This is a genomic window from Halococcus salsus, assembly GCF_009900715.1.
Lineage (GTDB): Archaea > Halobacteriota > Halobacteria > Halobacteriales > Halococcaceae > Halococcus > Halococcus salsus.
Window position 1 is genome coordinate 113,942 of the sequence record NZ_JAAAJC010000001.1, and the last position, 52,966, is coordinate 166,907.

The window sequence follows — 52,966 nt, forward strand, 5'->3', positions numbered from 1 at the left end:
AGTCCACCGTCGTTCGACGCCTCGAAACCGGCCGCACGCCCCGCGAGGACCGCGTTCAACACCACACCGAGCAACACCACCATTCCCGCGAAGTAGAGTACCGTCACGAGCAACAACACCGCCCCCAGCACGCCGTAGGCCTCGTAGCTCCCCGCGTTGGCCGCGTAGATCCGGAAGACGACCTGAAGCACCGTGAGGCCGACGGCGGCGAACGCCGCCCCCGGTATCGCCTCGCGGACGGTCACGTCGTCGCCCGGGAGGAAGTAGTAGAGCGGCAACAGTACGATCGCGAGCGCGAGCAGCGTCGCGAACGTGCCGACGACCGCGACCGCGGAGACCCCGGCGACCGTGATCTCGACCGGCCAGAACGAGACCGCCGCACCGATACCGACCGCCACCACCGCACCGAGGATCACCGCGACCAGCGTGACGACCCCGTTTTTCACCTGGCCGACGATCCCGGCGGATTCACGACCGTAGGCCCGCGAGAACGCGGTGTCGAGCCCACGGAACAGCTTGAGGGCGCTCCAGAGCAACACGAGCACGCTGGCGATCGTCGCCCCGCCGGCCCCGCTCTGTCCGCCGACCGCGCTCTGGACGAGGCTCTGGGCGCTCGACGGGAGCGAGGTGGTCGCCGAGGTCACGATCCGGTTCGCGGTCGCCGGGTTCACGGCGACCGAGATCGTGACCAGCAAGAGCAACAAGAGGGGTATCAGCGAGACGAACGCGTAGTACGCGGTGCTCGCGGCGATGAACGTGATCTCCTTGTCCTGTACCTCCCCGACGAACGTCCGACCGAAGGAGGTCACGCGTGCGCTGGTACTCACGAACCCGGTTTCGGCCGACGGCCATATAAATCAGCGGGAACCCGCTCGTCCCGGTCGCGGCCCGGCCTTACGGCTCGATGGGGAGCCACCCGTCGTCGGGGTCGACCCGGTCGGCGAGCACGGCGTTGAGCGCCGCGCCCACCAGCAGGACGAACCCGCCGACGTAGAGCCAGACCATGATCAACAGGAAGGCGCTCGCCGCGCCGTAGAGTCGCGTCAATCCCGATACCTGGGTGTAGTAGCCGAACAGCCACTGGAGCACGGTCCACGCCGCGGCCGCGAACGTGGTGCCGGGGAGAGTCTCCGTGAACCCCACGTCGACGTCCGGGAGGACGTAGTAGAGCGGCCCGAACACCATGGCGAGCACGACGAACACCACCAGCGGGCCGACGGTCTGCCAGAGCCGCGTCTCGACGAACGCCGACAGCCCGACGCCGCCGAGCACCAGCGCCACCGCGGTGGCGACGATGATGACGAACACGAGCACGATGTCGAGCAGCGTCGAGAGCATCGAGGGCTCGCCGTGGGTGCCGTAGATCCCCGCGAAGGCGGTGTTGAGCGACCTGAAGGTCAACAGCGAGCCCCAGAGGAGGACCGCGACGCCGATGACGGTCGCCCGGTCGCGGTCCGCCGCGCTGAAGACGATCTCGCGAAGCAGGTCGGCGCTCTCGGGGGTCAGCGTGGTGGTCGCCCGACCCACCGCCCGCATCGCGAGTTCGTTGCCCCCGAGCGCCGTCACCGCCACCACGAGCAACAGGAGCAAGGGGACCATCGAGATGAACGCGAAGTACGCGAGGCTCGCCGCCGTGAGCACCATCCGCTCGCGCCGCCCGAGCGCGACGATGGCGGCGACGACCTCGACGACCCTGTCAGCGTTCGGCACGGCTGGTCTGGGGCGCGAAAACGTAAGTACACCGTCGTTCGTGGCCGACGTTTCCGATGGTCCGCCGACCCCGCCGACGTCGAAACCGGTCGTCAGAGGGACGTATCCGGGATCCACTCGGCGTCGGGGTCGACCCGCCCGGCGAGCACGGCGTTGAGCGCCGCACCGACCAGCAGCGCGAGCCCGCCGACGTAGAGCCAGGTCAGCACGAGCAACACGCCGCCGGCGACGCCGTAGAGGTGGACGCTGCTCGACGTCGTCGCGTAGAGGCGCACCACGACCGCCGAGGCCGTCCAGACCGTCGCCGCGAGCAGGGTTCCGGGGAGGACCTCGGCGAGCGAGACCCCCTCGACCTCCGGGAGGACGTAGTAGAGCGGCGCGAAGACGACCACGAGCGCGACCAGCAAGAAGAGGGGCGTCACGAGCCTGAACAGCAGCCGGTTCGCGACCGTGTTCGCGAGCACGACCCCGACGACCGCGAACGCGACGACCGCGAGCGCCACCGCCACGAACACCACCGCCGCGTCGACGACCTTCCCGGCGAACGAGACCGACTCGCGCTCGTCGTAGACCGCGGCGAACGCACCGTCGACCGCCCCGAACGTCCGGAGCGCGCTCCAGACCAGGATGACCGCCCCGAGCGCCCCCGCCCGGAGCCGACCGTTGGAGTTTGCGAGGAACTGGTTCGGGATCGAGACCCCGCTCGGGAGCACGGTCCCCGAGGCGGCCCCCATCACCGACGCGAGGCTCCCGTTGCCGAGCGTCGAGAGCGCGATCACCGAGAACAGGAGCAACGGGAGGAGCGCCGAGAAGAGGTAGTACGCGAGGCTCGCCGCCATCAGCGTGACCTGACGCTGGTGGGCCACCGCGATGACGGTCCTCGCGACCGACGCCAGGCGTTCGGTTCTCGGTCCACTGGCCTCGACCTGCACACCCCGGCTTCAGAGCCCGACGGTATGAACGGTCCGCTCTCGCGGTCCGTCCGCCCGCCGCTCACGCACCGTCGGTCGCGGCCTCGATCTCCTCGACCGTGGCGTCGGTCTTGAACGTCGTGCCGCCGTACTGCGCGCGCGAGGCCCGGTAGCCCGCCTCGCGGAGCGACCCGAGGAACTCGTCCATCGCGTTCGCCGACCGGCCCCACCGCCGACAGAGCCGGTGCTGGTCGTAGTGGGTGGGGAGGTGGAGTTCGTCGTCGAGCGTCGCGAGCAGGTCGAACGCCCGCGAGGCGGTGCCGAGCTCGCCGGTGACCTGTTTGCGAACCCGATCGACGAACCCGGCCTCGTGGGTCGGTCCGAGCCAGACCGGGCCGGCGGTGGCGACCGACTCCCCGCACGTCGGACAGGCGTCGGGTGGATGGGCGATCAGTCCCCTCTCCGACTCACGGTCGAGACACGCGAAGCAGTGGTGGATGTAACCGAGTTTTTCGACGGCGGCGTTCGCGTCGGTCGCGCGCCGGGAGACCGAGAGGTAGGTCCGGACGTAGTGGTTCGTGGCGTGGCTCAGTACGGGCGTCGCGGCGACGTCGTAGCGCGCGGCGGTACGGACCAACGCGCCGAGAAGCACGCGAAGCCCCATCTCGGCGTGGTACTCGGTGTTCTGCGGCAGTGCGCTGTACGACCGGACCCCGCTCTCGCGGTGGGCCCCACACAGCGGCGCGGTGTCGGTCGCCGTCACGCAGACGAGGTCCGCGGCGCTCCGGAAGGCCGCGTCGGCGAACGGGATCGGCGTTCCGAACGGGTCGAGGTCCACGACGTCGAAGCGCTCCTCGTGCATGAGCGCGTTCGCGTTCCGCTCCTCGACCCGGCCGTCGAGGTCGTTGCGCACGAGGTTCTCCCGACAGAGCGCCGCGGCGTCGGTGTCGTGGTCGCAGAGCGTGGCGTCGTAGCCCGCGTTCGCCGCCCGGACCCCGCGAGCCCCGGTGGCTGCGTTGGCGTCGAGGTACGACAGCCGGTCGCGGTCGGCCTCGCTTTCGTGGGCTCGGAGCACGGCGACCGTGAGGTCGCGGTTGAACTCCTGGACGGGGTTGAAGAACACCGCGTCGCCGACGCCCGTCTCGGGCTGTTCGGGGACCACGAGCTCGACCTCGCCCTCCGTGACGTGCATGGCGGGGATCGACGGCCGAGTGCGAAAAGCAGCGCGTCCTGAAGCGAGGACCCGCCGGACCGGGGGTCCCGGTTCGATACCCGAACGAACACAACGCACTTAATGACACCCATCGGACGTGCCACGTATGAGTGAGTTCGTATGCGGATAGTGATCGTCGGGGCTGGCGACGTCGGGACCCACATCGCCGAGGACCTCGCGGACGTCCACGACATCGCGATGGTCGACCAGGACGAGGAGGACATCGAGCGTCTGGTGACCGACTTCGGCGTCACCGGGGTGACGGGCGACGGCCGGTCGCTCGATACGCTCGAAGAGGCGGGTATCCGCGACGCCGAGGTCGTGATCGCGAGCACCGACGACGACGCGGTCAACGTCATGGTCTGTGGCGCGGCGCGAAACGTCACCGACGCGCGCACGATCGCCCGGGTGAAATCGCCCGACCTCTACGAGACCTGGCAGCACTTCGAGGGCGCGCTCGGGGTCGACATGATGCTCTCCGTCGACCGACTCCCCGCCGAGTCGCTCGTCCGGACGGTCTCGCTGCCGGGGGCGCTCGCGACGAACATGTTCGTCGAGGGCCAGGTCGAGATGGCGGAGTTCGAGGTGGACGAGAACGCGCCGATCGCCGGCAAGACCGTCGAGGAGGGCGACGAGTACCCCTCGCTGACGTTCGCGGGCGTGCTCCGCGGCGACGAGGTCGTGATCCCGAGCGGCGATACGACGATCGAGGCGGGCGACCGCGTGGTGGCGATCGGGAGTCCATCGAGCATGCGGCGGTTCGCGCACGCGCTCACCGATAGCGACTCGCTCGATATCGACGACGATATCGTGATCGTCGGCGGTGGCGAGGTCGGCATCCAGGTCGCCGAAGCGTTCGAGCGCAGCGAGTACGGACCGCGACTGATCGACCACGACTCGGAGCGTGTCGCAGCGCTCGAGGAGCGTCTCGACCGAACCACCGTGGTCGAGGGCGACGTGCGGTCGTTCTCGTTCCTCGCCGACTCCGACGTCGGCGACGCCGACCTCCTGGTCGGCACGCTCGACGACGAGACCAACTACGTGCTGGCGCTGCTCGCGCGCGACATGGGTGTCGAGTACACCGCGGCGGTGGTCGACGAGGCCGACTACGGCGACCTGTTCGAGGCCGCCGGCGTCGACGTGGTGGTCCAGCCCCACACCGTCGTGGCGCGCCAGACCACCCGCGTGACGCGGGGCTACACCAACGAGGCCGCGGTGCTCGAACAGGACAGCGCCGAGGTCCTCGAGATAACCGTCGAGTCCGGGAGCGCGCTCGCCGGCGACTCGCTCAGCGACGTCGCGCTCGACCTCCCCGACGGGTTCGTGATCGGCGCGGTGGTGCGCAACGGCACGCTCCGGACGCCCCGCGGCGGCACCGTGATCCAGACCGGCGACCACGTCGTGGCCTTCGTCGACACCGACGACCTCGACGAGGTCGCGGCGGCGCTCTGAGCGCTGGATGCGACCGGCCCATCCCACCGAGCGCGCGGTCGGCATCGCCCACTACGTCAGCGACGCCGACGGCGTCGGTGGAACGATCCGTGCCGAACCGGCGGACTTCCGGGTGCGCGAACTCGAAACCACGGGCTTCGAACCGCTCGACGCCGACCCCGGTCCCTATCCGCACGTCGTGGTCCGTGCCACGCTCGAAAACTGGGACACCAACGACTTCGCGCGGGCGCTCTCGAATAGACTGGAGATCAGCCGCGAGCGGGTCGATTGGGCGGGAACGAAGGACAAACGAGCGGTGACCACTCAGCTGTTCTCGGTACGCAACGGCGATCCTCGGGCGCTCGACGCGGTCGACTTCGACGGGGTGGAACTCGAGATGGTCGGCCGGGCGGGCCGCGGGCTCCAGTTCGGCGACCTCGCGGGCAACGCCTTCGAGGTCGTCGTTCGCGACGCCGACACCGACCCCGTCGCGGCGATCGCCGACGACCTCCAGGCGTTCGGCGGGGGGGACGACGGGACGGTCGGCCTTCCCAACTACTTCGGCCAGCAGCGGTTCGGGAGTCTCCGGCCGGTGACCCACGAGGTGGGGCTCGCGGTCGTCCGCGGCGACTGGAAGGGGGCGGTGGTGGCGTATCTCGGGGACCCCGACGACGCCGAACCGCCCGGCACCCGCGAGGCGCGCGGGTTCGTGGACGACGAAGTGGCGGCGGCGGGCGACGAAGACTGGGCCGGCGCGCTCGACCGGTTCCCGCGGCGGCTGGGCTTCGAGCGGGCGATGCTCCACCGGCTGGCCGAGGACGGAGCCGGCGGCCCCGAGGATTACCGGGCGGCGCTCGAAACCGCTCCTACCAACCTCCAGCGGCTGTTCGTCAACGCCGCGCAGTCATTCGTCTTCAACCGGATCCTCTCGGCGCGGCTCGACGCCGGATTGCCGTTCGACGCGGCGGTGGCGGGCGACGTGGTGTGTTTCACGGACGAGGGCGGGCGGGACGACCTCGCGGTGCCCGACCCCGACCGAGAGCAGCGCGTCACGTCGGACCGGGTCGGTACCGTGAACCGCCACACGGCGCGTGGACGGGCGTTCGTCACCGCGCCGCTGGTGGGGACCGAAACCGACCTCGCCGAGGGCGAACCCGGCGAGATCGAGCGCCGGGTACTCGACGACGTCGGGGTCGAACCCGGGGACTTCGACCGCCCGGGGGAGTTCCACTCGACGGGCACCCGGCGGGCGATACTGGTCCGCACCGACCTCGCGATCGAGCGCGACCCGCTCACGTTCGGCTTTCGGCTGCCGAAGGGGTCCTACGCGACCGTGGTGCTCCGCGAGTTCTGCAAGACGGACCCACGGAACCTGGGCTGAAGCGACCGGGTTATCCGTTTTCGTGATCCAGTTCGAGCATGGAGTGTCGTCGGTGTGGGGGCTCGCTCGACCGCGCCGGCGACTTCTGTCTGGCGTGTGATACCGCCAACGCCGACTGCGTGGTCTGTGAGGTCGGTCGCGAGCGCGCGACCGTCACCAGCCTGCTCGACGGCGAGCGCGTCGGGACGTGGACGGTGACCACGGTCGAGGAATCGGGCGAGAACGAGAAGCGCGAGCGCCGGAACTTCGCGGGTCGGCTCGCCGACGAGATCCATCGAAAACGACCCGAGGAAGTGTACGCGACCGGCGACCGCGACGTCTTGCGGGCCCTGCGCGCACAGCTCCACTACGACCTCCGGCGGGTGGCCGACCCCGATGGGGACCCGGTGCGGGCGGTGGTCGAGCGGAGCGGCGAGGTCCCGCTCGAAGTGGTCGAGACCCCGCCGCGCGAGAAGGTGGGCGGGAGCCACTCGACGCTGGTCGGCGGTCGAGCGGGCAAGCGGATCGTGCGCCTCGCCGCGGACCACCCCCACGTCAAGAAAGTCATCCCAGGACCGATCGACGCCGGCGGTCGTGGGTCGCGCACGGGCGTCCGAGCGAAGGCGACCCGGGCGGACGGGACGGGAAACGTCCGATTACTGGTTCGGGACGGTTCGAGCGTCCAGGAGGTGCGGGTGGTGACGACCGCCGCCGACCGTGCCCAGGGCGAGCGGGTTCGCGGCGACCTGAACGCGGGGCTCGACGAGGCGGGCTTTCGGGCGGCGTGAGACCGGTCACCACGACGAACACGAAGGGTTTTAGCCGCGCGCCGGTCTACCGGGATCCACTATGGTCAACAAGAAAGCCGGAAGTGCGGGTCGGTTCGGCGCGCGGTACGGCCGTGTCTCGCGGCGACGCGTCGCCGAGATCGAGGCCGACATGGAGGACGCGACGGTCGACGGCGACGACGTGACCCGCGTCGGGACGGGCATCTGGAAGAACGAGGAGACCGGCGAGACGTTCGCCGGCGGGGCCTACCGCCCCGAGACGCCCGGTGGCCGCACCGTCAAGCGCTCGATCCGGGCGGCGCTCGCCGAGGAGAACGACGAGTGAGCTACAAGTGTTCGCGGTGCAAGCGCGACGTCGAACTCGACGACTACGGCGGCGTTCGATGTCCCTACTGCGGACACCGCGTCCTGTTGAAGGAGCGCGCCCGCGACGTCAAGGAAGTCGACGTCGAGTAGCGTGCGCCACGAGACGGTTCTGACGCTCGACTACGACGACCAGAGCGACGCGGCTCTCGTCGAACGGAGCCTCGCGCCCGAGATCGGCGACATCGAAGGCGACCGGACGACGGCGACGCTCGCGCGCGACGGCGACGAACTCCGGATCACCATCGACGCGGCGGACCTCGTCGCGCTCCGGGCAGGCCAGAACACCTGGCTCTCGTTGGTCGGTGTCGCCGAGCGGTGTGCAGCGGCCGGAGCGGATGCGTCGGGGTCTCGCTAACGCCGCCGTTTCTCCTGGACACCACTGTTCCTCCCGAGTACCGTCGTCCCTCTGCATACGGGTCGATGGTCACTCCCGTTTTCGGATCCGACTCTCGTCCCTGGTCTGATACCAGGCGACGCCGGCGACGACGCAGCCGGCGACGAGGCTCACCCCCGCGATCCCGTTGGTCAGGAGCGACGAGCGAACCAGGTCGTTGGCGACGGAGAACTGGATCCCAGCTGCGAGGAAGATCAGCCCGAAGCCGGCGACTCGCTTGCCGCTGGCCGTCCGAACACGCTTCCCGGTGAAACCGAGGGCGATACTCGTGATACTGAGCACGAACAGAATGACGACTGCTACGACGAGGGATAGGTCCGGACTCACGACGCTCTCGGTGTTCAACGGATGCCCGATGGTATATACGTCCGTGGTTCGGTCCGGACACGATCCCGCTCTCGCGACGCGGCGTAGTCCCGAAAGCAGGGGTTTTTCCCTCCGGACGGCCACGGAGGCAGTATGCAGGGTAACCTTCCGCCGGAAGCACAGGAGAAAATCGAGCAGCTCCAGGACCTTCAGGACAGCGCCCAGCAGGTCGCAGCCCAGAAACAGCAGGCCGAGAGCACGCTCACCTCCTCACAGACCGCGCTCGACGAGCTCGACGACCTCGACGGCGACGCCACGATGTACCGCGAGGTCGGCGAACTCCTCATCGAGACGGAGTACGACGAAGCCAAAGACGACCTCGAGGACAAGGTGTCGAGCCTCGAAGTCCGCGTCGAGACGCTCCAGAAGCAGGAGGACCGCGTTCGCGAGCAGTTCGAGGACCTCCAGAGCGAGCTGCAGGAGATGCTGAGCGGCGGTGGCGGTCCGGGTGCGGGCGGCCCTGGCGGGATGGGTCCCGGCCCGAGCGCCGGCGGATAGATGCCGACCGACGAGGAAGTGGTCGAAACGGCCAGCGACGCCGCCGAGGGACTGGTTCTCTCGCGCTACAAACAATCGGCGATCCGCGACCTCGACGTCACGGTGCGCTTCGAGGACGGCGTTCTCGACGTCGACGTCTACCTCGACGCGCCCGCGGACCCGGATCCGGAACTGGTCGCGGAGGAGGCGGTGCTCGCAGCGGAGTCGGCGGTCGACGAGTTGTTCGACGAGTAACGAAACGGCTCGCTTTCCGCGGTCTAATTACTTGAGCCGCTCTTGGAGGAAGGAGGGGTGGGCAGCGGTGACGCCCTCGACCGAGAGGATCTTATCCGAGATAACGCGCCCCACGGCGTCGCCGTCGGGGGCGCGGATCTCCGCCATCAGCATGTGGTCGCCGCTGGAGGAGTAGAGCGTTTCGACCTCGTCGAGCGCCTCGATAGCGCGGACCGCGTCGACGTACCGCCCGCTCTCGACCTCGATGCCGACCAGGGCGATCGAGCGTCCCGAGAGCTTCTTCGGGTCGATGTCGGCGGAGTAACCCGTGATCACCCCGTCGGTTTCGAGTTTGTCGATGTACTTTCGAACCGTGGGTTTCGAGACCCCCGCTCGGTCCGCGATAGCCGCATAGGAGGCCTGGGCATCCTCCTCGAGAACGGAGAGGATGCGGTCCTCGGTCGAGTCGACGCTCATGAGTAGTAATTGGCGTCGGTGAAAAAATATCTTCCGAATCGGAAACCCCTCTTTTGGCCGGAACACACCCCTCAGCTACCGTCGCTCGTGGTTGCGCCGCCGAACGATCGTTCGCTACCGACTTCCCGGGACGCCCGACGGTCGCGGTTCGTCGGGTCGTGGTCGGAGCGGTTCACTCGGCCGCCGTGGCCTCGAAGCGGTCCAGGTCCATCTCGTAGAGCCGGGAGCCACACTCCGTACACGAGAAGGTGAGCACCTGAAAGGAGCGACAGCAGGAGGAGACGTGGCCCTCGCTGGTGTCGATCGGTCCCTCACAGGCCGGACATCGGTCGAGGAAGAGGCGGAGCGCGGCCAGGACGTCCGCCCGTCGGGCGGGTTCGAGCCGCTCCCATCCCGGCAGCCGTTCGTCGAGTGCGTCCGCGGCGGTCACGTCGGCGAGCGCCGCGGTGTGGGACGGCCACTGTGCGATCAGGGTGGTCGCGGTGGTGGCGACGAAGGCGTCGTCGTCCGGCACGACACGGGTCTCGGAGTGCTCGGGGATGCCGAGCGCGTTCGCGAGGTGGGTCCCCTCGATGGCCGTCGATCGCCGTGACCCGATGCGCTCGTGCCACGCGTCTCGGAACCCTTCGGTGAGGCGGAGGTCGGAGCCGTCCGCGGTGGGTTCAAGCGCGTCGGCGGCGACGAGAAGCCGCTCGACGTCGACCCCGTCGCTGTCGTCCCTGGGGGCGGATGCCGGGGTCGGTGCCTTGTCGAACCACCGAAGCACGCCGTCGGGGAGATACCGTTTCGTGAGCTCCGGCGTGCCCGGAACCAGGTAGCCACGGAAGTGGATCGCGGCGATCGAGGCCACGAGGACGCCCACCGGAACGACCACCCCGCCGGCGACGAGCAGCAATCCGGTCGAGAGCAGGAGGGCGATCCCGACGTTGACGGTGGTGCAGGGAAAGCACCGGTTCTCGCCGACGTACGCCGGCTGGTACAGGCGGTCGAGCGCGCTCATGGATACCGATCCGCGGCGTTCGGGATAACCCCTCGGGAACGCGCCCTCACCGCTCCGCAGGAGTCGCGCACCCTCTCACCGACGCGACCGCCGCGCTCTCGACACGGTGCCTCCGCTCGCATCGTGATGCGCTGACGGGACGAGTCGGTGCAGCTGGGTCGGAGCGAAAAATTCGGGGAGCCGGCGCGCGGTGTTACTTGTGGGCGTCGAGCAGGTCGTAGCTGCGCTCCCACTCGTAGTCGTCGTCGAAGTAGCGTTCGGCGAGCGGCTCCTCGGGCATCTCGCCCGTCGAGCGCTTCTCCTGGCCGTAGGAGTGGCGGTTCTCGTCGACGTAGAACCGGCCGGTGAGGACTTCGCCCTCGTGGAGTTTGTCCTCGGTCTCGTGCATCATCTCGGCCGCCTCGCGGCGGTCGGTGACGTCGAAGTCGTAGTCGTCGGACTGCTGGACGTCGGTGTAGGGCACGTACTGCTTCGCGTCCTTGTTCCAGGTCGGACACTGGGTCAGGAAGTCGATGTGGGCGAAGCCGTCGTGCTCGATGGCCTCGGTGATGATCTCGGTGGCCTGGCGGGGGTTGACCGCCGCGGTCCGGGCGACGTACGACGCCCCGGACGTCAACGACAACGAGAGCGGTCGGACTGGGTCCTTCGCCGAGCCGTGGGGCTGGGTCTTGGACTTGTGACCCTTCGGGCTCGTCGGCGAGGTCTGGCCCTTCGTGAGCCCGAAGATCTCGTTGTTGAACACGATGTAGGTCATGTCGTGGTTCTCGCGGGCGGTGTGCATGAAGTGGTTCCCGCCGATTCCGTAGCCGTCGCCGTCACCGCCTGCCGCGATGACTTCGAGGTCGGGGTTCGCGAGTTTGGCCGCGCGCGCGATCGGGAGCGAACGGCCGTGGATCGTGTGCATCCCGTAGGAGTCGAAGTAGCTCGAGAGCTTCCCCGAGCAGCCGATCCCGGTGGCGAGCAGCGTCTCGTCCGGCGACCGGCCGACCTCGGGCATCGCGCCCTTGAGGGCCTTGAGGACACCGAAGTCACCACAGCCCGGACACCACGTCGGCTGCGGCTCGATACCCGGCGTGAACGCGTCGCGGTCGATCTCCTCGTCCTGTTCCCCGCTGCCGATGGCGCTGAATGCACTCATGTTAGTCACCTGCTGCGGGCTCGATGCGCACCTGTGCGTTGGGTGGCTCGTCCCCGCCGTTGATCTGGATCTCGAACCCTTCGACGACCTCGGCGGGTTCGAACGGATTGCCGTTGTACTTCAGGAGGCTCGACATCTTCTCGCCGAACCGCCCGAGTTCCTTCTGCGTGAGGCCGCGGAACTGCGCCGTGATGTTCATCTCGACGACGAGACACTCGTCGACGGATTCGAGGAACTCCGTGACCTCCTTTTTGGGGTACGGCATCATGTCGCTGACGCCGAGCGATTTCACCGACTCACCCTGGTCATTGAGGCGGTCGACGGCTTCTTCCACCGTGCCCTGCTGGCTCCCCCAGACGAGAATACCGTGCTCGGCGTCCTCGGGTCCGTAGGGGGTCTGCTGGGACGTGTCCTTCCCGTCGAGGTCGTCGCGGATGGCTTCGAGCTTCCGGGTGCGGCGGTCGACCTGCGCCACGCGGTTGTCGGGGTCCTCCTCGATGTGACCCTGCGGGGTGTGTTCGTTGCCCGAGGCGAGGAAGCGGCCACCCGACTGGCCCGGGATCGTTCGCGGGCTGACGCCGTTCTCGGGGTCGTGCTGGAAGCGGTTGTACTTCCCCGACTCGTGGTGGGCCGCCTCGCTGATCTCCTCCTCGGTGAGGACGCTCCCCAGATCGGGGTTCGGTTCGCGGTCGAAGACGCTCGCGGGCATGCTCACGAGTTCGCCCGAGAGCTTCTGGTCGATGGCGATGATGGTCGGGATCTGGTACTCGTAGGCGATCCGGAAGGCCTCGCGCGACTGTTCGTAGCACTCCTCGACCGTGCCGGGCGCGAACACGACGCGATTCGAGTCGCCCTGACTCGTATAGAGGATGTGTTCGAGGTCGCCCTGTTCGGGTTTGGTCGGCATCCCGGTCGAGGGACCCGCCCGCATGGCCTCGACGAGCACCAGCGGGGTTTCGGTCATCTCCGCTAGCCCGAGCGGTTCGCTCATCAGGGCGAAGCCACCGCCCGAGGAGCCGCTCATCGCCTTCACGCCCGCGTGGGACGCGCCGATGGCGAGCGCCGCGGCGGCGATCTCGTCCTCGACCTGTTCGGCGATCCCGCCGAACTCGGGGAGGTGCTGGGTCATCGTGGTGAAGACGTCGGTCCACGGGGTCATCGGGTAGCCCGCGATGAACCGACAGCCCTCGTCGAGTGCGCCGTAGGCGACACCGTGGCTGCCGTTGACGAGGACCTGCTCTTCGTCGTGCTCGCCCGTCGGCACCTCGATGTCGTGCGAGAAGTCCTTCGATTCGACCTCCTCGTAGGCCTCTTCGAGGACGGTGATGTTGGTCTCGAGGATGTCGCCGCTCATCCGGTCGTTCATCAGCTCCTCGAACGGGTCGGTCTCCATCCCGATGAGGGCGGCGGTGGCGGCCACACCAGCCGTATTACGCATGATCTCGCGGCCGTGTTCGCGTGCCAGTCCCCGGAGGTCGAGCGGGTAGACGTGCCAGTCGTTCTCCTCGACGCGCTCGTCGAAGTCCTCGATCTCGCTGGCGTCGAGCAGCCCCTCGTCGTAGACGATCACACCGCCCTCACGGAGTTCGTCGAGGTTCTCCGCGAGCGGTTTGGCCTCCTCGTTCCCGTAGTAGGCCTCGCCACTGGCCTGCGGGTTGCGGGCGAAGCTGTCGCCCAGCGCGAGCAGGAAGTCGTAGCCATCACCCCGGGACTTCACCGGGTGGTCGGCGGCGCGTACCTCGACGTAGGTGTGCCCACCTCGAATCCGGGAGGGATAGTGTCTGTGTGTGAATACATGCAGTCCGGCACGCATCAGCGCCTTCGTAAAGTTCTGGCTGGTCGAGTCGATCCCGTCGCCGGAACCGCCCGCGATCCGCCAGATGAGTTCTGATCCAGTCATGGCTGTCCTCGATTCTACCGTGGAAATAGGGTTGTCTCGGGAGTGTAATATGGGTTCCGATAAATCAGTATTGGTCTATCATGTAAGTCTGATATATATTGGCACTCTCACGGGGTGTCCGTCGCTCGGGTCCCTGATTCGTGTCGTTTCGAGTCGGAGGCGCTGTCGGACGATTCGAGGCTTCAGACCCGCGTGACCTGCACCAGGTCGGTGACGACCTGCCAGACCTGTCGAACCACGATCTGGAGGTCGAACCAGAACGACTGTTCGTTGATGTATTTGATGTCGTAGCGGAACTTCGCCTGGGGGTCGGTGCTCGAGACCCGGTTGATCTGAGCCAGTCCCGTGAGGCCGGGCTTGACGAACCAGCGCTTGCGCCAGGTTCGGATCTCGGCTTCGAGTTTCGGCTCCTCGTCGACCCAGACCGCCCGGGGTCCGACCACGCTCATGTCGCCGACGAGGATCGAGACCAGCTGTGGGATCTCGTCGAAGTGGGTGCGTCGGAGCAGCCGGCCGACGCGGGTGATCCGCGTGTTCTCGCGGTCGTCTATCGGGGTCGCGTCCTCGCTGTCCGGCACCATGCTCCGGAACTTGAGCACCTGGAACGTCTCGCCGAACTCCGCGGTCCGTTCCTGGGCGTAGAACAGCGGGCCGCCGTCGTCGAGTTTGATCCCGACCGCGATGACGAGGATGATGGGGAGAAGTGCGACGAGCCCGGCGAACGCGAAGCAGACGTCGAAGGCGCGTTTGACCGCGCGGTCCTGTGGGTCCCAGGGTTCGAGGTTGGTGTCGATGAGCGTCTCCCCGCTCGCCTCGCTCGTGAGGACGCTGTCGGCGTGCTTTCGGTGCACTTTCGCGACCACGCCGTGGGTGTAACACGTCGCGAGCGCACCGAAGAACTCGGTTCGATCGGAGCGTTCGAACGCCAGCACGGCGGTGTCGATGTCGTGCTCGACCAGCACGTCGTCGAGGTCCGAGAGTCCCCCCAGACACTCGATCCCGTCGAGACGCGTCCCGATCCGGGTGCCGCCGTCGGCGAGTTCGACCGTCGCCCGGTCGGGTCCGGTCTCGTAGCGCATCGCGGGCGCGATGTAGCCGACGACGGGGAGGTCGGCGGTTCGGAGCACCTCGTCCATCGCATCGGGGTCGTCGCCGATGAGCAACACGCGGTCGGTCGTCGTCTCCGGTCGGCGGCGGATGGCGACGAACCACGCCGGCAGACCGATACACAACAGCAGGGTCGAAAGGAGGAGGGTCGTTCGCGGCAATCGGTAGGTGTAGTTGAAGTAGCCGATCGCCGCGAGCGCGAGCGCGGCGGTCAGCACCCGTCTGAGGGTTATTGAGATCGTATCCAGGATCCGGCGTGGCTGTGGTTTGAACAGCGGGACCATGGCGATGAGAACGATCGGGAGCGTCGTCGCAACGGCTAAGAGCAGACCCGACCCGACGAGCACCGTCGGGTCGAGCCGGTCGAACGGCGGGATCGCCGTTATCGCGGCCTGGGCGAGCGGGTGGTCCGCGACGACGACCGAGAGGACGACGAGGACGCACGTACCGACGCTACTCGCGATGCGATATCGCCATCCGGTGTTGTATCCCATGCTGATCCTGACGAATCGAATGAACGAGGGACGGGCGTGGAGATAAGTTTTGTGAACTCCGTCATCGGGGGGAGAGAGGCTCGAAACGGCCGTATATCCGGGTTTCGAGCGATCCGGAGAACCCCTCGCTTCCCGACGAACCATGCGCCAGCCGGGAGTCGAACCCGGACCAGCGGTCACAGCTCGTACTCATCGGCCCATCGAATATCGGGGTGATCGACCGATGATTCGAATCGGAGAACGACGTTCGCAGCGGGTGCGTCGTCGAAATCGATCCAGTACAATGTCTCCTTTTCAGGACAGAAAACGAGATATGCATCGACTTCGTTCGCCCCATAGTAGCTATCGTTCGTCTCGGTTGCGTTCGGATTCGAACGTTTCAACGAGCACCGGCGCATTCGCTCGTCGTCGCGGAGCGTCGCGTGTTTGACCTGTATCTTCAGCAGCTCGTCATCGGTATCGAGAACGAGGTCGTATGGACAGTGGCCGGATGTGGGAACCGAGACCCGATAACCCAGCTCCACCAGCTCTGCAATTGCTCGCGTTTCGGCGATGTCCCCTTTCTGCCCGGTGTTCATCGTCGTACCACTCACTACCGTCGACTCACTGCGCGATCGCACTTAGTCCTCCGGAGACGACAACGGTCTCCGAAGTGGAACGGTACTGCGCCGGCCGGGAGTCGAACCCGGGCTAATGGCTTGGAAGGCCATTGTCCTACCGCTAGACCACCGGCGCTTACCACGTTCGCACCGTTTCTCGACGGAGGGTATCCGCCGTACCACTGGCGCTCCCAACGCCCTTTCCCACCGCGGTCACTAAGTCGGTTTCCCTTCGGCGCGCCCCGCGACCACCCCATAGCAGTTCCCGCGCTCCTCGAACGTCCGCTCGACGTCGAGCCGGCTGCGCTCCAGGTCGGTCGCGAACTCCGCGGGGTCGTAGATGTGGTAGTAGCGGGCCACCGTCTCGCCGCCGGGCAGCGTCCAATCGACGGTGGTGTCGAACCCCGTCTCGCGAGCGAACCGGTCGTGGGTCGTACTCCACGCGCTGACGAGCGCGCGCCCACCCGGCGTGAGGACCCGCGCGAGCTCGTCGAGGCTCGCGAGGCGCGCGTCCCGACTCGGGAGGTGGTGGACCGCGGCGATGTAGACCGCGAGCCCGACGCTCCGTGGGGCGATCGGGAGGGCCGTCGCGTCGCCCTGGCAGAGGTCGACCGCGAACCCGCGCTCCCGGCGGCGTTCGCGTGCGGCGTCGAGCACGCTCCGGCTCAGATCGACCCCGACGACCCGTTCGACGCGCTCGGTCATCACCTCGGCGTGGCGCGCGTTGCCACAGCCGAGGTCGAGCCCGCGGTCGACACGGTCCGCAGCCTCGACGAACCGCTCGACCGCGGGCCACGGATGCTCGCGCGTGCGCGAGAAGTGCCCACCGATGCGGTCGTAGGTCTCGCGCACGTCGCGCCGGCTCGGCTCGTCTCCCATCTCGCCGCCTGCTTCGGGGTCCTCGGGGTTAACCCATCGGAAACGAGCGGACACGGTCGGTGTATCCACCTCGCGGTCGTCGAACCCGCTACCACGCGTTACCAATTGCTATATAGATATCTAGAGGAATACTTACTCGGCCCGGGGCCGACAGCGAAACGCTCGGTTCGCGAGATCGACGATACCGAGTGTCGGATAGAGCGGTCTGGACGGCGCTTTTTACGCCCGCTCGGTTCTGTATCGAACGATCCATATGGACGCGAACGGACCGAGGTATAGCGGTATAGAGACGAATATACTGGTACAAGCTACAATATATATAGAATTCGAAAATACTATATTGTTATCACGGTCATCATCTGGCGATGACGCGAGAATTCACACGGCGGGATGCCATCGCCACGATCGGAGCCGGGGGAGCCGTCGCACTCGCGGGGTGTTCCGGGGGTTCGAACGGGAGCAACGGTAGCAACGGCAGCGGCGGGGGCAATCAGAGCGGGGGTAACTCGTCCGGTGGGAGCAACTCGTCCGGCGGGAGCAGCCAACAGGCGAGCCAGCCCCTGACCGCCGACGGGTCCTCGACGGTCTACCCGATCACCAGCAACGGCGCGTCGGTCTGGAACTCGAACCCACCGGCGGGCGACGAGGACTACTGGATGCCGAGCGACTACGGCATCGAGACCGACCTGCCGATGGCGAGCTACTTCGCGAGCGCGTACGGCCTCGACGGGGGCGACAACCAGGGCCAGCCACCGTACCTCGTCAACGTCGGTCTGAGCCACTCGGGCACCGGCATCGAGAAGCTGATGAACGGCCAGGTCGACATCGGCGACGCGAGCGCGACGGCCAAGGAGGAGCTCCCGGACGCCGACAAGTCGACCCTCGACAAGTTCGTCGACCACGTCGTCGGCGTCGACGGCCAGCCGATCATGGTCAGCCAGGCGGTCTACGACGCTGGTGTCGATACGCTCACCGGCCAGGAACTCAAAGGGATCTACAAGGGCGACATCCAGGAGTGGAGCGAGGTGGAAGCCTACAGCGGTCCCGAGAAGGAGATCCAGGCGATCTGTCGCTCGGAGGGGTCGGGGACCGACACCTCGTTCCGCTCGAACCTCTACGGCAGCGCCGATGCTCCGATAGACGGTTGTGACGCCCGGATCGGCCAGAATCAGCAGGTTCGGACCACGGTCCTCAACTCCGACAACGCGATCGCCTACGCCGCGCTCGCGTTCGTCGGCGGCCAGGCACCCGCGATCTCGCTCGAACTCGACGGGACGACCTACACGCCCGGCGAGAACCTCGGCGAGAGGGGCTACCCGCTCGCCCGCGACCTGCACTGCTACACCTGGCAGGACACCTCGCAGAAGGAAGCCGCCTTCCTTCGGATGCTTCTCAGCCCGTACGGTCAGGAGAACTTCGTCGAGGCGAACGACTACTTCATGCTGCCGGACTCCCGGATCCAGGAGGAACTGGGCAAGCTTCCGGAGCCGACCGGCGACTTCAACCTCGGTAGCGCACCCAACTCCAGCTCGAACGGTTCGAGCAGTTCGAGCAGTTCGACGGGTACGACCGGCATGCCCGGGACGACCAGCGGTTAAGCGGCTCATACCGACTCAATGTTTTTCATGAACGGAGCACAATGTCGACGATAGACGAACTCAGACAGTCCCTCGGCGCGTCCGATACGGAGGAGTCGACCGACTGGAGCGCGCTCGTTGCCGGCGGTATCGGACTGGTCTGCCTGCTCGGGGCGTTCGGGAGCTTCCTCCTCAATACGGGCCTCACGGCGGTGTTCCTGCTCGGATTGGTGCTGGTGGTCGCCTACGGGTGGTACGCCCACCAGGCCGAGACCGCGAAGAGCCTCACGTTCGTCGCGACCGCGTCGACGATCGTGACGATGGGGCTGATCGTCGTGTTCATCTTCCGGGAGGCGCTGCCGATGATCCAGCAGGAGGGGTTGAGCCTCGTGATAGACACCTCCCCGCCGCTGTGGGACACCAGCGACGCGGTGTACTCGCTCACCCCGCTGATGTGGGGGACCTTCGTCACCACGGTCATCGCGATGGCGATCGCCGGTCCGCTCGGCGTCGCCGGCGCGCTCTTCATCTCGGAGATCGCGCCGGGCTGGCTTCGGGAGGTCGTCAAGCCCGGCATCGAGATCCTCGCCGGGATCCCGTCGATCGTCTACGGGTTCCTCGGGCTCACGGTCATCAACACCTACTTCGCCGACAGCGATATCCTCGGGCTCGCGGGGCTCGGGAGCCTCTTCGCCGTCGGCTTGATGATCGGGCTGATGGCGCTTCCCACCGTGGTCTCGGTCGCCGAGGACGCGCTCGCGAGCGTCCCCGAATCGATGAAGAGCGGTTCGCTCGCGCTCGGCTCGACCGACTGGCAGACGATGACCGACATCACGATCCCGGCGGCCTTCTCGGGCGTCTCGGCCGCGGTCCTGCTCGGCGTCGGGCGGGCGATCGGCGAGACGATGGCCGCGACGGTGATGCTCGGCAACATCGTCGAGTTCCCCGACCCGATCTACGACGTCTTCGGGAACTCGATCACGCTCACGAGCGCGATCGCGAGCCAGTACGGTGACGCCGGCGAAGTGCAGCTCACGGCGCTCTTCGCAGCCGGCGTCGTGCTGTTCGTGACCGTGCTCGCCATCTCGGTCGGCTCGCAGGTCATCGAGGCACGCATGGAACACAAACTCGGAGGCCAACAATGAGCGACGCCTACGACCGACAGCTCGTCAGCGAGGACACGACCACGTTCGAGCGGTTCTGCGGTGGTATCGTCGGCGTCAGCTTCCTGCTGTTCGTCTTCGGGCTGACCACCCTCTTTCAGGTCGCGAGCCTCGATACGCGGATCCTCGGGCTCGAACTGGTCCAGTTCTTCGGCCTCGGGCTGACGGTCGTCGGTGTCACCGTGCTCGCGGTCGGCGCTGCGTCCCGGACCGATACCGTCGACACCATGCCGGGCGATACGTCGGGCATCGGCGTCGCGGTCGGTTTCGGGTTGATCGGGGTCGTCATCGGCGGTCTCACCGCCTCCCAGACCTTCGGGCTGGGGCTCGTCGGCTGGCTGCTCGCCGCCGCCGTCCTCGGCGGAGCGATGGCCGCGGTCGCGCTGTTCACCCGCGAGGACGTCGGCTCGACGGTGCTCCCCGGCGGCGTCGCCATCGCGATCGGGATCGTCCTCCTGTTCGAGGTCATCGGCCCGGAGTGGTCGTGGGCCCCCGGTGACTTCTCGGCGACGTTCAACGCCCTGGTCGTCGTCGCCGTTCTGGTCTCGTTCTCGAGCCTGCTCCTCACCTGGACCGGCGCGAAGGCGTACGCCGGCTTCGGGAGTCGTGGTCGGCAGAACGGGGCCTACCTCCTGATCGGGCTGAACGCGATCACGATGATCGCCATTCTCCTGTTGCTCGTGGTCTTCGTCTTCTCGAAAGGGTGGCCGGCGCTCACCCGGGGACTGCAGATCGGCCCCGGACTCAACCTCGACATCCCGTTCCTCATGAACGTCTCGCAGGGGATCTACGTCGACGTTCCCGGCGTGCTCCCGGCGATCATGGGGACCGTCTGGATCATCATCGGCGCATCGCTGTTCGCCATCCCGCTCGGGGTCGGCGCGGCGATCTTCCTCACCGAGTACGCCGAACAGGGCAAATTCACGCGGGTCGTCGAGATCACGACCAACGGCCTCTGGAGCACTCCGAGCGTCGTCTTCGGGCTGTTCGGCTACGCCTTCTTGGTGCCCCGCTTCGGCAACAACCAGTCCCTCCTCATCGCGATGCTGGTGCTCGGCTTCATGCTGTTGCCCCTGGTTGTCATCACGAGCCGCGAGGCGCTGAAGAGCGTCCCCAGCGACTACCGTGACGCGAGCGCGGCGCTCGGGGTGAGCCAGTGGCAGACGATCCGGAGCGTCGTGCTCCCGGCCGCGCTGCCGGGCGTCATCACCGGCGTGATCCTCGGCATCGGCCGGATCGCAGGCGAGACCGCCCCGCTCATCCTCGTGCTCGGGGGGACACCGTTCCCGAGCACGGTCCCGCGGGTGATCGAGGGCTTCGAGTTCACGGCGGCACCGCCGTTCATCTCGAACGACGTGTTGCTCCAATCGACGAGCGCGTTGCCCTACCAGATCTACGCGAGCATCACCGCCGGCGTCGGGACCCAGGACGCACAGGCCTTCGGCTGGGGGACGGCGCTCGTCCTCCTGCTGGTCGTGCTCTCCTTTTATCTGGTCGGGATCATCGCGCGAAAATACTTCAGCAGGAAACTACGGAGCGACTGACAATGAGCAAGACAACCGAAGAACACGACGAGACGGCGGAACAAGCCGAACAACAACCCGATTCGACGTCGACATCGGGGTCGGGAACCCCACGCGGGTCGGCCACCGGGGGTCAGGGATCGACGTCCCGCACGACGGTCTCGGGCGAGACCGCGGAGGAAACCAAGGAGGAGTGGGTCACCTACGAGTTCGACGGCGAGGCGAAGGTCACGACGACGGACCTCAACGTCCACTACGGCAACGACCACGCCATCAAGAACATCTCGATGGAGATCCCCGAAAAGAGCGTGACGGCCTTCATCGGGCCGTCGGGCTGTGGGAAGTCCACGTTCCTCCGGTGTCTCAACAGGATGAACGACCGGATCCGGAGCGCGAGCGTCGACGGCTCCGTGACGCTCGACGGCAAGGAGATCTATCAGGACGGGGCCAATCTCGTCGAACTCCGAAAGCGGGTGGGAATGGTCTTCCAGCAGCCGAACCCGTTCCCGAAGTCGATCCGCGACAACATCGCCTACGGGCCGCGAAAACACGGCGACATCAAGACCGGGCTGCTCGCCCGACTGCTCGACAACGACTCGAAGGAGAAGGAGGACGAACTGGTCGAGCGCTCGCTTCGGCAGGCGGCGATCTGGGACGAGGTGAAGGACCGACTCGACGACAACGCGCTCGGGCTCTCGGGCGGGCAACAACAGCGCCTCTGTATCGCTCGCTGTCTCGCGACCGACCCCGAAGTGATCCTGATGGACGAGCCGGCATCGGCGCTCGACCCGATCGCGACCTCGAAGATCGAGGACCTGATCGACGACCTCTCCGAGGAGTACACCGTGGTGATCGTCACCCACAACATGCAGCAGGCGGCTCGGATCTCGGACCAGACGGCGGTCTTCCTCACCGGTGGGGAGCTCGTCGAGTACGGCGACACCGACGCGATCTTCGAGAACCCCGAGAGCCAGCGCGTCGAGGACTACATCTCCGGAAAGTTCGGGTGATGGCGCGCGAACGCTATCGGGACCAGCTCGATACGCTCCGTGGCGACGTGCTGTCGATGGCGGCACTGGTCACCGACCGGCTCGAAACGGCGCTCGACACGCTCGAATCCGGCGACCACGACCGCGCTCGCGAGCTCGTCGAGAGCGACGACGCGGTCAACGAACGATACCTGGATATCGAACGCGAGTGCATCGACCTCTTCGCGCTCCAACAGCCCGTCGCCACCGACCTCCGGTTCGTCGCGGCCTCGTTCAAGATCTGCACCGACCTCGAACGCGTCGCCGACCTCGCGGTGAACCTCGCCGAGTACACGCTCGCGGCCGACGACGCCGAGTTCCCCGGGGTGGACCTCCGGGAGACCGGCGGGGTCGCGGCCGAACTCCTCGACGACGCGGTCACGGCGTACGCCGAGGAGAACGCCTGGGCGTGTCACGAGGTCGCCGACACCGACGACGAACTCGACGCGCTGTGCGAGCGGGCCGGGCGGGCGGTGCTCCGCGACCTCGTCGAGACCGAGGCCACGACGACGAGGGCGACCGACCGGCTGGTCGAGACCGTCTTCAGCGTCGCGCTCGCGCTCCGCGACATCGAACGCATCGGCGACCACGCCGTCAACATCGCCGCACGAACGCTCTACATGCTCGAAAGCGACGAATCACTCATCTGAATCACCAACCATGGAAACACGCAAAGTCCAACTCACGGGCGGTTCGACCTACACGATATCGCTCCCGAAGCGGTGGGCCGACGAACACGGGATCGAGGCGGGCCGGGAGCTCTCGCTCGAACCCAACGGCGACGCCTCGCTCGTCGTCCGGGCCACCGCCCCGCGGAACGACCGCCGGGCCACCGCCCGGATCGGGGTCGACGGCTACACCCACCCGAACCTCCAGCGGACCGTCGAGGCACTGTACACCGTCGGCTTCGACGAGTTCACCCTCAGCTCCTCGGGCGGGTTCTCGACCGCCGAACGCCGGGCGGTCACCGCCGCGACCGCGAAGCTCGTCGGGCTCGAAGTCCTCGAGGAGACCGACGCCCGGATCGTCCTGACGAACATGCTCGGCAACGACGGCGAGTCGGTTCGCCAGTCGGTGCTCCAGCTCGAATACGTCACGGTCTGGATGCACCGCAACGCCGTGACCGCGGTCGCGAACGCCGACGTCGACCGCGCCGCACAGGTCATCGAGCGCGACGACGAGGCGGACCGGCTGTTCGGGCTGGTGAACCGCCAGTTCCACCGCGCGCTCCGGAGCATGCAGGCCGTCGAACAGCTTGGTTTCGACCGCCCGACGCTGTTCGCCTACTACACCACCGCCCGCCAGCTCGAACGCGTCGCCGACCACGCCGAACGAACCGCGAGCGTGGCTCGACGGCTCGACGACCCGACGACCGTCGATTCGCTCGACGACCTCGCGACGGCCGCCCACGAGTCCCGCGAGGTGGTGACCGACGCCGCGAGCGTGCTCTTGGGAGGTGGGTCGGTCGACCAAGCCTACGACGCCTTCACCGCCCGCGACCGCCTGCTCGACGACCTCGACCCGCTCGATCGGGCGCTCCACGACGGCTCGGCCCCCGACACCTACCTCCTCGGGCTCGTGCTCGACAGCGCTCGCCGGACCGCCGAGTACGGTGGGAACATCGCCGAGGCGATGGTCCAGCTCTCGGTTCAGAACGACTGATCTCACGACCTCGACGGCTACGTATCGCCGACGAGCGCCGCCACCGACTCCAGGTCGGCGAGGTCGGCGTGGTCCGTGAGTTCGGCGGCCTCCTCGCGATAGCTCGTGTAGACCGCCTCCGCCCACTCGCGAGCGGCGGGCGCGCCGGTGTCGACGTACGTCCGGAGGAGCCCCGTCTCGTCGCCGTAGACGCCGACCCCGACCCGGTCGTCACAGAGCGTCAGCCCGAACGGGAGGTCGTCGTGGACCCGAAGCGCGAGGTTCCCGCTCGCGAAGGCGTGCTCCGCCCGCTCGGGGTTGGTTCTGAGGAGTTCCTCGACCACTTCAGGTGGAAAGACGGCGTCCGTCCGCATCCCGTCGACGATGCGCTCGTAGATCTCGTCGAGGTGGAGCGGGTTGATCGAGGCGGGATCGAGCCCGCGGAGCGTCTCGGTCTCGTTCACCAGCGACATGAATCGGCTCACCGGGCGATAGGGGTTGCCGGGTTCGGCGGTCGTCACCGTCGCGTCGGCGAAGGCCGCGACGTCGAACTGGACGTCGTGGGCGGCGGCGGCCTCCAGCACCGGCGCGACCGCCCACGCCGTCTCGATGGTCGTCTCGAACTCGGCGAGCGTCTCGGCGCTCACCTCACCAAGCGGGGTGAGTACGAACTCGCCCGCGGACCGCTCGACAAGGTCCTCGTCGCGGAGCGCCCGGGTGAACCGGTGGACCGTGGACTTCGACACCCCGAGGTGTCGTTCCAGTTCCCGCCGGTCCATCCCGCCGGTCGACCGGAGGGCGTCGAGCACCGGCGCTCGCCTGACGAGGTCGATGAGCCGTTCGGTCTCCATCCTCGATCGTGTGTCTCCCTCACAACGTCTTAACTGTTGCTTCAACGTGCGTTCACCGTCGAGAGAAGACCGGTCGTGACCGACCGGTGCTCGCCGCTGGGTTCGACGGCCCGACGATGCCCGAACCCGGTGGCCGTTTCACGACCTGAGACCGTCCCGTCGACTGAAACCGTACCGATCGGAGCCTATAACCAGGATCCACACTATTCTCCATCCGTCGGTGGTCGAGCGGCGGTCGTGCGTACGGCCGGAACGACCGCCGCCGGAGCAGACCAATGGCAAGCAGCACCACAGAGTTCGACGGAGAGACCGAGACGACGACCACCACGGCGGTCGAGAACGAATCCGGGTTGGACAGCAACGTCGCCGGGGCGCTCTCGTACGTCTTCGGCTTCGTCTCGGGGCTGATATTCTACCTCATCGAGAAGGAAGACGAGTTCGTTCGGTGGCACGCCGCCCAGAGCATCGCACTGTCGGCCGTCGTCGCGGTGGTCTCCATCGCACTCAGCTTCGTCGGCACGGCCATCTCCGTGGCGACGTTCAGCGGGAGTTCCGGACTCTTCCTCGTCGGGAGCCTCTTCTCGCTCGTCCTCGGGCTGGTCTGGCTCGTAGTCACCGTCGGAGCCGTCGCCGTGTGGCTCTACCTCATCGTCAGGGCCTACCAGGGAAAGACGGTCCGCCTCCCCGTCGTGGCGACCCTCGCCGACCGGTTGGTGTGAACGGGCGATGAAAGCGACCGCGCTCGACCCGTTCCTCCCGGTGACGCTCACCCCGGCCGGGACGACCGCGGACGAGCCATACCGAACACCCGCTTCCGTCGAGACCGACGGCGGATCGAACGACGAGCCCGAGTTCGCCATCTACACCGACGACCGGTACGGCTACCGGCTCGCGTACCCGGCCGACTGGTCGGTCGAACCCGACCCGTCGGGTGTCGTCCTCGAGAGCCGCCGGAGCGGTGCCGGGGCGGCGGTGTTCGTCGAGACGAGTCCGTTCGACCCCGCGGCGTGTGCCGCGACGTTCCTGGCCGAGCTCGCCAACGACGACCACGTCCACTCGCTCGAACTCCGCGGTCACCGCGAACGGGAGCCGGGGGACGACCACCAGGGTGTCGTCGTCGACTGTACCTACGTCGGGGACTCCGGCGACCGATGGTGGCTCTCGTACCTCTTCGCCAGGGACGACCGCACCGGCTACACCCTCGGGGTGGACTGGAACGATACGACCGGGTTCGAGGCGACCGCCGAGCGGATCGTCGCCTCGTTCGCGCTCGAACCGCTCGACCGATCACGGAAACCAAAGCAATGAGACGACACGCAGCTTCGACGATACTCGTCTGCCTCGTCGTCGTCCTCGCGGGCTGTACCGGCCTCGGTGGCCTCGGCGGCTCGGGGGGCGATGAAACATCGACGGCCTCGAACGCCGGGTCCGGTGGCGACGGTGGTTCCGAACCCGCTGCGAACGGGGGCGGAAACGCCACGGCCGCCGACGCGGGTTCGTCGGGCGGCTCGGCGAGCGGTTCGTCCGGCGATGCCGACACCGCTGCGGCCAGTGGTAGTAGTGATGGTAGTGATAGTAGCGGTTCGAGCGCTGGCGGCGAGAGCGACTCGTCCGGTGGTGCCGAGAGCGGCTCGTCGAACGACGGTGCGCTGGACGCCGAGGAGGAGTGGTTCAACCTCTCGAAGCCCGGTCGGTACGTCTTCGAGATCGAATCGGCCGAGGAGGGCACCGGACGGATGGCCTTCGAGGTCACGAACGTCGAGGACGGCCAGTCGACGGTGAGGACCAACTACGAGATCGGCGGGGACTCGGCCGAATCGACCGTCACGGGACCGGTCGGCGAGGTCGAGTCCCAGCTCGTGATGTCGCCGATCTACGGCTACCTCATCGCGATCCAGCTCGGCGGCATCGGGGCCGGTGCCGTCGGCGGGGGTCAGGACCTCGCGGTCGGCGACCAGTTCTCCCAACAGTCCGCCGAGGGCTCGACGAAGATCGAAGTCACCGGCACCGACTCGTACGCCGGGATCGACTGCTACGTGGTCGAGACCCGGATCAACGGCACGCTCAACCAGGAGGTCTGCACCCAGCAGGCCTTCTCCAGTGCGCCCTACGTCGCCATCTACGACGAGAACGGGACGCTCAGTCAGCGGGTCGAACTCGTGGAGTACGAGCGGAACTGACCGCCCCTTCCCACCGGCTTCGGAACCTTCCCGCTGGTTTCGGAACGGGTGGTCGACCGTCCGAGTAAGGAGGACATTGGTGCTCCGTGACGACGAAAACGAGTACGAGATGAGTGTCCACGAGGCGACCGCCACGAGCAAGGGGCAGAGAACCATCCCGAAGGCGGTCCGCGACCGGTTGGACCTCGAACGGGGCCGGGGCCCATAGCTCCTCGCGATGATCGTCGTACAGTGTCACGGCCCGCTCTCCAAGCCAGTCGTCCTCTTTGATAAGTGCGAGCAGGAAATCCACCTCGACGTAGATCACGGGCCGGCCTCGTTGAGCGCTTCGTCCAGTGCCCCCCGCTTCAGTTCCTCGACCGAAGCGTCTACGTCGCGGAACTCCTCACGGAGCGCGGCCAGTGGGTCCTCGTCGACGGGGATCAGTACGAGCCGGTCACCGCGGTCGACGAGTTCGAACCGGTCGCCGAACTTCTCTCGGAGGTGTTTCGGGAGATAGACACGGCCGTCCTCTGCGTCCGCGTCCATAGGTAAGGTAGTGGCTAAACCTATGTAAACGCTCCGCGGATAGGGTCGTTTTCCCACGATGCGGGTCGAATTGGAAACGTCCTGGACGGTCCCATTCGTCGTCACTCGTGGATCCGATAATGTATGGTGACTACAGTCCCCCGTCACAGTACTGCCGTCGCCATCACGAAGCGACTGCTCGCGGGTTACGTCGAGAGAAGTGCGCTGGCCGAGATTTGAACTCGGGTTGTGACCATGGCAAGGTCACGTGATACCACTACACTACCAGCGCCCTGCACTCTCAGTATCCCGCTGGAAGGTAAAAGCGTTCCGAATCGAATCCGAACCACCGGACGGAGACCCGCTCTACGGGGCTCGTCGCGCCCTGTGAACGCGGCGCACGCGTCCAGCGAAGCGCTATCCTTTTACGAGCCAATACGGTAAAAGCGCCACAGTCTAGTGGCACGGCGCGAAAGCGCCGGCATGACACGCAGCGTACTCGTGCCGTCATCCCTCTGTCGGGAGGCGAGCGACAAACGCGAGGCGACCCACAAGGTCGGCCTCGTGGCTCGTGCGGCCACCGTCTTCCGGGTCGACCGCGTCACGGTCTTCCCGGACGACGGTGGGAACCGACGATGGGGTGGCGGATTCGTCGCCACGGTACTCGCGTACGCCGCGACGGCCCCCTACCTCCGAAAGGAGGCCTGGGGCACGCGCGAGGAATTGGAGTACGTCGGTGTCCTGCCGCCGCTTCGCCCCGTCCCACGGACCGGCTCCGGACCACAGAGTTCGGGGTCGTTAAGACAGGGAATCGTGACCGAGGTCGGCCCTGATGGGCGCGTTCGGGTCAATTGCGGACTGCAACACCCGGTCTCGCTCGTCGTGCCTCCCGCGATGGAGGTCGGCGAGGGGGAACGCGTGACCGTCAGGATATCTTCGCGAGAACCGGTCCGCGCACGGATCGTCGACGAACCCGCACCCGGGTTCACCGTCGACCGCGCGGACCTCCCGGCGGCGCTCGGCCGTGAGGACGCCGGGCTCCGGGTCGCCACGTCACGCCACGGTGAGGCGCTGACGACGGACGGACTCGGAGCACTGGCCGGAGGGCCCGGCGACCTGACAGTCGCCTTCGGGGCCCCCGAACGAGGGCTGCCGGAAATGCTCGACATCGACGTCGCGTCGGTGACGAGCGCCGAACCGGACGGCGGGTTCGACCGCTGGCTCAACACGGTTCCGAACCAGGGCAGCGAGGTCATCCGCACGGAAGAAGCCGTGTTCGCGACCCTCGCCTGCCTGACCCTGCCGTAACAGAGGGAACACACAAGATGGTACAACCAAACAGACCACGAAAAGGCTCGATGGGCTACAGCCCGCGCAAGCGTGCGACCAGCGAGGTCGCGCGCTTCGGGTCGTGGCCCGACGACGACGGACAGCCCGGGCTGCAGGGCTTTGCCGGCTACAAGGCCGGCATGAGCCACGTCGTGATGATCGACGACGCGGCGAACTCGCCACGCGAGGGGATGGAACAGACGGTTCCTGTCACCGTCGTGGAGACGCCCCCGATGCGCGCGGTCGCCCTGCGTGCCTACGAACAGACCCCCTACGGACTCCGCCCGCTCACCGAGACGTGGACCGACGAGTTCCACGCGGACCTCGACAGAGCGCTCGACGTCCCCGACGGCGAATCCGACCCCGACGCGTTCGAGGAGGCCGTCTCCGAGGGCGACGTTTCGGAGATCCGCGCCATCACCCACACCGTTCCGGGTGGGATGGCGAACATCCCGAAGAAGAAACCCGACGTGATGGAGACCCGGATCGGCGGCGGCGACGTCGACGACCGCCTCGAGTTCGGTCTCGACCTCATCGCCGGCGGCGGCGAACACAACATGACCGAAGTGTTCCGCCCCGGCGAGTACATGGACGTCGCCGGCGTCACGAAGGGCAAGGGCACCCAGGGCCCCGTCAAGCGCTGGGGCGTCCAGAAACGCAAGGGCAAACACGCCCGTCAGGGGTGGCGGCGCCGCATCGGTAACCTCGGCCCGTGGAACCCCTCGCGCGTGCGCTCGACCGTCCCCCAGCAGGGCCAGATGGGCTACCACCAGCGGACGGAGCTCAACAAGCGCCTCGTGAGCGTGGGCGACGGCGACGACGCCAGCGCCGAGGGCGGCTTCGTCGGCTACGGCGAGGTCGACGGCCCCTACGCGCTCGTGAAGGGATCGCTTCCCGGTCCGGACCAGCGACTCGTTCGCTTCCGACCGGCGATCCGACCCGGAGACCAGCCGCGCCTCGACCCCGAGGTCCGGTACGTCTCGACCGCCTCCAACCAAGGACAATGAGTGTAACCAAATTCGACACCGACGGCGAGGACGCGGGCGAGGTCGACCTCCCCGAGGTCTTCGAGACGCCGTACCGCCCCGACCTCATCGCGCGGTCGGTGCGCGCCGCCCAGGCCAACCGGTCGCAGGCCCACGGGGCCGACGACTACGCCGGGATGCGTACCCCCGCCGAATCGATGGGGAGCGGCCGCGGGATGGCCCACGTCCCCCAGTCGAACGGGCAGGCGCGGCGTGTCCCCCAGGCCGTCAGCGGCCGTGCGGCACACCCGCCGAAGGAAGAACAGGACCGTTCGCAGAAGGTCAACACGAAGGAACGAAAGCTCGCGACCCGGAGCGCCATCGCGGCCACGGCCGACCCCGAACTGGTCGAAGAGCGCGGGCACGTCTTCGAGGGCGACCTCCCGCTCGTCGTGAGCGACGAGTTCGAGGACCTGGAGAAGACCCGCGAGGTCGCCGACCTCCTCGACTCGCTCGGGGTCGCCGGCGACATCGAGCGCGCCGAGGACCGGACGGTCCGCGCGGGCCGCGGGACGACCCGTGGCCGGAAGTACAAACGAGCCAAATCGATCCTGTTCGTCACGAGCGGCGAGCCCTCGCGCGCGGCGCGTAACCTCGCCGGGGCCGACGTCGCCACCGCACAGGTGGTCAACGCGGAGGACCTCGCGCCCGGCACGCAGGCGGGCCGGCTGACGATCTGGACCGAGAGCGCCATCGAGGAGGTAGCCAGCCGATGAGCGTAATGAAATACCCCTACGTCACCGAGAAGGCGATGAACGAGATGGACTACCGGAACAAGCTCCAGTTCGTGGTGGCGACCGACGCCACCAAGGCCGACGTCAAGTCGGACCTCGAGGAGCAGTTCGACGTCGCCATCACGAAGGTGACCACCCAGGTCACCCCGCGGGGGCAGAAGAAGGCGACCGTCACGCTCAGCGAGGACGACGACGCACAGGACGTCGCCTCGCGGCTGGGGGTGTTCTGAGATGGGACGACGGATCCAGGGTCAGCGACGTGGTCGCGGGACGCCGACGTTCCGTGCGCCCTCGCACCGCTACAAGGCCGAACTCTCCCACCCGACCGTCGAGGGCGATGACGTGGTCTCGGGCACGGTGGTCGACATCGAACACGACCCCGCCCGAAGCGCACCGGTCGCTGCAGTCGAGTTCGACGACGGCGACCGCCGACTCGTGCTCGCACCGGAGGGCATCGGCGTCGGCGAACAGCTCCAGGTCGGCGTCACCGCCGAGATCAAACCAGGCAACACGCTCCCGCTCGCCGAGATCCCCGAGGGGATCCCGGTCTGCAACGTCGAGAGCCACCCGGGCGACGGCGGGAAGTTCGCCCGGTCGTCGGGCGTGAACGCCCAGCTGATCACCCACGACCGCCACGCCGCGGTGGTCGAACTGCCCAGCGGCGAGATCAAACGCCTCAGCCCGCAGTGTCGCGCCACGATCGGCGTGGTCGCGGGCGGTGGCCGAACGGAGAAGCCGTTCGTGAAGGCGGGGAACAAACACCACAAGATGCGCTCGCGCGGGACGAAGTACCCCCGCGTGAGCGGTGTGGCGATGAACGCCGCCGACCACCCGTTCGGTGGCGGTGGCCGTCAGCACCCCGGCCAGCCGAAGAGCATCTCGCGGGACGCACCGCCCGGCCGGAAGGTCGGTGACATCGCCTCGCGGCGAACCGGGAGGAAGTAAACATGAGTTCGGACTACAGAACCGGCCGTGAGGGCGAGTTCACCTACCGCGGCCACACGATGGAGGAACTGAACGCGATGGAGATCGACGAGGTCGCCGAGCTGCTGCCGGCCCGCAAGCGCCGCAGCATCGAGCGCGGGCTCTCGATCGAGAAGGAGAAACTCCTCGAGAAGGCCCGCGAGGCCGACGAGGAGGACACCGCGAACGACCCGATCCGGACGCACCTGCGCGACATGCCGGTGCTCCCGGCGTTCGTCGGCAAGACCTTCGCGATCCACAACGGCCAGGAGTTCGAGCGAGTACGCATCGAACCCGAGATGCTCGGCCACTACCTGGGCGAGTTCCAGCTCACCCGGACGTCGGTCGAACACGGCCAGGCGGGCATCGGGGCGACGCGGTCCTCGAAGTTCGTACCGCTCAAATGATGGGGAACTAACACAATGGGAATCAGCTACAGCGTGGACGCGGACCCGGAGAAAACGGCGAAAGCCATGCTCCGAGAGCGCCACATGAGCCACAAGCACAGCAAGGAGATCGCCCGTGAGATCAAGGGGATGACGATCGCGGACGCCCGCGAGTACCTCGAAGCCGTCATCGACGGGACTCGATCCGTGCCGTTCCGGTCGCACAACACCGGTGTCGGTCACCGGAGCGACGTCGACGGCTGGGACGCGGGTCGCTACCCCGAGAAGGCCTCGGGCGCGTTCCTCGACCTGCTCGAAAACGTCGGCGCGAACGCCGAACACGGTGGCTTCGAGCCGGACGGTATGGTCATCAGCCACGTCGCCGCCCACAAGGTCGGCGAGTCCCAGGGTCGCAAACCCCGCGCGATGGGGCGGGCGACCGCCTGGAACACCCCCGAGGTCGACGTCGAGATGATCGTCGAAGACCAGGAGGTCGAGAACTGATGGCGACCGAACAGCAGTTCATCGAGGACGGGATGCAGCGCACCCAGATCGACGAGTTCTTCGCCGAGGAGCTGGGTCGAGCCGGCTACGGCGGGATGGAACTCGCCAAGACCCCGATGGGCACCCAGATCGTCCTCCGAGCCGAGAAACCCGGCATGGTGATCGGCAAGGGCGGCAAGAACATCCGGAAGGTCACGGCGGAACTCGAGGACCGTTTCAATCTCGACGACCCCCAGATCGACGTCCAGGAGGTCGACGAACCCGACCTCAACGCCCAGATCGTCGCCGACCGCCTCGCGAACGCCCTCGAACGTGGCTGGTACTTCCGGAAGGCCGGCCACACCACGATCGACCGGATCATGGACGCGGGCGCACGCGGTGCGGAGATCACCCTCAACGGGAAGGTGACGGGCGCGCGCTCGCGCGACGAGAAGTTCAACCGGGGCTACATCAAGCATAACGGCGAGCCCTCGAAGGACATCGTCGACCGCGGCAACGGCGTCGCGGTGATGAAGCTCGGGACGATCGGCGTCACGGTGCGGATCATCCCGCCGAACGCCGAGCTCCCCGACGACTTCCGCATCCGGGAGGACGTCGACGTCTCCGACCTCGTGCCCGAGGACATCGAGTCCGGCGACGAGGTCGACGCCCTGCTCGACGAGGGCGAGGGCGAACCCGTCGCGGGCCCCGAGGAGTCCGACTCCGAGGAGGAGTTCGAGCTCACCGACGAGGAGGCCCCCGAGACCGACGACCTCGCCGAGGAGGAGATCCTCGAAGAGGCCGTCGAGAGCGAGGAGGGTGCGTCCGAGACGTCGCCGCCGGATTCGGCGGCCGAACCCGACGTCGACGAGGACCTCTCCGAGGAGACCGAGGCCGACGCCGAGGCGCTCCTCGACGAGATGGAGTCGGTCGAAGGCCTGACCGCCATCGACGGTGTCGGCGACGCGAAGGCCGACGCGCTTCGCGAGGCCGGCTTCGAGTCGGTCGAGGACGTCCAGGCCGCGAGCGAGGACGACCTCGCCGAGGCCGAGGGCATCGGCGCGGCGTTCGCCGAACGCATCAAACAGGGTGCCGACGACCTCGTGGAGGCGGAGAACTGATGGCCATCCTCTACGCCGCGGAGATCCGCGACATGACGCCGGCCGAGCGCGAGGCCGAACTCGAGGAGCTCGAAACCGAGCTGCTCAACTCGCGTGCGGTGCAGGCGGCGGGTGGCGCGCCCGAGGACCCCGGCCGTATCGGGGAGCTCCGGCGCACCATCGCGCGGCTCAAGACCATCCGGAACGAGGAAGGCGACCTCGACGAGAACGAGGACGAGGAGGCCTCCTGATGGCGGTGACGCCGGAGACGGTCGCACGACACGAACTCTGCGGGCTCCCCGCGCGAGTGGCGGCGGCGGACGACCCGTCGCTCGTCGGGACCGCCGGTCGTGTCGTGAGCGAAACGCGATCCACCCTCCGGGTCGAGACCGACTCGACGCGGACGAAACAGGTGCCGAAGGCCGGTGCGACCTTCGAGTTCGACCTCGGGGACGGGGCCGAGTCGACCGACTCGGCGTTCGTCACCGTCGAGGGCGAACGGCTGGTCGCCCCGCCGGCACGGCGGACCGAACGGAGCAGTGATTCGAAATGGCGTTAGGACTCAACGTAGACGAACCCGAGGCGACCTGCGACGACCCGAACTGTCCGTTCCACGGCACGCTGTCCGTGCGCGGCGGGACGGTCGACGGCGTGGTCGTCTCGACGGACATGGACAGATCGGCCGTCGTCGAACGCGAATACGACGTGGCGGTCCCGAAGTACGACCGGGCGATGAAACGGCGCTCGCGGACGCCCGCGCACGCGCCCGACTGCCTCGAGATCGAGGTGGGCGAGCCGGTGCGGATCGCCGAGACCCGCCCGCTCTCGAAGACCAAATCCCACGTCGTGGTCGGTCGGATCGACACCGACCGCGACCTCGGCGCGACCAGCCTCTCGGGGCCCTCGGACGCCGAGAGCGAGGCCGCGATGAGCGACATCGAGGAGAGCGTCGCCGAGGCCGAGGACGGAGGTGAGGCCTGATGGAAGCCCTCTCGGCCGACGTCAGTCAGGGCCTCGAGAAGGGCTCGCTGGTGACGTGTGCCGACAACACCGGCGCACGCCAGCTCCGCGTGATCAGCGTCTCGGGCTACCACGGCACCAAGAACCGCCACCCGAAGGCCGGGATCGGCGACAAGATCACGGTGTCGGTGACGAAGGGGACGCCCGAGATGCGTCGCCAGGTGCTCGAAGCCGTCGTGATCCGCCAGCGAAAGCCGATCCGACGACCCGACGGCACTCGATTGAAGTTCGAGGACAACGCCGCGGTCATCGTCGACGAGAACGAGGACCCTCGGGGGACCGAACTCCGTGGGCCGATCGCGCGCGAGGTCGCCGAACGGTTCGGCTCGATCGCGAGCGCGGCAACGATGATCGTCTGAGACAACCATGAGCAAGCAACCACACAAACAACGCACACGAACGGAGCGTGCGCCGCTCCACGAGAAGCACCGACAGGTCCGTGCGACGCTCTCGGGCGACCTCCGTGACGAGTACGGCAAACGGAGCGCCCGCGTCAACGCGGGCGACACCGTGGAGGTCATGCGCGGGGACTTCGCCGGCGAGGAGGGCGAAGTCGTGAGCGTCGACCTTCGGAACACGACCGTCGACGTCGAGGACGTCACCGTCGAGACCGCCGACGGCGAGGACGTCCCGCGTTCGCTCGACGCGAGCAACCTCCGGATCACCGACCTCAACCTCGACGACTCGCGTCGCGAGGACCGACTGGAGGCCGACGACGATGAGTAAGCACCAAAAGCGACTCTCGGTGCCGAACTCCTGGCCGGTCGAGCGAAAGACCGCCACCTTCACCGTGAAGGCCACCGCCGGCCCGCACGGCGAGGACGGGGTGCCGCTCCTCATCCTGCTCCGGGACGTCCTCGGCTACGTCGACTCCCGGAAGGAGGCGCGCTACGCGCTGAACCAGGGCTCCGTGCTGGTCAACAACGAGCCCCTCAGCGACGAACAGCGGCCGATCGGGATGTTCGACATCGTCGAGTTCGCCGAGCGCGACGAGCACTATCGGGTGTTCCCCGACGAGGGCGGCCGGCTGGCGCTCACCCCGATCGACGCCGCGGACGCCGACTCGAAGCTCGGCAAGATCGAGGGCAAGCGACAGGTGCCGGGCGGCAACACGCAGCTCTCGCTCCACGACGGTCGCACCCTCGAGATCGAGGAGGGCGACTACGCCGGCAACGACTCGATCGTCGTCGACACCGACAACGAGATCCTCGCGCACTTCCCCTACGAGGAGGGCGCGCTGGTCACGGCGGTTCGCGGCCAGCACGCTGGCGAGATCGGCGAGATCGACGAGATCCAGGTCACCCCCGGGAGCTCGCCGAACAACGTCCTGGTGAGCCAGGACGACGGCGAGGGCTTCGAGACGATCGCCGACTACGTGGTCGTCATCGACGAGAACTTCGTCGAGGAGGACGACGAGGAGACCGTCACCACAACCGGCGAGGACCAGCCGGAACCCGAATCCGACGCCGACGAGGCCACCGACGGAGGTGAGGACGAATGAGCGAGGCAGCGGAGTTCCACGAGATGCGCGAACCCGTCGTCGAGAAGGTCGTCGTCCACATGGGCGTCGGCCAGGGCGGGCGCGAGCTCGCGAACGCCGAGGACATCCTCGAAGCCATCACGGGCCAGGAGGGTGTCCGGACGCGCGCGAACGCCACCGAGCCCGAGTTCGGCATCCGGCAAGGCGACCCGATCGGCGCAAAGGTCACCCTCCGTGGTGAGCCCGCCGAGACGTTCCTCGACACCGCGCTGGGGCTGGCATCGGTCTCGCGTTCGCAGTTCGACCAGACCGGCAACTTCAGCTTCGGCATCGAGGAGCACACCGAGTTCCCGAGCCAGGAGTACGACCCGAACATCGGGATCTACGGTCTCGACGTGACCGTCAACCTCACACGACCGGGCTCGCGCGTCGCGAAACGAACCAAGGTCACGCGGAAGCTGCCGAGCCGTCACCGGCTCGACACCGAGGACGCGGTGGCGTTCCTCGAAGCCGAGTACGACATGGAGGTACAATGAGCGAAAGCGAAACCGACAGCGGGAACGACGTCGAAACGGGCGAGCACACGGGGAAACGAACGGGCCAGCTCGAGGCCTGCCAGCGGTGCGGCCGCAAGCAGGGCCTCGTCGGGAAGTACAACATCTGGCTCTGCCGGCAGTGTTTCCGCGAGATCGCCCGCGGCATGGGGTTCGAGAAATACCAATGACCGACAACGACCCACTCGCCGACGCCCTCAGCGGTCTCGACAACGCCGAGAGCGTCGGGAAGCTCGATCTGACCGTCCGACCCGCCTCGAACACCATCGGCTCGGTGCTCGAAGTCATCTACGACCGGGGCTACATCTCCGGCTTCGAGTTCGTCGACGACGGCAAGGCCGGGACGTTCGAGGTCGAACTCAACGGTGCCATCAACCAGTGCGGCGTCGTCAAGCCCCGGTACTCCACCGGGGCCGACGGCTACGAGAAGTGGGAGAAGCGGTTCCTCCCGGCACGGGACTACGGCACCCTGATCGTCACGACGAGCCACGGCGTGATGAGCCACTACGAGGCCCGCGAAGCGGGACTCGGCGGGCAGGTGCTCGCCTACGTCTACTAGACCAATGACAGAAGAACGATTCACGATACCGGAGGGGGCAAGCGCCGAGACGGAGCGCTTCGACCTCACCATCTCCGGCGAGAACGGTTCCGTCACGCGGCGACTCTGGTACCCGAACGTCACCGTCGACGTCGACGGCGACGAAGTGGTCATCGAGACCGCCGCCGAGGACGCGAAGACCAACGCCATCGTCGGCACGTTCACCAGCCACATCCGGAACGCCTTCCACGGTGTCAGCGAGGGCTGGACCTACGAGATGGAAGTGTTCTACTCGCACTTCCCGATGCAGGTGCGTGTCGAGGACGATGAGGTTGTGATCCAGAACTTCCTCGGCGAGCGCGCACCGCGCCGGACGAAGATCCACGGCGACACGACTGTGGACGTCGACGACGAGCGGCTCACGCTCTCGGGTCCCAGCAAGGACGACGTCGGCCAGACCGCCGCGGACATCGAACAGCTCACCCGCGTCAGCGGCAAGGACGTCCGGGTGTTCCAGGATGGCGTCTACATCACCGAGAAACCCCAGCGGGAGGTGACCGCCGGTGGCAGCTGAGGAGCTCACCGAGGTCGACGGCGTCGGCGAGGAGAAAGCCGAAGCGCTCGTCGACGCGGGCTACGAGACGGTCGCGGACCTCGAGGACGCCGACCAGGACGACCTCGCCGCGGTCGAGGGCATCGGCGACGCGCTCGCCGCGCGGATCAAGGCCGACGTCGACGACCTCGACGTCGACGAGGACGCGGACGACGAGTCCGAAGAGGCCGAGGACGAGGCGTCCGAGGAGACCCCCGACGACCTCGCCGACGTCAGCGGTGTCGGCGAGGAGAAGGCCGACGCCCTGCGCGCGGCGGGCTTCGAGACGGTCGCGGACCTCCGCGAGGCCGAGCAGTCGGACCTCACCGCGGTCGAGGGCGTGGGCAACGCGCTCGCGGCCCGGATCAAGGCCGACGTCGGCGGGCTCGAAGTCGAGGAGGAGACCGAGGCGGACGTCGAGGACGAGACCGACACCACGGAGGACGAAGCGGTCGAGACCGAACTCGAACCGCGCGGGCTCGTGGACAAGACGCCCGACCTCGACGACGAGACCGGGCGGCTGCTGACGCGGCGTCGCCGGAAGTCGAAGCCGCAGTTCAACCGCCAGGACCACCACAAGAAGAAACGAGTGGGGACCTCGTGGCGGCGACCCCGCGGAACGCTCTCGAAACAGCGCCGCGGTATCAAGGGCAAGGGCGCGAAGGTCTCGGCTGGTTACCGAACCACCGAGGCCGTTCGCGGTCTCCACCCCAGCGGGTTCGAGGAGGTTCGCGTCGAGAACACCGACGACCTGGAGGGTGTCGACGGCGACACCCAGGCCGTGCGGATCGGGTCGTCGGTCGGCGGTCGGAAGCGCGAACGCATCGAGGAGCAGGCCGAGAGCGACGGGATCCGGGTGCTGAACCCGACCTACGTCGAAGTCGAGGTGGAAACAGATGAGTGACCTCAGCGCACAGCGCCGACTCGCCGCCGACGTCCTCGACGTCGGGGAGAACCGCGTCTGGTTCGACCCCGAGAGCCAGGGCGAGATCGCGGAAGCGATCACCCGCGAGGACGTCCGCGAGCTGGTCGCCGACGGCACGATAGAATCGAAGGACGCGAAGACGAACTCCCGCGGGCGAGCGCGCGAGCGCAACGCACAGCGTGCCGCCGGCCACCGCAGCGGCCCCGGTACGCGACGCGGGACCGCGGGCGCACGCCAGAACAAGAAGGACGCGTGGGTCTCGCGGATCCGCGCCCAGCGCCGCCGGCTGAAGGAGCTTCGAGCGGACGGCACGCTCGACCGAACCCAGTACCGCGCGCTCTACGACAAGGCGGGCGGGGGCGAGTTCGACAGCGTGGCACGGCTCGAAGCCTTCGCCGAGAACAGCTACGACATCGACATCGAGACGGAGGACGACTAATGGCCACAGGACCACGATACAACGTACCGATGCGCCGCCGGCGCGAGGTCCGGACGGACTACCATCAGCGGTTGCGCCTGTTGAAATCAGGCAAACCCCGACTGGTTGCGCGCAAGAGCAACCGCCACGTCAGGGCGCAGCTGGTGAGCCCCAGTCCCGACGGTGACGAAACGCACGCGGGCGCGAGCTCGGCGGACCTCGCCGAGTACGGCTGGGAGGCCCCCACGGGGAACCTCCCGAGCGCGTACCTCACGGGGTTGCTCGCCGGGCTGCGCGCGCGAGAGAACGACGTGAGCGAGGCGGTGCTCGACATCGGCCTCAACACCGCGACGCCCGGCAACAAGCTGTTCGCGATGCAGGAGGGCGCGATCGACGCCGGCCTCGACGTGCCGCACAACGAATCGGTGTTCGCCGACTGGGAGCGCACCAGCGGTGAGCACATCGCCGACTACGCCGAATCGCGTGACGAGCCGCTCTACTCGGGCGAGTTCGACGCGACCGACCTCCCCGAGCACTTCGAGGAGATACGACAGACCATCATGGACGAATTCGACCACGAACTCGGAGGCGACGATGAGTAGACGCGGCTGGGAGCCGCGCACACGGCTCGGCAAACTGGTCGCCGAGGAGGAGATCACCACGATGGAGGACGCCCTCAACTCGGGGCTCCCCCTGAAGGAACCGGAGATCACGGACCAGCTGCTCTCGCTCGAGGACGAGGTCCTCGACATCAACATGGTCCAGCGGATGACCGACTCCGGTCGGCGGGTGAAGTTCCGGTGTGTGGTCGTGATCGGCGACCGGAACGGCTACGTGGGCTACGCCGAGGGCCGCGACGACCAGGTCGGCTCGGCGATCCAGAAGGCCATCGAGGTCGCGAAGCTCAACATCATCAGCGTCGACCGCGGCTCGGGCTCCTGGGAGGACCGCGCGGGCGGGGTGAACTCCCTGACCCGCCGCACCAAGGGCAAGGCCGGCTCGGTCACCGTCGAGGTCATCCCCGCTCCGCAGGGGCTCGGTCTCGCGGCCGCCGAAACGGTTCGGCACATCCTCGAACTCGCCGGCGTCCAGGACGCCTGGACGAAGTCGAACGGCAACACCCGGACGACGGTCAACCTCGCGAAGGCGACGTACAACGCGCTCCGGAACGGGTCGCAGTCACGGATGCCACAGCGTGCCCGTGAGAAGCGACGCGAGGTGGTCGAGTGATGCAAGCGCTCGTGCAGGTCCGCGGCGAGGTCAACATGGAACAGGGCGTTCGGGACACCCTCTCGATGCTCAACATCCACAGCACCAACCACTGTACGTTCGTCCCCGAGACGGACACCTACCGCGGCATGATCACGAAGGTCAACGACTACGTGGCCTACGGCGAACCCAGCCCGGGCGTGCTCGCGACGGTGCTCGAAACCCGTGGCGAACCCGCCGAGGGCGACGGGGACGTCGACGACGAGTGGGTCGGCGAGAACACCGACTACGACGACCTCTCGGCGCTCGCGGAGGCGCTGCTCGCCGAGGAGACCACGCTCCAGGACGCCGGGCTCTCGCCCTCGCTCCGGCTCCACCCGCCGCGCGGCGGGCACAACGGCGTGAAACACCCGACCGCCGAGGGCGGCGAGCTCGGCAAGCACAGTTCGGACGAGATCGACGCGCTGTTGAGCGCGATGCGGTGACCACACGACGATGACTTCCAAAAAACGACGCCAGCGCGGCTCGCGCACCCACAGCGGCGGCACCCACAAGAACCGACGTGGGGCCGGCCACCGTGGCGGGCGCGGTCGTGCGGGACGCGACAAGCACGAAAAGCACAACTACGGGCCGCTCGGCAAACACGGTTTCAGCCGGCCCGAGAAGACCACCGAGGACGTCCGGACGGTCGACGTCCGCGAGCTCGACGAGGACGCGGCGCTCTACGCCGCCGACGGCCTCGCCGAGGAGACGGGCGACGGGTTCGCGCTCGACGCCCGCGACATCGTCGAGGACGGCCACGACGCCGACGTGGTGAAGGTGCTCGGCGGCGGGCAGGTCCGCCAGTCGCTCGACGTGACCGCCGACGCGTTCTCCGAGAGCGCGCGCGACCTGCTCGCCGACGCGGGCGGGGAAGCGACCCTGAGCGAGCGCGGCGAGGAACGCAACGCGGAAGCGGACGACGAGGACTCGGACGAAGAAGCTACAAACGCGGAGTCCGAGTAATCGCTAAATGGGTTGGAAGGAGACCGCCGAACCGGTTCTGACGCGGATGCCCTCGGTCACACAGCCCGAGGGTCACATCCCGTTCAGACGCAAGCTCGCGTGGACCGCGGGCGTGCTCGTACTGTATTTCTTCCTGACGAACGTCACGCTGTACGGGCTCCAGGGTACCGGGAGCAACCCGTTCGGCCAGTTCGGGTCGATCCTCGCACTGAGTCAGGGGACGGTCCTCCAGCTCGGGATCGGGCCGATCGTGACCGCGAGCATCGTGCTCCAGCTCCTCGGCGGTGCCAACCTGCTCGGTCTCGACACCAACGACCCACGCGACCAGGTGCTCTATCAGGGGCTTCAGAAGTTCCTCGTGGTGGTGATGATCTGTATCACCGGCCTCCCGATCGTCTTCTCGGGCTTTCTGCCCCCGAGTGGCGACGTCGCCGCCTCGCTCGGTATCGGTACGTTCGGCGTTCAACTCCTGTTGTTCGCCCAGATCTTCGTCGGCGGCGTCCTGATCCTGTTCATGGACGAGGTCGTCTCGAAGTGGGGTGTCGGCTCGGGGATCGGGCTGTTCATCATCGCGGGCATCAGCGAGCAGCTGATGCTCGGGATCTTCGGCCAGGGACAGCTCCTCGCCGGCTGGTTCGGGATCCTCACCGGGTCGATCGAGGCCTCGCCGCTGACGGCCGACGGGCTCCAGACGATCCTCTTCGGTCAGGGACAGATCGTCGCGCTCCTCACCACGGTGTTGATCTTCGTAGTGGTCGTCTACGCCGAGAGCGTCCGGGTGGAGATCCCGCTCTCGCACGCCCGCGTCAAGGGCGCGCGGGGGCGCTTCCCGGTGAAGCTGATCTACGCGAGCGTCCTGCCGATGATCCTCGTGCGGGCGCTCCAGGCCAACATCCAGTTCATCGGGCGCATCCTCAACTCCCAGGTCGGTCTGCCACCGTGGCTCGGTGTCTACGGCAGCCAGGGTCAGCCCACGGGCGGGCTGTTCTACTACCTCGCGCCGATCTACCAGCCACAGGACTGGCAGTGGTGGGCCGGCAGCGTGAGCGCCGAGGTCTGGCAGGTGCTCATTCGCGTCGGCGTCGACCTCACGTTCATGGTGGTCGGCGGCGCGATCTTCGCGGTCTTCTGGGTCGAAACCGCGGACATGGGTCCGGAATCCACCGCGAAGCAGATCCAGAACTCCGGGATGCAGATCCCCGGCTTCCGTCAGAACCCCGGCGTGATCGAGAAGGTCCTTGAACGCTACATCCCGCAGGTCACGGTGATCGGCGGGGCGCTCGTGGGCGTGCTCGCGGTCGGCGCGAACATGCTCGGCACCATCGGGCTGGTCTCGGGAACGGGGCTCCTGCTCACGGTGTCTATCACCTACAAGCTCTACGAGGAGATCGCCGAAGAGCAGTTGATGGAGATGCACCCCGTGATGCGCCAGATGTTTGGGTAGCAGACCCGAACATCTGAAAAGAAGTCAATAAACAGACGTTCTTTCTGACCATGCTGACCTCCTTCAGGAGGGGTCGACGTGACCGACGGCAACGCGCCGAGATGTACACTTCCGTCGTGTGACGAGCCAGCAGTCGTCGACTACGACGACACTCGTGACCCCGAGAGCGGGCAATCCACCCAACTGTTCGGGAGCATATCGAACGCGCCGGAAGTTACGCCGATGTATCGACCTCCGGCACTGGCATCCATATCCTCGCTCGCGGCGAGCTCCCTGAAGGCGTGAAGTCCATCGACGCTTCACTACCGGATGATCGCGCTGGAGAGCTCTCGAACGCCGAAATCGAGGTCTACAACTCCGTTAGAGCCGGTTGCCGTTTGCGTCTGTATAGTTGAGCGGAAACGGCTGTGGCCGGGTGCTCTAACACCCGTCCGCACTTCCTGCTGCACCGCGGGGAAGCCCGGAGTGCCACGTCCGTTTCTACCCCACCTATTGACTCGTTGAGTACAAAGATTAGCCTATACGATGACTACATTGCGAACAGGGCAATGTTTAACCGAACCAGTCGCTTACGACGGGTATGGGACGAACACGCGCGCTCCTCACGGATACCGACCGGAAGCAGATAACCGGTGAGGAGGGGGCCGACCGCCGTTACCAGTCCGCCACGCGCATCCGGCGGCGGGTTGAGGAACTGGAGCGGGATGCCGAAATCCTCTCTGAGCACCATCCGGACCTACTCGAAGAGCTTCGGGAAGCCTTCGGTGCGACGGAGGATGGTCGTCTCAAGCGCCTAAGCAAGGATATCGGGGAACCCATCACGGTCGGTGACCGCGTATACGAGGACGGAGACGTTCACGAGCTCGCCACCGATGGAGGCGAGGATAGTGAGGACGAGGAGGAGAACACGGCCGCCAGCCCCGATGCCGACGAGGGCGGCCCGGCGGGAGCTCGTGACGAGGAGCAGACCGAGGACAAAGAGGACGACTCCGAATGAGCACGCACGTGAAAATCGTCAAGACGCCCGACGTACTGCACGGTAAGCCACGGTTCGACGGCACCCGTATCGGCGTCTACATGATAGCCGAGGGGATTCGAGAAGGCGGCTGGACGGTCGAGGAGACCGTAGCGGAGTACCCCGACCTCTCGCGTGAGCAGGTCGATGCGGCGCTCGACTACTACGACGACCACCCGGAAGCGATGGACGTCATCCGCCAAGGGAAAGAGGCCAATCGTCGTCTTATCCAAGAGCGGAGCCGTGCTCCGACCGGTGACTCCGAGGGCGAGATAGAAGGGTGAATCGGCTCCAAGACAGGGAGGTACGAATCCTCTGCGACCAGAACGTCGCCGCCAAGTATACTAACGCCTTCGAGGAGGCGGACTGGATAATCGTCAGTACAGTCCGTGAGGAGCTCTCGATGGATACTGACGACGTAAATATCAGTAAGTTCGCCGAAAGCAATAGGTTGATTATCCTCTCCGGGGATAACGACTTCCGCAAATTAGACCACGACCGCGGGTTCCTCTTCTATTCACACACCGAGCGCCCCCCGCCGGGCGACGTGCTTGAGGCCGTTCGCGCTATCACCGACGCCTATACCGACCATCGGGCTATCGACGAAAACGTCCCCGATGGCTGGGTCTAACGCTGGATGGTCGACTCGCTCCCGGCAAGCGTGGCAGAATACGTAAGCGAGCACCGCGAGGTAACGCCGGACGAGGTACTTCGGGAGTGCGAGATAGACGAGTCTTGGCGGCCGCAGGTCGAGCACTACCTCGCTATTACGCGCTACTCGCTCTACAAAGACAACCCGGAGAACGACGCTGACGGGCTCCGGTGGGACCGCGTAGAGTGGGATGATGTGAGACACTGGAAGATATAGACAGGCGCTCCGACCAACACTGACTGCAGTGTCTTTCTATTACCAATTCCGAACTATCCCGGTTTGCAGGTTGAGGACGATGCGAACGACGACGATTCGTAGCGCTATCGAGGATTTAGCCCACCAGCGACCGCGTTACTGCAGCCGGGTGTACGCCTCGCGCACCAGCGCCATCGCGGGGCCCGCGCGCTCGGCTTCGTGGTAGGTCCGGAGTTCGGGGTCGAACTTCGCTTTGTACCGATTGAGTCGGCGTTCGTCGGCCCCCACGAGGTCGTAGGAATCGATCCCCCGATCCATCGCGTCGCGCATGATGTGCCAGTCGACGAGGTCGTTCACCGGGACCCCCGCGTCGTGTTTCGCGCCGCCCTGCCACCGGTAGATCGTGTCGTCGTCTTCGAGGGTGATCATCCCGCCCGCGAACCGACCGTCGACCCGGCAGACGTAGGGCCGGAGGCGACCCTCGTCGAGTCCATCCTGGAGGGCGAGCACGAGCCCCGGCGTGACGCCGTAGGACTTGCCCTGGGACTCGTAGCGCCGGTAGACCTGGGTGACGATTCGCCGGACCGCGCGCTCGCCGCCCTCTTCGACCACGCAGTTCTCGGGCGGGCCGTCGCGGACGTTGCTCCGCGCGTCGGAGCTGAAGCGCTTCAACAGCGCGTCTTCACCGACGGAGAGGTCCACCGTGTAGGTGTGCCCGAGCGAGACCCGCATGTCGTTCCATTCGAGCGGCCGGAGGTCGGTGTAGCGATAGTCGCTCCGGACGTGGGTGTAGCGCGGCTCGATCACCTCGTCGATCCACTCGAAACAGCCGTCGACGAAGCGCTCGTGGCGGCGCTCGCGCTTGCGTTGCTTGAGCTTCCCCATGTTGAGGAGGGCGGGACCGAGATAGGGAACGAGGAGGCCCGGTGGGGGCGAGAAGGCGGTCGAAACCCCGAACCGTGTCACCTCGAAGACGGGGAAGATCCCTACGACCTCCTGGCCCTTGTAGCCGATCAGGTGGTGACAGTCGGCGTTCGCGTACTCCGCGAGCGCCGCGAGGCTCCCCCGGTAGTGGAAGGGGTTGGTCCCCGGCGACCGGTCCACGTACGAATCCCACTGTTCCAGCTCGTCGTCCGTCGCGTTTCTGATGGTGATGCTCATTCGAGGTATCCTAAGTCCGAGAGTCGTGCTTCGACGGCCTGTTCGTCGGTCGATTCGCGCGTCCGCGGTTCGGCTTCCGGGTACGTCCGCTCCCCGACGGGGTCGACCACGGGAAGCACTTCGCCGTCCATGTGCTCGCCGCGCGGGTGGTCGAGCGCCGCGAGCACCGTCGGGGCGACGTCGAAGAGGTGGGCCCCGTCGAGCGACGCGTCGGGATCGACACCCGCCCCCGAGATGGCGACGAAGCCGTCGCGTTTGTGGTTGTAGGGTTCGGTCGGCGGCCCGAACGCCGACTCGCGGAGCCCCGTCGAGAGGAAGTTGTCGAACCCGTGAGGGACGAGCACGATGTCGACCGCGTGCTCGACGTGCGGCCCCTCGAAGTACGCCTCGCGCGGCGCGACGTCGTCGAAGGCGGGCTCCCCATCCGGGGTTTCGACCCCCGACAGCAACTCGATCAGCCGCTCCCGAACCGCGTCGTACTCCTCGGGAGCCACCACGCCCTCGGGGTCGCGTCCGGCGACGTTGAGTCGGACGCCGCACTCGATGTGTGAGCGGGCGTAAGCGGTCGAACGCGGGAAGTCGACCCCTTCGGTCCCGGCGCGGACCATCGACTTCGGGACGTGCCGCACGACGAACTCCGCGATGCCGAGCCGCGAGAGCACGCTATCGACTCGCTGGCTGGTGACCCCCGCACGGGTCGCCAGCCCCATCGCGCGTTCGAGGAGCGCGTTCCCGTCGGCGCTCTCGCCGCGGTCGTCGAGGAACTCCTCGTTCCGGATGACGTCCCACGACGGCATCCCGCCGCCGCGCGTCGTCTCGACGAATCCCTCCTCACGGAGGAGGGTGTTCACCCGTACGTCGTAGCCCTCGTACCGGCCGATGCCGTGGTCGCTCGCCAGCACCACGACATCGGGGTCGCAGGATTCGAGGGTCGCGGCGATCTGGTCGTCGACCGCCTCGTAGACCGCCCGGAGCGCGTCGCGGTCGCCCGGACACTCGTGGAAGACGGTGTCCGTATTTTGAAACTGGAGGAAGCCGAACTCGGGGTCGAACCGGTCCGCGAGGTACCGGAACGCCTCGCCGCGCATTCGAACCGTCTCGCGGTACTCCGCGACCTTCTCGTCGGTGGTGGTCTCCCCGCCGCCGGTGTGGCGCGGGTAGACCCGATAGCCGCCGATCTCGTCTCGAACCTCGTCGAGGAGCCCCTCGGGCTGGCACGTCGGCGAGTCGGGGGCGGTGTAGCCGGGGATCAACGCCCCGTCGAACGCCCGCGGGGGATGCGTCACGGGCACGTTGACGACCACGCTGCTCGTCCCCTCCGTATCGAGGAGCTCCCAGAGCGCGCGCTCGCGGACGTGGGTCGCGTTGACGACGTCCCAGTCGTAGCCCTCGAAGTCGAGAAAGCCGTAGACACCGTGTTTGCCCGGGTTCACACCGGTGTAGAGCGACGGCCACGCGCTCGGGGTCCACGGCGGGATCTGGGATTCGAGCGGCCCGCTCGCGCCGTCGGCGCGGATCCCGTCGATCGCGGGGAGGTCGGCACCGCTCGCCGCGAGCGTCTCGAACACCGGCTCGCACGCCGCGTCCAGCCCGACGAGCAGCGTCTTCATCCGTCGGTCCGTCCGCCGGCGGGGTCGGTCGGGGTGTGGTCCGTGGCCATGCGTCGGTTGTGCGCCCTAATCCGGTCGCCGGCCGTGAATCTACCGATCCGACGGGAACGACCCGTCGAAGCGAACCGCCGCTCCCCGGCGGGTCCGCGCCCTCTCGGTGCCCCAAACCGGTCGGTGCCGGCTATCGGATGGGAAAACACATATGTGAGAACGGACTCTACCCGGATGAGACCACACGCAGTGATAGTCATCCGATCGTCCTGACCGAATCCGCCCACCGATGACCGACCACTCACCCCCTCCAACGACGGTACTCGTCCCGGTGGAGCCACGTGTCCCCGCACGGATCGCCGACCCGGTTCGCACGGCCTCCGACCGAGGTGTACGGCCGTGACAGGCGAGACACGCGCGCACACCGGGAGGAACGCGACCATCGACGACGGCGCGACCGTCGGCTACTCACACGACCCCGACGCCCCGCCGGCCCGACTCGGCGACGACGCGACCGTTCGCGCCGGCACCATCGTCTACGCCGACGTCGAAGTCGGCGACGGCTTCTCTACGGGTCACAACGCCCTCGTCCGCGAGGCCACCCGTATCGGCGACGACGTCCTCGTTGGCACCGACGCCGTGGTCGACGGCACCACCACGATCGGCTCGCACGTCAGCCTCCAGACCGGCGTCTACCTCCCGACGAACACCACGATAGGGTCTCAGGTGTTCGTCGGCCCGCGAGCCGTCCTCACGAACGACCCCCATCCCGTGCGCCGCGAGGCCGACCTCGCCGGCCCGACGCTCGAAGACGGCGTCTCGGTCGGTGCGAACGCCACCATCCTCCCCGGCGTCTCGATCGGTGAGGGGTCGTTCGTCGCTGCCGGCGCGGTCGTCACCCGCGACGTCCCGCCCGAGACCCTCGCACTCGGCGTCCCCGCACGCCACGAACCGCTCCCCGACTCCCTTTCCGGTGAGAACTCCATATGATTCCGATAGCCAACCCACAGCTCGGCGACCGCGAGAAAGCACGTATCGGCGAGGTGATCGATTCCGGTCAGCTCGCCGACGGTCCAGAGGTCCGCGCGTTCGAAGACGAGTTTGCGGACTTCTGCGGCGCGACACACGGTATCGCAACCACCAACGGCACGACCGCCCTCCACACCGCGGTCGAGGCGCTCGGCCTCGGCCCCGGCGACCGCGTGGTCACGACCCCGTTCTCGATGATCGCGAGCGCCAACTCGATACGGCTCGCGGGTGCCGAACCCGTCTTCGCCGACATCGACCCCGAGACGTTCAACCTCGACCCCGACGCCGTCGAGCGGATCGTCCGCGAACAGGACGTGGACGCGATCCTCCCGGTCCACCTGTTCGGCCTCCCCGCCGACATGCCTCGTCTGCGGGCGATCGCCGACGAGCACGACCTCCTCGTGATCGAGGACGCCGCACAGGCCCACGGGGCCGCGATCGACGACGAGCGCGTCGGCACCTTCGGCGACGTCGCGTGTTTCTCCTTCTACCCGACGAAGAACATGACCACCGGCGAGGGCGGCATGGTGCTCACCGACGACCCCGACGTGGCCGCACGCGCACGGAGTTTCATCAACCACGGTCGGACCGCCGATGGCGCGGCCTACGAACACACGAGGCTCGGCCAGAACTACCGGATGACGAGTCTGCTGGCCGCCATCGGTCGGGTCCAGGTCGGCGACCTCCCCGAGCACAACGAGGCGCGGCGCGCGAACGCCGCCCGGCTCACCGCGGAGCTCCCCGAGTGGGTCGACACCCCGGTCGAACCCGCGGGACGGCGGCACGTCTATCACCAGTACACGATCCGTACCGACGACCGCGACGCGCTCGCCGACCACCTCGAAGCCAGGGGGGTCGGTACCGGGGTCTACTACCCCGTTCCGATACACGAACAGCCCGTCTACGACGACGTCGACCCCGACGTGCCGGTCGCCGAACGAGCGGCGCGGGAGGTGCTCTCGCTGCCGGTCCACCCCGCCCTCTCGTCGGCCGACGTCGACGAGATCGTCGCCGCGGTCGCCGCGGCGGGGGTCGAGGCGTGAGCGCCACGGCGACCACACGGGCCGGCGTCATCGGCGTCGGGAGCATGGGGCAGAACCACGCGCGGGTCTACGCCGAACTCCCCGACGTCGAACTCGTCGGCGTCGCGGACACCGACGAGCAGCGGGCGAACGAGGTCGCCACGCGACACGATACGGTCGCGAGGGCGCGCGCCGACCTCCTCACGGCGGTCGACGTGGTCTCGATCGCGGTGCCGACCGCCTACCACTACGACCTGGCGCGCGAGTGCATCGAGGCGGACGTCGCCGTTCTCGTCGAGAAGCCGTTCGTGGCCGACCCCGAGGACGGCCGCGAGCTCTGCGACCTCGCCGACGAACGTGACGTGACGCTTCAGGTGGGCCACATCGAGCGGTTCAACCCCGCCGTCGAGGCGGTCGCAAGCGTGCTCGCCGACGAGGAGATCCTCGCGTTCGACGCCCGTCGACTCGGCGCGCCACGCGAGCGCGACATCAAGGACGGCGCGGTGATGGACCTCATGATCCACGACATCGACGTGGTCTGCTCGCTCGTCGACGACGAGATCGACCGCGTCAACGCGGTCAGCACCGAGGGCGGGCGGTACGTCGACGCCCAGCTCGGCTTCGCCGAGGGGGCCGTCGGGAGCCTGACGGCGAGCCGGGTGACCCAACGCAAGATCCGCGAACTCACGATCACCGCCCGGGACTGCTGGATAGTCGTGGACTACATCCACCGATCGATCGACGTCCACCGACAGTCCCCGCCGGAACCCGACGACGCGCCGTACACGGAGTTCCGGTCGGGGGTGTGGCGGCGCGGGATCGACAGCAACGAGGGGATCATCGAACAGCCGGTGGTCGGCGACGGCGAACCGCTCAAAAAGGAGATCGCCTCGTTCGTCGAGTGCGCCCGGACCGGGCGCGAGCCGGTGGTCTCCGCTGCGGACGGGCTCCGCGCCCTCCGGATCGCAAAACGGATCGACCGCCTCGCCGAGCCGAACCCGGTAGAGGCCGACCCCCGATGAGCTCGTCCGGCTCGCCCGCCGCCTACGGCGACGATGCGTCCGTCGAGCGCCGCCGGACGGCGTTCGAGAACGGCGACCTCCCGGTCGCGGTCTACGGGCTGGGGAAGATGGGGCTGCCGCTCGCGGCGGTCTACGCCGAGACCTCCGGGGCCGTCGTCGGGGCGGACGTCGACGAGGCCGTGGTCGAGTCGGTGAACCGCGGCGAGTGTCACGTCACGGGCGAACCCGGTCTTCCCGACCTCGTCGCGGATCTCGTCGCCGACGGCGCGCTCCGGGCGACCAGCAATCAGGAGGCCGCGGCGATGGCGGACGTCCACGTCCTCATCGTGCCGACGAAGCTCGACGCCGGGAACGCGCCCGACCTCTCGATCCTCGAATCGGTCGTCGAGGACGTCGCGACCGGTCTCGCGGCGGGCGACCTCGTGGTCGTCGAGTGTACGGTGCCGCCGAAGACCTGCCGCGAGGTGGTTGGCCCCCTGCTCGAACGCGAGACGGGCCTCTCGATGGGCGAGTTCGGTCTCGCGTTCTGTCCCGAACGGACGTCGAGCGGGCGCGCCCTCGAGGACATCCGTGGGGCTTACCCGAAGGTCGTCGGCGGGGTCGACGAGGCGAGCACGCGTGCCGCGACCGCGATATACGAGGCGATCAACGCCAAGGGCGTGCTCGCGGTCTCCGACGCGGCGACGGCCGAAGCAGTCAAATTATTCGAGGGTGTCTATCGCGACGTGAACATCGCGCTGGCGAACGAACTCGCGCGGTTCACCGACGACCTCGGGATCGACGTGGCCGAGGCCATCGCGACCGCGAACACACAGCCCTTCTGTGAGATCCACGACCCCGGCCCGGGCGTCGGGGGCCACTGCATCCCCTACTACCCGTACTTCCTCGCCCACGGCCGGACCGAGGACGCGCCGCTCCTGCGGACCGCCCGCGCCGTCAACGACTCGATGCCGGGGTTCGTGGTCGGGAAACTCGACGAGGAGTTCGAGGCCGAGGGCCGGAGCCTCGACGGCGCACGCGTCGCCGTGCTCGGGCTGACCTACCGACCCGGGGTGAACGAACTCGCGAAGACGCCGGCCGAACCGATCATCGACGGCCTCGGCGAGGCCGGTGCCGAGGTGTTCTGCGTCGACCCGCTGCTCGACGACTTCTCGCGTTTCGACGCCACCCCGATCGGGATCGACGACCTCCCCACCCAGGACCTCGATGCGGCGGTGATGGTGACCCCGCACGAGGCGTTCGACGCGGTCGACTGGCAGGGCTTCGAGTCGGGGATCGTCGTCATCGACGGTCGCGGAACGCTTGATTTATCCCGGACACCCCACAGGGTGTATACGATAGGGAGCGGACTCGATGTATAACGGGAAAACAGTCGGCGTCGTGGTACCCGCCCACAACGAGGAGGCGTTCGTGGGTCGCGTCATCGAGACGATGCCCGCGTTCGTCGACCGGGTCTACGCCGTCGACGACCGTTCGAGCGACGGAACCTGGGCGGAGATCCAACGCCACGCCGAGCGCGCCAACCGCGAACGCGCCGGCGGGATGCCGCTCACCGACGGCGGCGCGTACGCCGACACCGTCGTCGAGGCGATCCGCCACGACACCAACCGGGGCCGCGGCGGCGCGGTCAAGACGGGCTATCGCCACGCCCTCGAGGACGGCCTCGACATCATCGCGGTGATGGACGCCGACGGCCAGATGAACCCCGACATGCTGAGCCGGATCATCGAACCCGTCGCCGACGGCCGGGCCGACTACGCGAAGGGAACCCGGCTCCTCCACCGCGACCGCTCGGAGATGTCGAACTGGCGCTTCTTCGGCAACTCGCTGCTGACGTACCTCACCAAGATATCCAGCGGCTACTGGCGGATGAGTGACCCCCAGAACGGCTTCACCGCCGTCTCCTACGAGGCGCTCTCGCGGATCGATCTCGATTCGCTCTACGACGATTACGGGTTCCTCAACGACATGCTCACGACCCTCAACGTACACGACTTCCGGGTCGCGGACGTCTCTCACCCCGCGGTCTACGGTGACGAACAGAGCGGTATCCGCTACTCGACCTTCATCCCGAAGCTCTCGACGCTGCTCGCCCGCAACTTCGTCCGGCGGCTGGTGTTGCAGTACGTCATCTACAGCTTCCACCCGCTGGTCCTGCTCTACTTCTTCGGCATCGTGAGCGGGCTCACCGGGCTGCTCGGCGTCCTCGTGACGCTCGCGAGCGCGTTCGGTCCCGGGGAGGTCTTCCTCCGGGGCGGGCTCTCGATGCTCCTGCTCGTCGTCGGCGGCATCGCCATCTCGGTGGCGATGGCCTACGACCTCCAGGCCAACGCGGGGCTCGAAGTGATGCACGAGGACCGGTTCGCCGACGACGATCCGCGACGAACCGAGGTCGAACGATGAAGGTCGTCTCGGTGGTGGGCGCGCGCCCGCAGTTCGTGAAGGCCTTCCCGGTCTCGCGCGTGCTCCGCGAACGCCACGAGGAGGTGTTGGTCCACACCGGCCAGCACTACTCCGAGTCGATGTCGGACGTCTTCTTCCAGGAGCTCGACATCCCCACCCCGGAGTACAACCTCGGGGTCGGCTCGGGCACCCAGGGCGAGCAGACCGGCCGGATCGTGACCCGGTTCGGCGAGCTCGTCGAGCGCGAGGACCCCGACACGGTCGTGGTCTACGGCGACACCAACTCCACGCTCGCGAGCGCGGTCGTGACCGCCAAGACCGACGCCCGGCTGGCCCACGTCGAGGCG

General features: G+C 67.5%; 70 protein-coding genes and 2 tRNA genes (2 of these 72 cut by a window edge). 54 read left to right on the plus strand and 18 right to left on the minus strand.

Going from position 1 to position 52,966, the window contains the following annotated elements; all coding sequences use genetic code 11:
• The 4 genes from GT355_RS00535 to GT355_RS00550 form a co-directional block, all read right to left on the minus strand.
• Positions 1–827, minus strand: partial view of a YihY/virulence factor BrkB family protein gene (locus GT355_RS00535; RefSeq protein ID WP_160132703.1) — the 5' portion only. Its footprint begins 34 nt before the window's first position; only the first 827 of its 861 coding nucleotides appear in the window; the start codon lies at positions 825–827; its stop codon lies off the left edge, out of view.
• A 67-nt stretch (positions 828–894) separates the two neighbouring features.
• Complete coding sequence (locus GT355_RS00540; protein WP_120072972.1) at positions 895–1,710, minus strand: YihY/virulence factor BrkB family protein; 816 nt, start codon at positions 1,708–1,710, stop codon at positions 895–897.
• Between the two features lie 92 nt (positions 1,711–1,802).
• Complete coding sequence (locus GT355_RS00545) at positions 1,803–2,642, minus strand: YihY/virulence factor BrkB family protein (protein ID WP_160132704.1); 840 nt, start codon at positions 2,640–2,642, stop codon at positions 1,803–1,805.
• 61 nt (positions 2,643–2,703) lie between these two features.
• Positions 2,704–3,813: a tRNA (guanine(26)-N(2))-dimethyltransferase gene (locus tag GT355_RS00550; RefSeq protein ID WP_160132705.1), complete on the minus strand. Its 1,110-nt coding sequence runs from the start codon at positions 3,811–3,813 to the stop codon at positions 2,704–2,706.
• A gap of 141 nt (positions 3,814–3,954) precedes the next feature.
• On the opposite strand from GT355_RS00550, the gene trkA reads away from it, so the two are divergent.
• The 6 genes from trkA to GT355_RS00580 all read left to right on the plus strand — a co-directional run bounded on the left by trkA (position 3,955) and on the right by GT355_RS00580 (position 8,134).
• Positions 3,955–5,286, plus strand: coding sequence for a Trk system potassium transporter TrkA (gene trkA, locus GT355_RS00555; RefSeq protein WP_192927936.1), 1,332 nt, complete (start codon positions 3,955–3,957; stop codon positions 5,284–5,286).
• A gap of 7 nt (positions 5,287–5,293) precedes the next feature.
• Complete coding sequence (gene truD, locus GT355_RS00560; protein WP_160132706.1) at positions 5,294–6,646, plus strand: tRNA pseudouridine(13) synthase TruD; 1,353 nt, start codon at positions 5,294–5,296, stop codon at positions 6,644–6,646.
• 38 nt (positions 6,647–6,684) lie between these two features.
• Complete coding sequence (locus GT355_RS00565) at positions 6,685–7,413, plus strand: DUF2103 domain-containing protein (RefSeq protein ID WP_120072965.1); 729 nt, start codon at positions 6,685–6,687, stop codon at positions 7,411–7,413.
• A 61-nt stretch (positions 7,414–7,474) separates the two neighbouring features.
• Positions 7,475–7,738 carry an eL43 family ribosomal protein gene (locus tag GT355_RS00570; RefSeq protein ID WP_120072964.1) on the plus strand — a complete coding sequence of 88 codons (264 nt, stop codon included), beginning with the start codon at positions 7,475–7,477 and terminating at the stop codon, positions 7,736–7,738.
• Positions 7,735–7,869, plus strand: a complete 135-nt coding sequence (locus tag GT355_RS00575; protein ID WP_007695916.1) for a DNA-directed RNA polymerase subunit P — start codon at positions 7,735–7,737, stop codon at positions 7,867–7,869. Before GT355_RS00570 ends, GT355_RS00575 begins: the two co-directional genes overlap by 4 nt.
• Before the next feature lies 1 nt (position 7,870).
• Positions 7,871–8,134 carry a KEOPS complex subunit Pcc1 gene (locus GT355_RS00580; RefSeq protein ID WP_160132707.1) on the plus strand — a complete coding sequence of 88 codons (264 nt, stop codon included), beginning with the start codon at positions 7,871–7,873 and terminating at the stop codon, positions 8,132–8,134.
• A gap of 69 nt (positions 8,135–8,203) precedes the next feature.
• On the opposite strand, the gene GT355_RS00585 is transcribed toward GT355_RS00580, so the two are convergent.
• A complete protein-coding gene (locus tag GT355_RS00585; RefSeq protein ID WP_160132708.1) occupies positions 8,204–8,500 on the minus strand; it encodes a hypothetical protein in 297 nt (98 codons plus the stop codon).
• A 132-nt stretch (positions 8,501–8,632) separates the two neighbouring features.
• On the opposite strand from GT355_RS00585, the gene GT355_RS00590 reads away from it, so the two are divergent.
• Positions 8,633–9,037, plus strand: coding sequence for a prefoldin subunit beta (locus GT355_RS00590; RefSeq protein ID WP_160132709.1), 405 nt, complete (start codon positions 8,633–8,635; stop codon positions 9,035–9,037).
• Complete coding sequence (locus GT355_RS00595) at positions 9,038–9,271, plus strand: DUF3194 domain-containing protein (RefSeq protein WP_160132710.1); 234 nt, start codon at positions 9,038–9,040, stop codon at positions 9,269–9,271.
• A 27-nt stretch (positions 9,272–9,298) separates the two neighbouring features.
• On the opposite strand, the gene lrpA1 is transcribed toward GT355_RS00595, so the two are convergent.
• The 8 genes from lrpA1 to GT355_RS00635 all read right to left on the minus strand — a co-directional run bounded on the left by lrpA1 (position 9,299) and on the right by GT355_RS00635 (position 16,844).
• Positions 9,299–9,727 carry an HTH-type transcriptional regulator LrpA1 gene (gene lrpA1, locus GT355_RS00600; protein WP_160132711.1) on the minus strand — a complete coding sequence of 143 codons (429 nt, stop codon included), beginning with the start codon at positions 9,725–9,727 and terminating at the stop codon, positions 9,299–9,301.
• A gap of 172 nt (positions 9,728–9,899) precedes the next feature.
• Positions 9,900–10,727: a DUF8054 domain-containing protein gene (locus tag GT355_RS00605; protein ID WP_160132712.1), complete on the minus strand. Its 828-nt coding sequence runs from the start codon at positions 10,725–10,727 to the stop codon at positions 9,900–9,902.
• Positions 10,728–10,920: 193 nt separating this feature from the next.
• Entirely contained in the window at positions 10,921–11,865 is a 945-nt protein-coding gene (locus GT355_RS00610; RefSeq protein ID WP_160132713.1) for a thiamine pyrophosphate-dependent enzyme, read from the minus strand.
• A gap of 1 nt (position 11,866) precedes the next feature.
• Positions 11,867–13,765 carry a 2-oxoacid:acceptor oxidoreductase subunit alpha gene (locus GT355_RS00615; RefSeq protein ID WP_160132714.1) on the minus strand — a complete coding sequence of 633 codons (1,899 nt, stop codon included), beginning with the start codon at positions 13,763–13,765 and terminating at the stop codon, positions 11,867–11,869.
• A gap of 182 nt (positions 13,766–13,947) precedes the next feature.
• On the minus strand, positions 13,948–15,366 hold the full coding sequence (locus GT355_RS00620) for a sugar transferase (RefSeq protein WP_160132715.1): 1,419 nt from the start codon (positions 15,364–15,366) through the stop codon (positions 13,948–13,950).
• Positions 15,367–15,542: 176 nt separating this feature from the next.
• Positions 15,543–15,959: a group I intron-associated PD-(D/E)XK endonuclease gene (locus GT355_RS00625; RefSeq protein WP_240145682.1), complete on the minus strand. Its 417-nt coding sequence runs from the start codon at positions 15,957–15,959 to the stop codon at positions 15,543–15,545.
• A 71-nt stretch (positions 15,960–16,030) separates the two neighbouring features.
• Positions 16,031–16,101: transfer RNA gene (locus GT355_RS00630), tRNA-Gly, on the minus strand.
• An 80-nt stretch (positions 16,102–16,181) separates the two neighbouring features.
• Entirely contained in the window at positions 16,182–16,844 is a 663-nt protein-coding gene (locus GT355_RS00635) for a class I SAM-dependent methyltransferase (RefSeq protein ID WP_160132716.1), read from the minus strand.
• Between the two features lie 365 nt (positions 16,845–17,209).
• Here GT355_RS00635 and GT355_RS00640 point away from each other — a divergent pair, with 365 nt between their 5' ends.
• Genes GT355_RS00640 through GT355_RS00665 form a run of 6 tightly spaced genes read left to right on the plus strand, consistent with a single transcriptional unit; the run spans position 17,210 to position 23,797 of the window.
• Positions 17,210–18,442, plus strand: coding sequence for a PstS family phosphate ABC transporter substrate-binding protein (locus tag GT355_RS00640; protein WP_160132717.1), 1,233 nt, complete (start codon positions 17,210–17,212; stop codon positions 18,440–18,442).
• Positions 18,443–18,483: 41 nt separating this feature from the next.
• Complete coding sequence (pstC, locus tag GT355_RS00645) at positions 18,484–19,566, plus strand: phosphate ABC transporter permease subunit PstC (protein ID WP_160132718.1); 1,083 nt, start codon at positions 18,484–18,486, stop codon at positions 19,564–19,566.
• On the plus strand, positions 19,563–21,128 hold the full coding sequence (gene pstA, locus GT355_RS00650; RefSeq protein WP_160132719.1) for a phosphate ABC transporter permease PstA: 1,566 nt from the start codon (positions 19,563–19,565) through the stop codon (positions 21,126–21,128). The genes pstC and pstA overlap by 4 nt, the downstream gene beginning before the upstream one ends.
• 2 nt (positions 21,129–21,130) lie before the next feature.
• The gene (pstB, locus tag GT355_RS00655; RefSeq protein ID WP_160132720.1) at positions 21,131–22,117 is read left to right on the plus strand and encodes a phosphate ABC transporter ATP-binding protein PstB; all 987 of its coding nucleotides are present in this window, start codon (positions 21,131–21,133) and stop codon (positions 22,115–22,117) included.
• Positions 22,117–22,785 carry a phosphate signaling complex protein PhoU gene (gene phoU / locus GT355_RS00660; protein ID WP_160132721.1) on the plus strand — a complete coding sequence of 223 codons (669 nt, stop codon included), beginning with the start codon at positions 22,117–22,119 and terminating at the stop codon, positions 22,783–22,785. Before pstB ends, phoU begins: the two co-directional genes overlap by 1 nt.
• Before the next feature lie 10 nt (positions 22,786–22,795).
• Positions 22,796–23,797, plus strand: coding sequence for a phosphate signaling complex PhoU family protein (locus tag GT355_RS00665; RefSeq protein WP_160132722.1), 1,002 nt, complete (start codon positions 22,796–22,798; stop codon positions 23,795–23,797).
• 17 nt (positions 23,798–23,814) lie between these two features.
• Here the strand turns inward: GT355_RS00665 and GT355_RS00670 are convergent, their stop codons facing one another.
• On the minus strand, positions 23,815–24,627 hold the full coding sequence (locus GT355_RS00670; RefSeq protein WP_160132723.1) for a helix-turn-helix transcriptional regulator: 813 nt from the start codon (positions 24,625–24,627) through the stop codon (positions 23,815–23,817).
• A 275-nt stretch (positions 24,628–24,902) separates the two neighbouring features.
• Here GT355_RS00670 and GT355_RS00675 point away from each other — a divergent pair, with 275 nt between their 5' ends.
• The 4 genes from GT355_RS00675 to GT355_RS18425 all read left to right on the plus strand — a co-directional run bounded on the left by GT355_RS00675 (position 24,903) and on the right by GT355_RS18425 (position 27,015).
• Positions 24,903–25,346: a DUF4870 domain-containing protein gene (locus tag GT355_RS00675; protein WP_160132724.1), complete on the plus strand. Its 444-nt coding sequence runs from the start codon at positions 24,903–24,905 to the stop codon at positions 25,344–25,346.
• Between the two features lie 7 nt (positions 25,347–25,353).
• Positions 25,354–25,935, plus strand: coding sequence for a hypothetical protein (locus tag GT355_RS00680; RefSeq protein ID WP_160132725.1), 582 nt, complete (start codon positions 25,354–25,356; stop codon positions 25,933–25,935).
• Positions 25,932–26,807, plus strand: coding sequence for a hypothetical protein (locus tag GT355_RS00685; protein WP_160132726.1), 876 nt, complete (start codon positions 25,932–25,934; stop codon positions 26,805–26,807). The genes GT355_RS00680 and GT355_RS00685 overlap by 4 nt, the downstream gene beginning before the upstream one ends.
• Positions 26,808–26,886: 79 nt before the next feature.
• Positions 26,887–27,015 carry an AbrB/MazE/SpoVT family DNA-binding domain-containing protein gene (locus GT355_RS18425; RefSeq protein ID WP_275690144.1) on the plus strand — a complete coding sequence of 43 codons (129 nt, stop codon included), beginning with the start codon at positions 26,887–26,889 and terminating at the stop codon, positions 27,013–27,015.
• A gap of 95 nt (positions 27,016–27,110) precedes the next feature.
• Here GT355_RS18425 and GT355_RS00695 read toward each other — a convergent pair whose 3' ends face one another.
• On the minus strand, positions 27,111–27,335 hold the full coding sequence (locus GT355_RS00695) for an AbrB/MazE/SpoVT family DNA-binding domain-containing protein (protein WP_160132727.1): 225 nt from the start codon (positions 27,333–27,335) through the stop codon (positions 27,111–27,113).
• A 200-nt stretch (positions 27,336–27,535) separates the two neighbouring features.
• A tRNA-Gly gene (locus GT355_RS00700) sits at positions 27,536–27,606 on the minus strand.
• Between the two features lie 191 nt (positions 27,607–27,797).
• Here GT355_RS00700 and GT355_RS00705 point away from each other — a divergent pair.
• From GT355_RS00705 to GT355_RS00850, 30 genes are all read left to right on the plus strand, one after another.
• Positions 27,798–28,622 (plus strand): putative RNA uridine N3 methyltransferase, encoded by an 825-nt coding sequence (locus GT355_RS00705; protein WP_160132728.1) that lies wholly within the window; start codon positions 27,798–27,800, stop codon positions 28,620–28,622.
• A gap of 17 nt (positions 28,623–28,639) precedes the next feature.
• Complete coding sequence (locus GT355_RS00710) at positions 28,640–29,650, plus strand: 50S ribosomal protein L3 (protein WP_120072920.1); 1,011 nt, start codon at positions 28,640–28,642, stop codon at positions 29,648–29,650.
• The gene (gene rpl4p, locus GT355_RS00715) at positions 29,647–30,384 is read left to right on the plus strand and encodes a 50S ribosomal protein L4 (RefSeq protein ID WP_160132729.1); all 738 of its coding nucleotides are present in this window, start codon (positions 29,647–29,649) and stop codon (positions 30,382–30,384) included. The genes GT355_RS00710 and rpl4p overlap by 4 nt, the downstream gene beginning before the upstream one ends.
• A complete protein-coding gene (locus GT355_RS00720) occupies positions 30,381–30,632 on the plus strand; it encodes a 50S ribosomal protein L23 (RefSeq protein ID WP_007695859.1) in 252 nt (83 codons plus the stop codon). The genes rpl4p and GT355_RS00720 overlap by 4 nt, the downstream gene beginning before the upstream one ends.
• Before the next feature lies 1 nt (position 30,633).
• Positions 30,634–31,347, plus strand: coding sequence for a 50S ribosomal protein L2 (locus GT355_RS00725; RefSeq protein ID WP_120072916.1), 714 nt, complete (start codon positions 30,634–30,636; stop codon positions 31,345–31,347).
• A gap of 2 nt (positions 31,348–31,349) precedes the next feature.
• Positions 31,350–31,772: a 30S ribosomal protein S19 gene (locus GT355_RS00730; protein WP_120072914.1), complete on the plus strand. Its 423-nt coding sequence runs from the start codon at positions 31,350–31,352 to the stop codon at positions 31,770–31,772.
• 15 nt (positions 31,773–31,787) lie between these two features.
• Positions 31,788–32,255: a 50S ribosomal protein L22 gene (locus GT355_RS00735; protein ID WP_120072912.1), complete on the plus strand. Its 468-nt coding sequence runs from the start codon at positions 31,788–31,790 to the stop codon at positions 32,253–32,255.
• Positions 32,255–33,355 carry a 30S ribosomal protein S3 gene (locus GT355_RS00740; protein ID WP_160132730.1) on the plus strand — a complete coding sequence of 367 codons (1,101 nt, stop codon included), beginning with the start codon at positions 32,255–32,257 and terminating at the stop codon, positions 33,353–33,355. Before GT355_RS00735 ends, GT355_RS00740 begins: the two co-directional genes overlap by 1 nt.
• Positions 33,355–33,585 carry a 50S ribosomal protein L29 gene (gene rpmC / locus GT355_RS00745; protein ID WP_120072909.1) on the plus strand — a complete coding sequence of 77 codons (231 nt, stop codon included), beginning with the start codon at positions 33,355–33,357 and terminating at the stop codon, positions 33,583–33,585. The genes GT355_RS00740 and rpmC overlap by 1 nt, the downstream gene beginning before the upstream one ends.
• Entirely contained in the window at positions 33,585–33,893 is a 309-nt protein-coding gene (locus GT355_RS00750; RefSeq protein WP_160132731.1) for a ribonuclease P protein component 1, read from the plus strand. Before rpmC ends, GT355_RS00750 begins: the two co-directional genes overlap by 1 nt.
• Positions 33,884–34,315 (plus strand): 30S ribosomal protein S17, encoded by a 432-nt coding sequence (locus tag GT355_RS00755; RefSeq protein ID WP_160132732.1) that lies wholly within the window; start codon positions 33,884–33,886, stop codon positions 34,313–34,315. Before GT355_RS00750 ends, GT355_RS00755 begins: the two co-directional genes overlap by 10 nt.
• The gene (locus GT355_RS00760) at positions 34,315–34,713 is read left to right on the plus strand and encodes a 50S ribosomal protein L14 (protein ID WP_120072904.1); all 399 of its coding nucleotides are present in this window, start codon (positions 34,315–34,317) and stop codon (positions 34,711–34,713) included. The genes GT355_RS00755 and GT355_RS00760 overlap by 1 nt, the downstream gene beginning before the upstream one ends.
• Positions 34,714–34,720: 7 nt before the next feature.
• A complete protein-coding gene (rplX, locus tag GT355_RS00765; protein WP_160132733.1) occupies positions 34,721–35,080 on the plus strand; it encodes a 50S ribosomal protein L24 in 360 nt (119 codons plus the stop codon).
• Positions 35,073–35,855: a 30S ribosomal protein S4e gene (locus tag GT355_RS00770; RefSeq protein ID WP_160132734.1), complete on the plus strand. Its 783-nt coding sequence runs from the start codon at positions 35,073–35,075 to the stop codon at positions 35,853–35,855. Before rplX ends, GT355_RS00770 begins: the two co-directional genes overlap by 8 nt.
• Positions 35,852–36,370, plus strand: a complete 519-nt coding sequence (locus GT355_RS00775) for a 50S ribosomal protein L5 (protein WP_160132735.1) — start codon at positions 35,852–35,854, stop codon at positions 36,368–36,370. The genes GT355_RS00770 and GT355_RS00775 overlap by 4 nt, the downstream gene beginning before the upstream one ends.
• A complete protein-coding gene (locus GT355_RS00780; RefSeq protein WP_007695838.1) occupies positions 36,367–36,558 on the plus strand; it encodes a 30S ribosomal protein S14 in 192 nt (63 codons plus the stop codon). The genes GT355_RS00775 and GT355_RS00780 overlap by 4 nt, the downstream gene beginning before the upstream one ends.
• A complete protein-coding gene (locus GT355_RS00785; RefSeq protein WP_120072896.1) occupies positions 36,555–36,947 on the plus strand; it encodes a 30S ribosomal protein S8 in 393 nt (130 codons plus the stop codon). The genes GT355_RS00780 and GT355_RS00785 overlap by 4 nt, the downstream gene beginning before the upstream one ends.
• Before the next feature lie 4 nt (positions 36,948–36,951).
• On the plus strand, positions 36,952–37,500 hold the full coding sequence (locus GT355_RS00790; protein WP_160132736.1) for a 50S ribosomal protein L6: 549 nt from the start codon (positions 36,952–36,954) through the stop codon (positions 37,498–37,500).
• Positions 37,490–38,422: a 50S ribosomal protein L32e gene (locus GT355_RS00795; RefSeq protein WP_160132737.1), complete on the plus strand. Its 933-nt coding sequence runs from the start codon at positions 37,490–37,492 to the stop codon at positions 38,420–38,422. Before GT355_RS00790 ends, GT355_RS00795 begins: the two co-directional genes overlap by 11 nt.
• Entirely contained in the window at positions 38,415–38,882 is a 468-nt protein-coding gene (locus GT355_RS00800) for a 50S ribosomal protein L19e (protein ID WP_160132738.1), read from the plus strand. Before GT355_RS00795 ends, GT355_RS00800 begins: the two co-directional genes overlap by 8 nt.
• A complete protein-coding gene (locus GT355_RS00805) occupies positions 38,882–39,463 on the plus strand; it encodes a 50S ribosomal protein L18 (RefSeq protein WP_160132739.1) in 582 nt (193 codons plus the stop codon). Before GT355_RS00800 ends, GT355_RS00805 begins: the two co-directional genes overlap by 1 nt.
• Positions 39,456–40,091: a 30S ribosomal protein S5 gene (locus GT355_RS00810; protein WP_120072887.1), complete on the plus strand. Its 636-nt coding sequence runs from the start codon at positions 39,456–39,458 to the stop codon at positions 40,089–40,091. The genes GT355_RS00805 and GT355_RS00810 overlap by 8 nt, the downstream gene beginning before the upstream one ends.
• Positions 40,091–40,555 carry a 50S ribosomal protein L30 gene (rpmD, locus tag GT355_RS00815; protein WP_160132740.1) on the plus strand — a complete coding sequence of 155 codons (465 nt, stop codon included), beginning with the start codon at positions 40,091–40,093 and terminating at the stop codon, positions 40,553–40,555. The genes GT355_RS00810 and rpmD overlap by 1 nt, the downstream gene beginning before the upstream one ends.
• A 10-nt stretch (positions 40,556–40,565) precedes the next feature.
• Positions 40,566–41,075, plus strand: a complete 510-nt coding sequence (locus GT355_RS00820; RefSeq protein WP_160132741.1) for an uL15m family ribosomal protein — start codon at positions 40,566–40,568, stop codon at positions 41,073–41,075.
• 7 nt (positions 41,076–41,082) lie between these two features.
• Positions 41,083–42,519: a preprotein translocase subunit SecY gene (gene secY, locus GT355_RS00825; RefSeq protein WP_160132742.1), complete on the plus strand. Its 1,437-nt coding sequence runs from the start codon at positions 41,083–41,085 to the stop codon at positions 42,517–42,519.
• A 78-nt stretch (positions 42,520–42,597) separates the two neighbouring features.
• Complete coding sequence (locus tag GT355_RS00830) at positions 42,598–42,804, plus strand: hypothetical protein (protein ID WP_160132743.1); 207 nt, start codon at positions 42,598–42,600, stop codon at positions 42,802–42,804.
• Positions 42,805–43,099: 295 nt separating this feature from the next.
• The gene (locus tag GT355_RS00835; RefSeq protein ID WP_160132744.1) at positions 43,100–43,516 is read left to right on the plus strand and encodes a hypothetical protein; all 417 of its coding nucleotides are present in this window, start codon (positions 43,100–43,102) and stop codon (positions 43,514–43,516) included.
• Positions 43,513–43,818 carry a DUF433 domain-containing protein gene (locus GT355_RS00840; RefSeq protein ID WP_160132745.1) on the plus strand — a complete coding sequence of 102 codons (306 nt, stop codon included), beginning with the start codon at positions 43,513–43,515 and terminating at the stop codon, positions 43,816–43,818. Before GT355_RS00835 ends, GT355_RS00840 begins: the two co-directional genes overlap by 4 nt.
• Positions 43,815–44,165 carry a DUF5615 family PIN-like protein gene (locus tag GT355_RS00845; RefSeq protein WP_160132746.1) on the plus strand — a complete coding sequence of 117 codons (351 nt, stop codon included), beginning with the start codon at positions 43,815–43,817 and terminating at the stop codon, positions 44,163–44,165. The genes GT355_RS00840 and GT355_RS00845 overlap by 4 nt, the downstream gene beginning before the upstream one ends.
• A 6-nt stretch (positions 44,166–44,171) precedes the next feature.
• Positions 44,172–44,402 (plus strand): hypothetical protein, encoded by a 231-nt coding sequence (locus GT355_RS00850; RefSeq protein ID WP_160132747.1) that lies wholly within the window; start codon positions 44,172–44,174, stop codon positions 44,400–44,402.
• A gap of 135 nt (positions 44,403–44,537) precedes the next feature.
• Here the strand turns inward: GT355_RS00850 and GT355_RS00855 are convergent, their stop codons facing one another.
• Together GT355_RS00855 and GT355_RS00860 are read right to left on the minus strand one after the other, a co-directional pair.
• Positions 44,538–45,542 carry a GNAT family N-acetyltransferase gene (locus tag GT355_RS00855; RefSeq protein WP_160132748.1) on the minus strand — a complete coding sequence of 335 codons (1,005 nt, stop codon included), beginning with the start codon at positions 45,540–45,542 and terminating at the stop codon, positions 44,538–44,540.
• Positions 45,539–47,152: an alkaline phosphatase family protein gene (locus GT355_RS00860; protein ID WP_160132749.1), complete on the minus strand. Its 1,614-nt coding sequence runs from the start codon at positions 47,150–47,152 to the stop codon at positions 45,539–45,541. The genes GT355_RS00855 and GT355_RS00860 overlap by 4 nt, the downstream gene beginning before the upstream one ends.
• A gap of 390 nt (positions 47,153–47,542) precedes the next feature.
• Here GT355_RS00860 and GT355_RS00865 point away from each other — a divergent pair, with 390 nt between their 5' ends.
• The 6 genes in view from GT355_RS00865 to wecB are tightly spaced (each overlapping or abutting the next) and all read left to right on the plus strand, a layout consistent with a single transcriptional unit that may run on beyond the window.
• Entirely contained in the window at positions 47,543–48,133 is a 591-nt protein-coding gene (locus tag GT355_RS00865; RefSeq protein ID WP_160132750.1) for an acyltransferase, read from the plus strand.
• Positions 48,130–49,215, plus strand: a complete 1,086-nt coding sequence (locus GT355_RS00870) for a DegT/DnrJ/EryC1/StrS family aminotransferase (protein ID WP_160132751.1) — start codon at positions 48,130–48,132, stop codon at positions 49,213–49,215. The genes GT355_RS00865 and GT355_RS00870 overlap by 4 nt, the downstream gene beginning before the upstream one ends.
• A complete protein-coding gene (locus tag GT355_RS00875) occupies positions 49,212–50,216 on the plus strand; it encodes a Gfo/Idh/MocA family protein (protein ID WP_160132752.1) in 1,005 nt (334 codons plus the stop codon). Before GT355_RS00870 ends, GT355_RS00875 begins: the two co-directional genes overlap by 4 nt.
• Positions 50,213–51,577: a nucleotide sugar dehydrogenase gene (locus GT355_RS00880; protein ID WP_160132753.1), complete on the plus strand. Its 1,365-nt coding sequence runs from the start codon at positions 50,213–50,215 to the stop codon at positions 51,575–51,577. The genes GT355_RS00875 and GT355_RS00880 overlap by 4 nt, the downstream gene beginning before the upstream one ends.
• Positions 51,570–52,619, plus strand: coding sequence for a glycosyltransferase family 2 protein (locus GT355_RS00885; protein WP_160132754.1), 1,050 nt, complete (start codon positions 51,570–51,572; stop codon positions 52,617–52,619). The genes GT355_RS00880 and GT355_RS00885 overlap by 8 nt, the downstream gene beginning before the upstream one ends.
• Positions 52,616–52,966, plus strand: partial view of a non-hydrolyzing UDP-N-acetylglucosamine 2-epimerase gene (gene wecB, locus GT355_RS00890; protein WP_160132755.1) — the 5' end (the start) only. 735 nt of this gene lie beyond the right edge of the window; 351 of the gene's 1,086 nt are visible here — the first part of the coding sequence; its start codon is at positions 52,616–52,618; the stop codon falls past the right edge of the window. The genes GT355_RS00885 and wecB overlap by 4 nt, the downstream gene beginning before the upstream one ends.

What these genes read in the sequence shown, in the direction of transcription:
- GT355_RS00550 (WP_160132705.1), bottom strand. Translation starts at nt 3,813, where the DNA reads ATGCACGTCACGGAGGGCGAGGTCGAGCTCGTGGTCCCCGAACAGCCC.
- trkA (WP_192927936.1), top strand. Translation starts at nt 3,955, where the DNA reads ATGCGGATAGTGATCGTCGGGGCTGGCGACGTCGGGACCCACATCGCC.
- truD (WP_160132706.1), top strand. Translation starts at nt 5,294, where the DNA reads ATGCGACCGGCCCATCCCACCGAGCGCGCGGTCGGCATCGCCCACTAC.
- GT355_RS00565 (WP_120072965.1), top strand. Translation starts at nt 6,685, where the DNA reads ATGGAGTGTCGTCGGTGTGGGGGCTCGCTCGACCGCGCCGGCGACTTC.
- GT355_RS00570 (WP_120072964.1), top strand. Translation starts at nt 7,475, where the DNA reads ATGGTCAACAAGAAAGCCGGAAGTGCGGGTCGGTTCGGCGCGCGGTAC.
- GT355_RS00590 (WP_160132709.1), top strand. Translation starts at nt 8,633, where the DNA reads ATGCAGGGTAACCTTCCGCCGGAAGCACAGGAGAAAATCGAGCAGCTC.
- GT355_RS00595 (WP_160132710.1), top strand. Translation starts at nt 9,038, where the DNA reads ATGCCGACCGACGAGGAAGTGGTCGAAACGGCCAGCGACGCCGCCGAG.
- lrpA1 (WP_160132711.1), bottom strand. Translation starts at nt 9,727, where the DNA reads ATGAGCGTCGACTCGACCGAGGACCGCATCCTCTCCGTTCTCGAGGAG.
- GT355_RS00605 (WP_160132712.1), bottom strand. Translation starts at nt 10,727, where the DNA reads ATGAGCGCGCTCGACCGCCTGTACCAGCCGGCGTACGTCGGCGAGAAC.
- GT355_RS00610 (WP_160132713.1), bottom strand. Translation starts at nt 11,865, where the DNA reads ATGAGTGCATTCAGCGCCATCGGCAGCGGGGAACAGGACGAGGAGATC.
- GT355_RS00615 (WP_160132714.1), bottom strand. Translation starts at nt 13,765, where the DNA reads ATGACTGGATCAGAACTCATCTGGCGGATCGCGGGCGGTTCCGGCGAC.
- GT355_RS00620 (WP_160132715.1), bottom strand. Translation starts at nt 15,366, where the DNA reads ATGGGATACAACACCGGATGGCGATATCGCATCGCGAGTAGCGTCGGT.
- GT355_RS00635 (WP_160132716.1), bottom strand. Translation starts at nt 16,844, where the DNA reads ATGGGAGACGAGCCGAGCCGGCGCGACGTGCGCGAGACCTACGACCGC.
- GT355_RS00640 (WP_160132717.1), top strand. Translation starts at nt 17,210, where the DNA reads ATGACGCGAGAATTCACACGGCGGGATGCCATCGCCACGATCGGAGCC.
- pstC (WP_160132718.1), top strand. Translation starts at nt 18,484, where the DNA reads ATGTCGACGATAGACGAACTCAGACAGTCCCTCGGCGCGTCCGATACG.
- pstA (WP_160132719.1), top strand. Translation starts at nt 19,563, where the DNA reads ATGAGCGACGCCTACGACCGACAGCTCGTCAGCGAGGACACGACCACG.
- pstB (WP_160132720.1), top strand. Translation starts at nt 21,131, where the DNA reads ATGAGCAAGACAACCGAAGAACACGACGAGACGGCGGAACAAGCCGAA.
- phoU (WP_160132721.1), top strand. Translation starts at nt 22,117, where the DNA reads ATGGCGCGCGAACGCTATCGGGACCAGCTCGATACGCTCCGTGGCGAC.
- GT355_RS00665 (WP_160132722.1), top strand. Translation starts at nt 22,796, where the DNA reads ATGGAAACACGCAAAGTCCAACTCACGGGCGGTTCGACCTACACGATA.
- GT355_RS00670 (WP_160132723.1), bottom strand. Translation starts at nt 24,627, where the DNA reads ATGGAGACCGAACGGCTCATCGACCTCGTCAGGCGAGCGCCGGTGCTC.
- GT355_RS00675 (WP_160132724.1), top strand. Translation starts at nt 24,903, where the DNA reads ATGGCAAGCAGCACCACAGAGTTCGACGGAGAGACCGAGACGACGACC.
- GT355_RS00680 (WP_160132725.1), top strand. Translation starts at nt 25,354, where the DNA reads ATGAAAGCGACCGCGCTCGACCCGTTCCTCCCGGTGACGCTCACCCCG.
- GT355_RS00685 (WP_160132726.1), top strand. Translation starts at nt 25,932, where the DNA reads ATGAGACGACACGCAGCTTCGACGATACTCGTCTGCCTCGTCGTCGTC.
- GT355_RS00695 (WP_160132727.1), bottom strand. Translation starts at nt 27,335, where the DNA reads ATGGACGCGGACGCAGAGGACGGCCGTGTCTATCTCCCGAAACACCTC.
- GT355_RS00705 (WP_160132728.1), top strand. Translation starts at nt 27,798, where the DNA reads ATGACACGCAGCGTACTCGTGCCGTCATCCCTCTGTCGGGAGGCGAGC.
- GT355_RS00710 (WP_120072920.1), top strand. Translation starts at nt 28,640, where the DNA reads ATGGTACAACCAAACAGACCACGAAAAGGCTCGATGGGCTACAGCCCG.
- rpl4p (WP_160132729.1), top strand. Translation starts at nt 29,647, where the DNA reads ATGAGTGTAACCAAATTCGACACCGACGGCGAGGACGCGGGCGAGGTC.
- GT355_RS00720 (WP_007695859.1), top strand. Translation starts at nt 30,381, where the DNA reads ATGAGCGTAATGAAATACCCCTACGTCACCGAGAAGGCGATGAACGAG.
- GT355_RS00725 (WP_120072916.1), top strand. Translation starts at nt 30,634, where the DNA reads ATGGGACGACGGATCCAGGGTCAGCGACGTGGTCGCGGGACGCCGACG.
- GT355_RS00730 (WP_120072914.1), top strand. Translation starts at nt 31,350, where the DNA reads ATGAGTTCGGACTACAGAACCGGCCGTGAGGGCGAGTTCACCTACCGC.
- GT355_RS00735 (WP_120072912.1), top strand. Translation starts at nt 31,788, where the DNA reads ATGGGAATCAGCTACAGCGTGGACGCGGACCCGGAGAAAACGGCGAAA.
- GT355_RS00740 (WP_160132730.1), top strand. Translation starts at nt 32,255, where the DNA reads ATGGCGACCGAACAGCAGTTCATCGAGGACGGGATGCAGCGCACCCAG.
- rpmC (WP_120072909.1), top strand. Translation starts at nt 33,355, where the DNA reads ATGGCCATCCTCTACGCCGCGGAGATCCGCGACATGACGCCGGCCGAG.
- GT355_RS00750 (WP_160132731.1), top strand. Translation starts at nt 33,585, where the DNA reads ATGGCGGTGACGCCGGAGACGGTCGCACGACACGAACTCTGCGGGCTC.
- GT355_RS00755 (WP_160132732.1), top strand. Translation starts at nt 33,884, where the DNA reads ATGGCGTTAGGACTCAACGTAGACGAACCCGAGGCGACCTGCGACGAC.
- GT355_RS00760 (WP_120072904.1), top strand. Translation starts at nt 34,315, where the DNA reads ATGGAAGCCCTCTCGGCCGACGTCAGTCAGGGCCTCGAGAAGGGCTCG.
- rplX (WP_160132733.1), top strand. Translation starts at nt 34,721, where the DNA reads ATGAGCAAGCAACCACACAAACAACGCACACGAACGGAGCGTGCGCCG.
- GT355_RS00770 (WP_160132734.1), top strand. Translation starts at nt 35,073, where the DNA reads ATGAGTAAGCACCAAAAGCGACTCTCGGTGCCGAACTCCTGGCCGGTC.
- GT355_RS00775 (WP_160132735.1), top strand. Translation starts at nt 35,852, where the DNA reads ATGAGCGAGGCAGCGGAGTTCCACGAGATGCGCGAACCCGTCGTCGAG.
- GT355_RS00780 (WP_007695838.1), top strand. Translation starts at nt 36,367, where the DNA reads ATGAGCGAAAGCGAAACCGACAGCGGGAACGACGTCGAAACGGGCGAG.
- GT355_RS00785 (WP_120072896.1), top strand. Translation starts at nt 36,555, where the DNA reads ATGACCGACAACGACCCACTCGCCGACGCCCTCAGCGGTCTCGACAAC.
- GT355_RS00790 (WP_160132736.1), top strand. Translation starts at nt 36,952, where the DNA reads ATGACAGAAGAACGATTCACGATACCGGAGGGGGCAAGCGCCGAGACG.
- GT355_RS00800 (WP_160132738.1), top strand. Translation starts at nt 38,415, where the DNA reads ATGAGTGACCTCAGCGCACAGCGCCGACTCGCCGCCGACGTCCTCGAC.
- GT355_RS00805 (WP_160132739.1), top strand. Translation starts at nt 38,882, where the DNA reads ATGGCCACAGGACCACGATACAACGTACCGATGCGCCGCCGGCGCGAG.
- GT355_RS00810 (WP_120072887.1), top strand. Translation starts at nt 39,456, where the DNA reads ATGAGTAGACGCGGCTGGGAGCCGCGCACACGGCTCGGCAAACTGGTC.
- rpmD (WP_160132740.1), top strand. Translation starts at nt 40,091, where the DNA reads ATGCAAGCGCTCGTGCAGGTCCGCGGCGAGGTCAACATGGAACAGGGC.
- GT355_RS00820 (WP_160132741.1), top strand. Translation starts at nt 40,566, where the DNA reads ATGACTTCCAAAAAACGACGCCAGCGCGGCTCGCGCACCCACAGCGGC.
- secY (WP_160132742.1), top strand. Translation starts at nt 41,083, where the DNA reads ATGGGTTGGAAGGAGACCGCCGAACCGGTTCTGACGCGGATGCCCTCG.
- GT355_RS00835 (WP_160132744.1), top strand. Translation starts at nt 43,100, where the DNA reads ATGGGACGAACACGCGCGCTCCTCACGGATACCGACCGGAAGCAGATA.
- GT355_RS00840 (WP_160132745.1), top strand. Translation starts at nt 43,513, where the DNA reads ATGAGCACGCACGTGAAAATCGTCAAGACGCCCGACGTACTGCACGGT.
- GT355_RS00850 (WP_160132747.1), top strand. Translation starts at nt 44,172, where the DNA reads ATGGTCGACTCGCTCCCGGCAAGCGTGGCAGAATACGTAAGCGAGCAC.
- GT355_RS00855 (WP_160132748.1), bottom strand. Translation starts at nt 45,542, where the DNA reads ATGAGCATCACCATCAGAAACGCGACGGACGACGAGCTGGAACAGTGG.
- GT355_RS00860 (WP_160132749.1), bottom strand. Translation starts at nt 47,152, where the DNA reads ATGAAGACGCTGCTCGTCGGGCTGGACGCGGCGTGCGAGCCGGTGTTC.
- GT355_RS00870 (WP_160132751.1), top strand. Translation starts at nt 48,130, where the DNA reads ATGATTCCGATAGCCAACCCACAGCTCGGCGACCGCGAGAAAGCACGT.
- GT355_RS00880 (WP_160132753.1), top strand. Translation starts at nt 50,213, where the DNA reads ATGAGCTCGTCCGGCTCGCCCGCCGCCTACGGCGACGATGCGTCCGTC.
- GT355_RS00885 (WP_160132754.1), top strand. Translation starts at nt 51,570, where the DNA reads ATGTATAACGGGAAAACAGTCGGCGTCGTGGTACCCGCCCACAACGAG.